The organism is Pseudoalteromonas sp. 78C3, assembly GCF_002836695.1.
In the GTDB taxonomy this organism is placed as follows: domain Bacteria; phylum Pseudomonadota; class Gammaproteobacteria; order Enterobacterales; family Alteromonadaceae; genus Pseudoalteromonas; species Pseudoalteromonas arctica.
On sequence record NZ_PJAV01000126.1, the window covers coordinates 1 to 49,639 of the forward strand.

The 49,639-nt window shown below is 39.5% G+C and carries 48 protein-coding genes; 30 read left to right on the forward strand and 18 right to left on the reverse strand.

Translation table 11 applies throughout. The annotated features are described in order from the left end of the window. The first annotated feature begins 94 nt into the window (after positions 1–94). The 6 genes from CXF76_RS06145 (at position 95) to yacG (ending at position 6,048) form a co-directional block, all read left to right on the forward strand. Complete coding sequence (locus tag CXF76_RS06145) at positions 95–925, forward strand: O-antigen ligase family protein (protein ID WP_232785104.1); 831 nt, start codon at positions 95–97, stop codon at positions 923–925. Positions 926–1,012: 87 nt separating this feature from the next. Beyond that, positions 1,013–2,242: a type II secretion system F family protein gene (locus CXF76_RS06150; RefSeq protein ID WP_101163281.1), complete on the forward strand. Its 1,230-nt coding sequence runs from the start codon at positions 1,013–1,015 to the stop codon at positions 2,240–2,242. 121 nt (positions 2,243–2,363) lie between these two features. Next, a complete protein-coding gene (locus tag CXF76_RS06155) occupies positions 2,364–3,257 on the forward strand; it encodes a prepilin peptidase (protein WP_101163282.1) in 894 nt (297 codons plus the stop codon). Between the two features lies 1 nt (position 3,258). Further along, on the forward strand, positions 3,259–3,900 hold the full coding sequence (coaE, locus tag CXF76_RS06160) for a dephospho-CoA kinase (protein ID WP_101163283.1): 642 nt from the start codon (positions 3,259–3,261) through the stop codon (positions 3,898–3,900). Positions 3,901–4,026: 126 nt separating this feature from the next. Beyond that, entirely contained in the window at positions 4,027–5,703 is a 1,677-nt protein-coding gene (pilB, locus tag CXF76_RS06165) for a type IV-A pilus assembly ATPase PilB (protein ID WP_101163284.1), read from the forward strand. A 114-nt stretch (positions 5,704–5,817) separates the two neighbouring features. Next, positions 5,818–6,048 (forward strand): DNA gyrase inhibitor YacG, encoded by a 231-nt coding sequence (yacG, locus tag CXF76_RS06170; RefSeq protein WP_007586146.1) that lies wholly within the window; start codon positions 5,818–5,820, stop codon positions 6,046–6,048. A 71-nt stretch (positions 6,049–6,119) separates the two neighbouring features. Here yacG and CXF76_RS06175 read toward each other — a convergent pair whose 3' ends face one another. Next, complete coding sequence (locus CXF76_RS06175; RefSeq protein WP_101163285.1) at positions 6,120–6,608, reverse strand: periplasmic heavy metal sensor; 489 nt, start codon at positions 6,606–6,608, stop codon at positions 6,120–6,122. Between the two features lie 170 nt (positions 6,609–6,778). On the opposite strand from CXF76_RS06175, the gene CXF76_RS06180 reads away from it, so the two are divergent. From CXF76_RS06180 to CXF76_RS06190, 3 genes are read left to right on the forward strand one after another with little or no spacing between them, the layout of a single operon-like run. Further along, the gene (locus CXF76_RS06180) at positions 6,779–7,468 is read left to right on the forward strand and encodes a response regulator (RefSeq protein WP_101163286.1); all 690 of its coding nucleotides are present in this window, start codon (positions 6,779–6,781) and stop codon (positions 7,466–7,468) included. Further along, positions 7,446–8,861, forward strand: coding sequence for an ATP-binding protein (locus CXF76_RS06185; RefSeq protein ID WP_101163287.1), 1,416 nt, complete (start codon positions 7,446–7,448; stop codon positions 8,859–8,861). The genes CXF76_RS06180 and CXF76_RS06185 overlap by 23 nt, the downstream gene beginning before the upstream one ends. Before the next feature lie 3 nt (positions 8,862–8,864). Further along, the gene (locus CXF76_RS06190) at positions 8,865–9,812 is read left to right on the forward strand and encodes an alpha/beta fold hydrolase (RefSeq protein WP_101163288.1); all 948 of its coding nucleotides are present in this window, start codon (positions 8,865–8,867) and stop codon (positions 9,810–9,812) included. Here the strand turns inward: CXF76_RS06190 and CXF76_RS06195 are convergent. Further along, positions 9,772–10,638 carry a cation diffusion facilitator family transporter gene (locus tag CXF76_RS06195; protein WP_101163300.1) on the reverse strand — a complete coding sequence of 289 codons (867 nt, stop codon included), beginning with the start codon at positions 10,636–10,638 and terminating at the stop codon, positions 9,772–9,774. The two genes, CXF76_RS06190 and CXF76_RS06195, sit on opposite strands and share 41 nt — an antisense overlap. Before the next feature lie 161 nt (positions 10,639–10,799). Between CXF76_RS06195 and trmL the strand changes: the two genes are divergently transcribed. Continuing rightward, complete coding sequence (gene trmL / locus CXF76_RS06200; protein ID WP_007582820.1) at positions 10,800–11,264, forward strand: tRNA (uridine(34)/cytosine(34)/5-carboxymethylaminomethyluridine(34)-2'-O)-methyltransferase TrmL; 465 nt, start codon at positions 10,800–10,802, stop codon at positions 11,262–11,264. Positions 11,265–11,333: 69 nt separating this feature from the next. Here trmL and gpsA read toward each other — a convergent pair whose 3' ends face one another. Genes gpsA through CXF76_RS06220 form a run of 4 tightly spaced genes read right to left on the reverse strand, consistent with a single transcriptional unit; the run spans position 11,334 to position 13,585 of the window. Next, positions 11,334–12,341, reverse strand: a complete 1,008-nt coding sequence (gpsA, locus tag CXF76_RS06205; RefSeq protein ID WP_007582822.1) for an NAD(P)H-dependent glycerol-3-phosphate dehydrogenase — start codon at positions 12,339–12,341, stop codon at positions 11,334–11,336. Positions 12,342–12,344: 3 nt separating this feature from the next. Beyond that, positions 12,345–12,830, reverse strand: a complete 486-nt coding sequence (gene secB, locus CXF76_RS06210) for a protein-export chaperone SecB (RefSeq protein ID WP_010553360.1) — start codon at positions 12,828–12,830, stop codon at positions 12,345–12,347. Positions 12,831–12,864: 34 nt separating this feature from the next. After that, positions 12,865–13,122, reverse strand: coding sequence for a glutaredoxin 3 (gene grxC, locus CXF76_RS06215; RefSeq protein WP_002957783.1), 258 nt, complete (start codon positions 13,120–13,122; stop codon positions 12,865–12,867). 31 nt (positions 13,123–13,153) lie between these two features. Further along, the gene (locus CXF76_RS06220) at positions 13,154–13,585 is read right to left on the reverse strand and encodes a rhodanese-like domain-containing protein (protein ID WP_002957784.1); all 432 of its coding nucleotides are present in this window, start codon (positions 13,583–13,585) and stop codon (positions 13,154–13,156) included. A gap of 603 nt (positions 13,586–14,188) precedes the next feature. Here CXF76_RS06220 and gpmM point away from each other — a divergent pair. From gpmM to CXF76_RS06240, 4 genes are read left to right on the forward strand one after another with little or no spacing between them, the layout of a single operon-like run. Beyond that, positions 14,189–15,733 carry a 2,3-bisphosphoglycerate-independent phosphoglycerate mutase gene (gene gpmM, locus CXF76_RS06225; protein ID WP_101163289.1) on the forward strand — a complete coding sequence of 515 codons (1,545 nt, stop codon included), beginning with the start codon at positions 14,189–14,191 and terminating at the stop codon, positions 15,731–15,733. Between the two features lie 3 nt (positions 15,734–15,736). Continuing rightward, entirely contained in the window at positions 15,737–16,876 is a 1,140-nt protein-coding gene (locus CXF76_RS06230; RefSeq protein ID WP_024606965.1) for a murein hydrolase activator EnvC family protein, read from the forward strand. A 34-nt stretch (positions 16,877–16,910) separates the two neighbouring features. Then, on the forward strand, positions 16,911–18,176 hold the full coding sequence (locus CXF76_RS06235) for a S41 family peptidase (RefSeq protein ID WP_101163290.1): 1,266 nt from the start codon (positions 16,911–16,913) through the stop codon (positions 18,174–18,176). A gap of 49 nt (positions 18,177–18,225) precedes the next feature. Then, a complete protein-coding gene (locus CXF76_RS06240; RefSeq protein ID WP_101163301.1) occupies positions 18,226–18,987 on the forward strand; it encodes a divergent polysaccharide deacetylase family protein in 762 nt (253 codons plus the stop codon). A gap of 182 nt (positions 18,988–19,169) precedes the next feature. Here the strand turns inward: CXF76_RS06240 and rpoH are convergent, their stop codons facing one another. The 4 genes from rpoH to ftsY all read right to left on the reverse strand — a co-directional run bounded on the left by rpoH (position 19,170) and on the right by ftsY (position 24,450). After that, positions 19,170–20,033, reverse strand: a complete 864-nt coding sequence (rpoH, locus tag CXF76_RS06245; protein WP_007582838.1) for an RNA polymerase sigma factor RpoH — start codon at positions 20,031–20,033, stop codon at positions 19,170–19,172. Positions 20,034–20,347: 314 nt separating this feature from the next. After that, positions 20,348–21,334, reverse strand: coding sequence for a permease-like cell division protein FtsX (gene ftsX / locus CXF76_RS06250; RefSeq protein WP_007582840.1), 987 nt, complete (start codon positions 21,332–21,334; stop codon positions 20,348–20,350). Continuing rightward, positions 21,331–22,008 carry a cell division ATP-binding protein FtsE gene (ftsE, locus tag CXF76_RS06255; protein WP_007582842.1) on the reverse strand — a complete coding sequence of 226 codons (678 nt, stop codon included), beginning with the start codon at positions 22,006–22,008 and terminating at the stop codon, positions 21,331–21,333. The genes ftsX and ftsE overlap by 4 nt, the downstream gene beginning before the upstream one ends. A gap of 87 nt (positions 22,009–22,095) precedes the next feature. Next, a complete protein-coding gene (ftsY, locus tag CXF76_RS06260) occupies positions 22,096–24,450 on the reverse strand; it encodes a signal recognition particle-docking protein FtsY (RefSeq protein WP_442960168.1) in 2,355 nt (784 codons plus the stop codon). 228 nt (positions 24,451–24,678) lie between these two features. On the opposite strand from ftsY, the gene rsmD reads away from it, so the two are divergent. The 14 genes from rsmD (at position 24,679) to CXF76_RS06330 (ending at position 40,381) form a co-directional block, all read left to right on the forward strand. After that, positions 24,679–25,284, forward strand: coding sequence for a 16S rRNA (guanine(966)-N(2))-methyltransferase RsmD (rsmD, locus tag CXF76_RS06265; RefSeq protein ID WP_007586536.1), 606 nt, complete (start codon positions 24,679–24,681; stop codon positions 25,282–25,284). 145 nt (positions 25,285–25,429) lie between these two features. Further along, positions 25,430–25,645, forward strand: a complete 216-nt coding sequence (gene rpsU, locus CXF76_RS06270) for a 30S ribosomal protein S21 (RefSeq protein WP_002957797.1) — start codon at positions 25,430–25,432, stop codon at positions 25,643–25,645. Positions 25,646–25,664: 19 nt separating this feature from the next. Next, positions 25,665–26,111, forward strand: a complete 447-nt coding sequence (locus CXF76_RS06275) for a GatB/YqeY domain-containing protein (RefSeq protein WP_024590610.1) — start codon at positions 25,665–25,667, stop codon at positions 26,109–26,111. A 244-nt stretch (positions 26,112–26,355) separates the two neighbouring features. After that, complete coding sequence (gene dnaG / locus CXF76_RS06280) at positions 26,356–28,107, forward strand: DNA primase (protein ID WP_007586534.1); 1,752 nt, start codon at positions 26,356–26,358, stop codon at positions 28,105–28,107. 124 nt (positions 28,108–28,231) lie between these two features. After that, positions 28,232–30,079: an RNA polymerase sigma factor RpoD gene (gene rpoD / locus CXF76_RS06285; protein WP_007586533.1), complete on the forward strand. Its 1,848-nt coding sequence runs from the start codon at positions 28,232–28,234 to the stop codon at positions 30,077–30,079. A gap of 67 nt (positions 30,080–30,146) precedes the next feature. Then, positions 30,147–31,028, forward strand: coding sequence for a 50S ribosomal protein L11 methyltransferase (gene prmA / locus CXF76_RS06290; RefSeq protein WP_024590609.1), 882 nt, complete (start codon positions 30,147–30,149; stop codon positions 31,026–31,028). Between the two features lie 281 nt (positions 31,029–31,309). Continuing rightward, positions 31,310–32,281: a tRNA dihydrouridine synthase DusB gene (gene dusB, locus CXF76_RS06295; protein ID WP_010553368.1), complete on the forward strand. Its 972-nt coding sequence runs from the start codon at positions 31,310–31,312 to the stop codon at positions 32,279–32,281. Positions 32,282–32,300: 19 nt separating this feature from the next. Continuing rightward, the gene (fis, locus tag CXF76_RS06300) at positions 32,301–32,591 is read left to right on the forward strand and encodes a DNA-binding transcriptional regulator Fis (RefSeq protein ID WP_002957804.1); all 291 of its coding nucleotides are present in this window, start codon (positions 32,301–32,303) and stop codon (positions 32,589–32,591) included. A 191-nt stretch (positions 32,592–32,782) separates the two neighbouring features. After that, positions 32,783–34,369: a bifunctional phosphoribosylaminoimidazolecarboxamide formyltransferase/IMP cyclohydrolase gene (purH, locus tag CXF76_RS06305; RefSeq protein ID WP_101163292.1), complete on the forward strand. Its 1,587-nt coding sequence runs from the start codon at positions 32,783–32,785 to the stop codon at positions 34,367–34,369. Positions 34,370–34,475: 106 nt separating this feature from the next. Further along, on the forward strand, positions 34,476–35,297 hold the full coding sequence (locus CXF76_RS06310; RefSeq protein ID WP_024590608.1) for a class I SAM-dependent methyltransferase: 822 nt from the start codon (positions 34,476–34,478) through the stop codon (positions 35,295–35,297). Positions 35,298–35,312: 15 nt separating this feature from the next. Continuing rightward, positions 35,313–36,596, forward strand: a complete 1,284-nt coding sequence (gene purD, locus CXF76_RS06315; protein WP_024590607.1) for a phosphoribosylamine--glycine ligase — start codon at positions 35,313–35,315, stop codon at positions 36,594–36,596. A gap of 112 nt (positions 36,597–36,708) precedes the next feature. Beyond that, positions 36,709–39,249: an EAL domain-containing protein gene (locus CXF76_RS06320; RefSeq protein WP_101163293.1), complete on the forward strand. Its 2,541-nt coding sequence runs from the start codon at positions 36,709–36,711 to the stop codon at positions 39,247–39,249. A gap of 22 nt (positions 39,250–39,271) precedes the next feature. Then, positions 39,272–40,081, forward strand: a complete 810-nt coding sequence (locus CXF76_RS06325) for a DUF2797 domain-containing protein (RefSeq protein ID WP_010553372.1) — start codon at positions 39,272–39,274, stop codon at positions 40,079–40,081. Between the two features lie 6 nt (positions 40,082–40,087). Next, positions 40,088–40,381, forward strand: coding sequence for a hypothetical protein (locus CXF76_RS06330; protein ID WP_024590605.1), 294 nt, complete (start codon positions 40,088–40,090; stop codon positions 40,379–40,381). A gap of 13 nt (positions 40,382–40,394) precedes the next feature. Here the strand turns inward: CXF76_RS06330 and CXF76_RS06335 are convergent, their stop codons facing one another. The 6 genes from CXF76_RS06335 to CXF76_RS06360 all read right to left on the reverse strand — a co-directional run bounded on the left by CXF76_RS06335 (position 40,395) and on the right by CXF76_RS06360 (position 45,451). After that, positions 40,395–41,312 (reverse strand): histone deacetylase family protein, encoded by a 918-nt coding sequence (locus CXF76_RS06335; RefSeq protein WP_024590604.1) that lies wholly within the window; start codon positions 41,310–41,312, stop codon positions 40,395–40,397. A gap of 122 nt (positions 41,313–41,434) precedes the next feature. Then, positions 41,435–42,976, reverse strand: a complete 1,542-nt coding sequence (locus CXF76_RS06340; RefSeq protein ID WP_101163294.1) for a serine hydrolase — start codon at positions 42,974–42,976, stop codon at positions 41,435–41,437. Between the two features lie 15 nt (positions 42,977–42,991). Then, positions 42,992–43,486 carry a gamma-glutamylcyclotransferase family protein gene (locus CXF76_RS06345; protein ID WP_101163295.1) on the reverse strand — a complete coding sequence of 165 codons (495 nt, stop codon included), beginning with the start codon at positions 43,484–43,486 and terminating at the stop codon, positions 42,992–42,994. Positions 43,487–43,512: 26 nt separating this feature from the next. Continuing rightward, positions 43,513–44,151 carry a LysE family translocator gene (locus tag CXF76_RS06350; protein WP_024590602.1) on the reverse strand — a complete coding sequence of 213 codons (639 nt, stop codon included), beginning with the start codon at positions 44,149–44,151 and terminating at the stop codon, positions 43,513–43,515. A gap of 11 nt (positions 44,152–44,162) precedes the next feature. Next, complete coding sequence (locus CXF76_RS06355) at positions 44,163–44,936, reverse strand: hypothetical protein (RefSeq protein ID WP_101163296.1); 774 nt, start codon at positions 44,934–44,936, stop codon at positions 44,163–44,165. Positions 44,937–44,965: 29 nt separating this feature from the next. Continuing rightward, on the reverse strand, positions 44,966–45,451 hold the full coding sequence (locus CXF76_RS06360; protein WP_024590600.1) for a CreA family protein: 486 nt from the start codon (positions 45,449–45,451) through the stop codon (positions 44,966–44,968). Positions 45,452–45,658: 207 nt separating this feature from the next. On the opposite strand from CXF76_RS06360, the gene CXF76_RS06365 reads away from it, so the two are divergent. Both CXF76_RS06365 and CXF76_RS06370 read left to right on the forward strand, forming a co-directional pair. Continuing rightward, the gene (locus tag CXF76_RS06365) at positions 45,659–45,988 is read left to right on the forward strand and encodes a 5-carboxymethyl-2-hydroxymuconate Delta-isomerase (RefSeq protein WP_024590599.1); all 330 of its coding nucleotides are present in this window, start codon (positions 45,659–45,661) and stop codon (positions 45,986–45,988) included. A 531-nt stretch (positions 45,989–46,519) separates the two neighbouring features. After that, the gene (locus CXF76_RS06370; protein WP_101163297.1) at positions 46,520–47,830 is read left to right on the forward strand and encodes a tyrosine-type recombinase/integrase; all 1,311 of its coding nucleotides are present in this window, start codon (positions 46,520–46,522) and stop codon (positions 47,828–47,830) included. Between the two features lie 279 nt (positions 47,831–48,109). Here the strand turns inward: CXF76_RS06370 and CXF76_RS06375 are convergent, their stop codons facing one another. Together CXF76_RS06375 and CXF76_RS06380 are read right to left on the reverse strand one after the other, a co-directional pair. After that, positions 48,110–48,586 carry a Panacea domain-containing protein gene (locus tag CXF76_RS06375; RefSeq protein WP_101163298.1) on the reverse strand — a complete coding sequence of 159 codons (477 nt, stop codon included), beginning with the start codon at positions 48,584–48,586 and terminating at the stop codon, positions 48,110–48,112. Then, positions 48,579–49,556, reverse strand: coding sequence for a hypothetical protein (locus tag CXF76_RS06380; RefSeq protein WP_101163299.1), 978 nt, complete (start codon positions 49,554–49,556; stop codon positions 48,579–48,581). Before CXF76_RS06380 ends, CXF76_RS06375 begins: the two co-directional genes overlap by 8 nt. Positions 49,557–49,639 lie beyond the last annotated feature (83 nt).

The following is a 49,639-nucleotide window of genomic DNA, read 5'->3' on the forward strand; positions in this document are numbered from 1 at the left end:
TAATATAATTTTTACGCTATCTGAACAACAACCCTTAAACCCCTACATAATCTACTCAGGTTTTATTAACATTCGCTTTTTTAACCAAGTACAGGTGTTTATTCTTCCCTTTTTGGTGCTACTCCTAAAGTTTAAAAGCATTCAGCGTGTTGTATTTATTATTTTGTTTTTAAACTTATTACTTATATTTATTGGGCAAGCTCGTGGGGCTTTACTCTCTTTTTTAGCTTTCTCTATTTTTGCTCTTGCTTTAAAAACTACATTAAAAAAACAAGTTTTTATCGGGTTAACCTGCTTTGTTTTAAGTTGCATTGCTTTTTACGCTCTGGATTCGTTAAATAAGGGAGGTGCTGAAATACTACGTACATCCTCCTCAGGCCGTATTGATTTATGGTTTAATACTCTTTCAAACCTATCTTTAAAGCATTTATTTATCGGCAATGGTCCTGGAGTGTTTGAAATGTCACTTGGAAGTTCAGCTCCTTACAGTCACCCTCATAATTCATTAATTGAAATTTTAAATGAGTGGGGCCTTATAGCTCTTATATGTATTTTAACTGCTGTTTGTACAACCTTTAAAAAAGCCATAACACATTTGAAATGTTATAAAAAAGATATCATTACTGAAAGCCTCTTTTACTCTTTTGCTATAGGTATTACATACTCACTATTTTCTGGCGTGCATGTAATGCCAGTATCGCAAACACTCTTATTTATAATGTGGGGGTTGCTACTTGGTAGAATCAATAAAAAAAGTATCCAAAGTATTTCCATAAATAAATACTTAAAAGCTTTAGTAACCATTTTATTTGTTTTTGCATGGTACCTTTACTTACAAAAAGCGATAAGTATTTATAATAATATTGACCCTGATAAGGGCTACATTTACGGGCCTAGATTTTGGTCCGTTGGGCAACGATTTTAAAGCGCTCAACTTTTCTACCAAGAATCATTAGTTTAAGTTATGCTTATAATAATGAAGTTTTAAACCAAATTCAGCTGGGTACTCTTAATGGCAAAAAAACAACAAGATAAAGGCCTCGATACCTTTCAGTGGGTCGGTGTAAGTGCACGAGGGAAGAAACTTGAAGGTGAGCTTACAGGCAATAGTATTGCATTAGTAAAGGCTCAGCTTCGCAAGCAAGGTATCACTCCCTCAAAAGTGAAGCGTAAAGCAAAACCGTTGTTCGGTATTCAAAGTGTTCAAAAAATAACGCCAAAGGATATCGCACTAGTTACTCGCCAAATTGCAACAATGTTATTAGCCGGCGTACCATTAATACAGTCTATAGAAATGATTGGCACTGGTTCGACTAATAAAAGCATCAGGAAACTAATGGAGACTATAGCCGATGAAGTAAAAGCGGGCCAGCCATTATCTACAGCGCTTAGAAAACACCCCCGCTACTTTGATGATTTATATTGCGATTTAGTTGCATCGGGCGAACAATCAGGTGCGCTTGATAGAATATTTGATCGTGTCGCTATTTATAAAGAAAAGTCCGAAGCATTAAAGTCAAAAATTAAAAAGGCAATGTTCTACCCTATTTCGGTATTAGTTATTGCAGGTATTGTTACCTCAATATTATTAATATTTGTAGTACCCCAGTTTCAAGATATTTTTGCAGGCTTTGGCGCTGAACTTCCCGCTTTTACATTATTCGTAATTGGTATATCTAACTTTATGCAAGCATATTGGTGGATGATTCTTATTGGGATGCTTGCTTTTGGATACGCGTTTAAAGAAGCTAAATTAAGAAGCTTAAAACTAAGAGATGCAACCGACCGAGCTATACTTAAACTTCCGGTCATAGGCATGATTTTAAATAAAGCAGCAGTTGCTCGCTATGCACGAACTCTTTCGACCACTTTTGCTGCAGGTGTGCCGCTGGTTGATGCACTTGATTCAGCCGCAGGCGCTTCAGGTAATGCCGTTTACCGTTATGCCATTTTAGATATTAAAGTAGAAGTAAGCTCTGGTAATCAGATGAACTGGGCAATGCGTAACTCAAAAATATTCCCTGATATGGTAATACAAATGGTCGCGATTGGTGAGGAGTCAGGCTCATTAGATGGCATGCTTGCGAAAGTTGCTACTATATATGAACAAGAAGTTGATGATGCAGTAGATGGCCTTTCAAGCCTACTTGAGCCACTTATTATGGCTGTACTAGGTGTACTTGTTGGTGGCTTGATTGTTGCGATGTACTTACCTATTTTCCAATTGGGCTCTGTGATTTAATCCCTTTGGAAAAATATAAGCAACCTTGCGATTTTAAAGAGCCGCACATGTAGCAGCGATTTTATATCGCGTCCTCTTAATTGGTATGATTAAAAAAGAATTTTTAGTTTTAGGTAAATAAATGCAAAGTATTATAGAAGTAATGCAAAACCAACTATGGTTTTATTTAACCACCGTTGGCTTAATTAGTTTATGTATTGGTAGCTTTTTAAATGTAGTTATTTATCGCTTACCGTTGATGATGCAATGTGAGTGGCAAAGCGAATGCAGACTACTGCTAGAAGATGAACTTACAGCTAATAAATCTAAACAAGCCAATATCAATGAGCCTTTTAACTTAGTAAAACCCAACTCTACCTGCCCTAAATGTAAAACTGCCATTAAGCCTTGGCAGAATATTCCTATTATTAGTTGGTTAGCACTCAAAGGTAAATGCGCAAGTTGCAGTAACCCTATTTCGGCCCGTTATCCTGCTGTAGAGCTAATTACTGCCCTATTAAGTTTAATTGTTGCCTATAGCTTTGGTGCGACCGAGCAAGCTTTATTATATATTTTTGTAACGTGGATTTTAGTAGCACTGACCTTTATTGATATTGACCATATGCTGCTGCCAGATCAACTTACACTTCCGCTGTTATGGCTTGCACTTATTGCCTCTGTAATGGGTTACACAATTACGCCTACTGATGCCATTATTGGTGCTGCTTGTGGTTATTTAAGTCTATGGAGCGTGTTTTGGCTATTTAAGTTATTAACCGGTAAAGAAGGCATGGGTTATGGTGATTTTAAGTTGCTTGCTGTATTTGGGGCGTTACTTGGCTGGCAGTCATTGCTTACTATTATTCTGCTTTCGAGCGTGGTAGGTGCCATTATAGGTATTGCGCTGTTGAGCATACAAGGTAAAGACAAAGCGACCCCTATCCCTTTTGGGCCTTATCTAGCGATAGCTGGCTGGATCACAATGCTTTGGGGCAATCAAATTCAAGGCACTTATTTTAATTTAATTGGTTATTAAAATGAGTGAGCAAATTACTAAAGTAAACAGCTGGGTATTAGGTTTAACAGGCGGTATTGGCTGTGGTAAAACGGCCGTCAGTAACATGTTTGAAAAGCTTGGTATTACAATAGTTGATGCCGATATAATTGCGCGTGAAGTAGTACTCCCAAATAGCAAAGGGCTAAAAGCGATTACAGCCCACTTTGGTGAACATATTTTATTGCCTGATGGCACATTAAATAGAGCAGAGCTTCGCGAAAAAATATTTACTAACAACAATGATAAAGAATGGCTTAATGCGTTACTGCACCCTCTTATACGGATAAAAATACTAAACGATTTAAATAATGCAACTAGCCCTTATGTTGTTTTAGTAGCGCCTTTATTATTTGAAAACAACCTTGATAAATATTGCGACCATACCCTACTTATTGACGTACCAACCTCAGTACAAATAGCGCGTACGGCAAAACGTGACAACACAAGTAGTGAGCAAGTTAAAAGTATTATTGCCTCGCAAATGTCACGCGCCGATAAACAGCAAAAAGCGGATGATATTTTAAATAATGACCGAAGTTTAAACCTAGTGCATATAGAACTTGTTGATCTTCATAAAAAGTACCTACAATATGCATTACACAACAAAACTAACTCACATTAACACTGTCCTAACTCACACAAACTCGTATTTTAGTTAGTAAAATCACAACAAAGAATGAAAGGTGATGTAATCACCTTCTTTTTTCTGATAAATTGCTTACTATTGAAGGAATAAAACAGGTGCGCAATGAATATTAACTCACCGTTATTGAGAAAATTTATAACCCTTGGCCGCATTGATGCCGACACGGTTAAAAACAAACAAAATGAATTTGCCTCAACAGCTGAGCTTATTTCTAAATGTGGAAAAATCGATAGTAAAGATTTAGCTGAACAATGTATTGATTTGTTTCGCGTACCTTATTTTGATTTAAAAGACTTTGATCCTACTAGAATCCCGGCCGATCTTGTAAAAGAAAAACTCATACGTAAACATCACATTTTGCCGCTTGTTCAAAAAGATCGAAAAGTTTATATAGCAGCATCAGACCCAACAGATTACGGCGCATTCGAAAACTTTGAGTTTAGTACCGGTCTCTCATGCGAAATTGTTGTTGTTGATTATATTCAACTCGATAACAAAATTGAGCAGTTGCTAGATGCCACTGGCAGCTTAAATCTAACTGATGACGAGTTTCAAGAATTTGCTGACTTAGATTCAGAAAGCCAAAGAGATACAGCTCCACAAGATGACGATAAAGATGATGCGCCTATCATCGTTTACATCAACAAAATTTTAATGGATGCCATTAAAAAAGGCGCCTCTGATTTACACTTTGAACCGTATGAGCACAAGTACCGTATTCGCTTTCGTATTGATGGCATTTTGCATGAAGTTGCAAGCCCACCCAATACATTAGCAACCAAGCTGTCTGCGCGTATTAAGGTTATGTCGAGACTCGATATTGCCGAAAAACGCAAACCACAAGATGGTCGTATAAAACTAAAAATTACTGAACGCAAAAGTATCGACTTTCGTGTAAGTACCATGCCTACCTTGTGGGGCGAAAAAATAGTAATGCGTATCCTTGATTCATCAAGCGCTATGTTAGGCATTGATGTATTAGGTTATGAGCCTGAGCAGAAAAAACTCTATATGGATGCACTTGCCCAGCCTCAAGGGATGATACTTGTAACCGGGCCAACGGGTTCTGGTAAAACAGTATCGCTATACACAGGTTTAAATATATTAAACCAGCCAGAGCGAAATATTAGTACTGCGGAGGATCCGGTTGAGATTAACCTTGAAGGTGTAAACCAAGTACAAATTAACATTAAAGCCGATATGACTTTTGCCAATGCACTGCGTGCATTTTTACGTCAAGATCCTGATGTAGTTATGGTAGGTGAAATACGTGACCTAGAAACCGCAGAAATATCAATAAAAGCGGCGCAAACAGGTCACTTGGTTTTATCAACATTGCATACAAACTCAGCACCAGAAACAATCACCCGTTTATTAAATATGGGTGTGCCGGCTTATAACGTAGCAAGTTCGATCAGCTTAATAATAGCCCAGCGTTTAGCTCGTCGTTTATGCCCTAAATGTAAAACGCCAGAACAACTTCCGACTGAAGAACTGGCTCGCCAAGGATTTAGCGCCAAGCAAATTGAAGAAATGACGTTATATACGCCTAAAGGGTGTGATAGCTGTACCGATGGTTATAAAGGCCGAGTGGGTATTTACGAAGTAATGCAAATTACCCCTGAAATTGCCCAAATTATTATGCGCGGTGGTAACTCGCTTGAAATAGCTGACGTTTCACTTAAAGCCGGATTTAATAATTTACGTTTATCAGGTTTACGCAAAGCAGCCGATGGCCTTACATCCCTTGGTGAAATTAATCGCGTAACTAATTTTTAAAGATCCATAGTAAAAGCTACAAGGTTCTGAATACTAAATTCAGAGCCTTACTTATACCTAGAGACTCATATCTAAGTAATGTAAAATGCAGAAAAAGATTGTAAAGAGTAAATTATGCCTACTATTGTAAACTGCCCAACCTGTAAAACTAAAGTTGAATGGTCAGAGCAAAGCCCATTTCGCCCTTTTTGCTCAAAGCGCTGTCAGCTAATTGACTTAGGTGAATGGTCGTTTGAAAATAACAGAATTTCTGCACCAATCACCTCGGCTGAAGAGTTTAGCCAAGACATGATTGAAGATATTGAAGCTATGCTGGCTAAAAATGAAGATGACTTTTTTAAGTAATTTATCTTCATTATGCCCTAAATACGAAAACCAGCATTAAGCTGGTTTTTTAGTATTTACAAAAAGTATAATTAACTTTTTTGTTTACTGTGCTTTTTATTCATACGCTTTTGCATTTTAGCAAATTTCTCTTTTTGCTCAGCGTTAAGTACTTGCATTACTTGGTGTTGCGTTTTTAGTTTAATTAAACCAAATTGCTCACCTTTTTCGCGGCGTTCATTTAATAGCTCTTTTGCTGCATTTTCGTCAAATGTTGCCGCCGAAAGTAATGCATCCATTTTAGCTTTATGCGCTTCACGCATCGCTTTACGGGCTTCTTTATCGTCGCCACGCAACGCTTTAATTTGTGTTTTTTGCGCTTCAAAAATAGCTTTTAGCTTAGTTTGCTGCTCATCTGTTAAGCTTAACTTTTCAACGCCGCGCTCAGAAAGTAAAAAGCGAGCTTGAGAATGGCCTTGTTTATGTCCGTCGCCTTTAGCTAATACGCTACCAGCACCAAGCGTTGCTGTTGCTAAGCCACAGATAAGTACTAATTTTGAAAGTGTGTTTAATTTAGTCATAATTATTACCTTAATATTGGGTTGGTTGTGTTGTGGCTGCTAAGCCAGTGAGTTAACTATACCTAACTCAATGCAAAGTAACGCAAAGCAGTGTAAAGGTTGTGTAAAGATTCACCTTTGCACTATTTAGCGGGTAAAATAACGCTATAAACAACTCTAAGGGTTTGTAAATGAAACTATTAATGATTGATGACGACACTGGCCTTTGCGAGCTATTAAGTGAGTATTTAACTGCCCAAGGGTTTGAAATACAAAGCGTACACGACGGTGAGCAAGGCCTTAAACTAGCACAAGCAAATGACTACGCCCTTATATTGCTAGATGTAATGTTACCAACGCTTGATGGTTTTGAAGTACTTAAACAACTTAGGCAAACAAAACTCACACCGGTAATAATGCTTACTGCAAAAGGTGAAGACTTTGACCGTATTTTTGGCCTAGAGCTAGGCGCTGATGATTACATACCAAAGCCTTTTAATCATCGTGAATTACTAGCCCGCGTAAAAGCGATAACACGCCGTATTGAGCACATTAATAGCTTAAATGCAGCTACAACGAGTAAGTTACTCGTTAATGGTATTACTGTTAACCTTGCTGCGCGAGAGGCCTCAATCGACGGCTCTACACTGACTCTTACTGGTACAGAGTACGAAATACTCACGCTATTGTGTAAAAATGCAGGCGAAGTGGTTAGTAAAGAGCAAATTAGCGAAGAAGTACTAGGCAGGCGTTTAGCTTCTTTTGATCGCTCTATCGATATGCATGTAAGTAATATCCGTAAAAAAATAGCTGAGCATATTTCAGGTGAGCGAATTAAAACAATGCGAGGTACGGGTTATGTCTTTATCCAAGGCGAATAAAAGTACTTACTTTGCTTGGTTAAAACACCCTGGGCACTACCTGTTTTTTAAAGTATTTATTTGGTTTTGGTTAACTATAATTGGCACCGTAGCAGCGCTTATATTTTTAAGTAATATAACCGCTATTAATGCGGTATCTAACGAGCCACTTTATGGCCCAATGAAAAAAAACCTAATATATACCGCCAAAAGTATTGAGCGTACTGCCATTAAACATAAGCGCAGCCTAAGTGAAGTATTAGTACACCCTCGCCTATCAAAGCGTAAACTTTTATACTTAAGCGCAGCTCAAAGCGAGGACTCTCTTAGTAGTAAAGAGGTGCCAGAGAGCATCGATTTAAGTTTATTAAATTTCACTCAAAATATGTCACCGCAAATTATTTTCACTGAAAAATATCAAGCCTTCGGCCCTGTTAATATAAACGTGCCTGAAGGAAGTTTTTATCTTTATGAAATAGATATTAACCATCAACCACCGCTAATAATGCGCTTTAAGCTTATGCCTAATTGGATGAAAATAGTCATCGCAATTGTTGCCTCTCTTATTTTAAGCTTTGTATTTAGCCGGAACTTAATAGCCCCTATAAATAGCCTTAAAAAAGCGGCAATTAAACTATCAGCGGGTAACCTAAGCGCAAGAGCCGACATTTCTGTAAACCGAAAAGATGAGCTAGGAATACTAGGGCGAGATTTTAACAGCATGGCTAATCAGTTAGAGCTTTTAATCAGCTCACAAAAACGCTTATTAGCCGACATATCACATGAATTACGATCGCCTCTTACACGTTTAAAAATGGCAACCGGGCTTGCACAAATGCAAGCTAACGACGCTAGCCAATCGTATTTATTACGCATAGAAAAAGAAGCTAACCAACTCGATAAGATGATTGCCGACGTGCTGCAAGTTTCTCGCTTAGAAGCAAAAAGCCAAGCGCTTTCACTGCAAAAACAATCATTACAAATAATTGTAGATCACGTTATTAACGATGCGCAGTTTGAAGCAAAACAAAATAATAAGCAGCTAAATATAGTGGGCGTTGTAGACATCAATATTAATTGCGACGAAGGCCTTATTGCCAGTGCGCTTGAAAACCTACTTCGCAACGCCATTAAATACGCAAATAATACGATTAGCATTACTCTAAAGCATGCTGATGCCATTTATATAGAAATATGTGATGATGGCTCTGGTGTGCCAGATGACCAACTGAGTAAGCTTTGCGAGCCCTTTTTTAGGCAATCAGATGCGCGGGATCGCGTAAGTGGTGGCACGGGGTTAGGTCTGGCGATTGCTAAAAATGCTATTACTGCGCATGGCGGCAGTTTAGTATTATCAAATAAAGAACTAGGTGGCTTGTGTGCTAATATAACCTTGCCATTAATAAAAGAGTAAAGCATGTTTTATAGTAGTGAGCGTGAGCTTAAAAGTAATCAAATAACAATTAATAACTTTTATAAAAACACGCTAATTAAAGCTTATTTAGATACGCCTAACGGGCAATTATTTTATGCTTATGCCATACCAAATAAAGCCAAAAATGCCATTGTAATAAGCTCTGGGCGCCTTGAAGGGTTAGATAAATATAAAGAGTTGTTATGGGAGCTGTATAACAATAATTTTGCCATATTCATAGCCGATCACCAAGGACAAGGCCGCTCTTATCGCCACCTACTAAATAAGCACAAAGGCCATGTTAATCAATTTAAAGATTACAGCGCAGACCTAAACTTATTTAATACACAAATAGTGGATACTCATTGGCAAGGTAAAAAGGTGTTAGTGAGTCATTCAATGGGCGGCGCCATAGCATTTGATTATCTTGCGCATTTTGAACATAATTTTAGTGGGGCGTTTTTATCAGCGCCTATGCTTGATATTTATACAAAAAATACACCAAAACCTTTAGCTAAATTAATAGCAAGTACTGCAACCCTTTTGGGTCAAAAAGACAATTACGCACTAGGGCAAACCGATTACATACCCGATGAGTTTGCTACAAATGTATTAACCAGCAGCCCAGTGCGTTACGAGCTATTTAGGCAAACATATCAAGAAGAGCCATTACTACAGCTCGGCGGTGTTACTTACGGCTGGCTAAATGCGACGTTTGAATTTATAACTTCTGTGGATAACTTAAGCGTGACTATTCCACTTTATATTGCCAGTGCGCAAAACGACGAAGTGGTTGATAACAATGCCCAATATAAATTAGCAAACAGGCACGTAAACACTGTACTTAAAAGCTTTGAAGGCGCTAAACACGAGCTGTTTTTTGAACGTGATGAAATACGCCAGCCATTGCTTAAAAGCTTGTATCAGTTTTGTGAGTCGGTGACGGCTTAACAAGTACCGACAAAGGGTCGAGGTGGATCAGTATATCTACCTCAGACTCAAAACGTTCGCTAAGCATTGCCTCTACTTCATCAGCCACATTATGTGCGCGAATCAAACTTAAATGATCATCAAGCTCTAAGTGCATTTGGATAAACTTAACTTTTCCGCCTTGGCGAGTACGAATATCATGCACACCATGTACATCAGCATGGGCTCTGGCTATATCAAATATGCTTTGCTTTTCATCATCTGGCAGTTCTTTATCCATTAAATGATCGGCACTATCGCGAGCAATATCCCAGCTGTTATAAAGTAAGTAACCCGCTACACCTATCGCAAAAACAGGATCGGCATACAACACACCATAATAAGCTAACAAAATAGCTAATAGCACAGCGGCATTTAATATTAAATCGCCTTTGTAATGTACTGAGTCGGCTTTTATAGCAATTGAATCGGTGTATTTAACTACTTTATTTTGCACAAATACAATGACGAGCGTACACGCAATAGCAAAAATACTTACCCACACACCTAATAAAGAATGGCTTAACTGTATAGGATTAAATAAACGCTCAATACCATGAAAAGCAAGTAGGCAACCTGAGCCTGCAATAAACGCGGCTTGCCCAAGTCCAGCAAGTGCTTCGGCTTTACCGTGCCCAAACCTATGGTCATCATCTGCTGGGCGCAGTGCGTAACCTAACACTAAAAAACTCATGGCGGTGGCAGTAATATCCATTAACGAATCAGTTAACGAGCCAAGCATTGAGGCAGAGCCAGAAGCCAGCCATGCCCATGTTTTTGCGCCAATCATTAAACTAACCATTACCATGGTAACAATGCTTGAAGTTTTAACCCAAAATTCGTAGCTACGGTTATGCACGTTTTAATCCGATAATTAGGAGTACTCAATAGTGTGAGTATATCATTTTTTTAAAAGGTTTCGTGTATACTGCCCTTCGTCAAACTACAGATTATTTTATAAGGCTCATTATGCTGGATATTGTTTTATACCAACCTGAAATACCGCCTAACACTGGTAATATTATTCGCCTATGTGCCAATACCGGCTATGCATTACATTTAATTGAGCCGTTAGGTTTTGAGTGGGACGATAAGCGCGTGAAACGTGCAGGACTTGATTATCATGAATTTAGTCATGTTCAACGCCATGCCTCATTTGAAGATTACCTTGAAAAATGTAAACCAAAAAAAATATATGCATGTACAACCAAAGGTAGTCAGTTTCACCATGAAGCAAGTTACGAAGCGGGTGACTGCTTGGTATTTGGCCCAGAGACTCGCGGCTTGCCTGACGATATGATCCAAGCACTGCCAAAAGAGCAGCGTGTACGTATTCCTATGCAAGCCAATAGCCGCAGCATGAACTTGTCAAACGCAGTAGCTGTGTTTGTTTACGAGTCGTGGCGCCAGTTGGGTTTTCCTAACGCGCAGTAAATAGCTTTGAGCTAAACAACAAAAAACCGACATAACGTCGGTTTTTTAGTTTTATAAACGCTTATAAAATTATTCAGAACGTTGCTCTCGGCCTAATAGCGCCATTGCAGCTTCTTTCATATCTTTATTTTCATAAAGCACTTTATAAATTTGCTCGGTAATCGGCATTTCTACACCGCTACGCTGCGCTAATAAATACACTTCTTTAGTATTTCTAAAGCCTTCCACTACTTGACCAATTGACTCAATAGCAGCATCGACGCTTTCGCCTTTACCTAACGCTAAACCAAATCGACGATTACGTGATTGGTTATCTGTACACGTTAGTATTAAATCGCCAAGGCCTGCCATTCCCATAAAGGTTTCTGGCTTAGCACCAAGAGCGCAACCTAAACGAGTAAGCTCTGCAAGGCCTCTGGTTATAAGCGCGGTACGCGCATTAGCGCCAAAACCAACACCGTCCGAAATACCGGCCCCAATGGCAATTACATTCTTAACCGCACCACCGAGCTGTATACCAATAAAATCATCATTGTTATACACACGGAATGAGCGACCACAATGAAGTAAATCAGCAAGCTGCTGAGCAAATTCAGGCGACGTAGAAGACACTGAAATAGCTGTAGGTGAGCCCATCGCCATTTCTTTTGCAAACGTAGGACCCGACAGTACCGCAAGTGGAATATCATCACCTAATTCTTGCAAAGCCACTTCTTGTAACAAACGTCCAGTATTAGGCTCAAGTCCTTTAGTTGCCCACGCTACTTTAGCACCGTCTTGCAATGCAGGTTTAATCTGCGCAAGTGTGTCGCCAAAAGCATGGCTTGGCACAACAACAAGTACAATAGCGCTGCTAGCAACGGCATGTTGTAAGTTAGCTTCAAGAGTAAGTGTATCTGGAAAAGGAGCATCAGGTAAGTAACGTTGATTTTTCCGCTCAGCTGCAAGCGTGGCAACGTCGTCGCTATTTCTTCCCCAAAGTGTCACGTGGTGACCATTTCGGGCTAAACAAATAGCAAGGGCGGTGCCGTAAGACCCCGCCCCTAATACAGTAACAGCTGTAGTTGCTGTACTCATAAGTTATGCGTCTGCTGAAGCCTGGTCAGCTTGCGCAGTACGTTGTTGCATGTATTGTGCAAATAACGCATCAAAATTAACTGGCGCAAGGTTAAGCTGTGGGAAAGTACCACGGTTAACAAGGTTTGAAACAGCTTCACGTGCATATGGGAACAACACGTTAGGACAAAATGCACCTAGCATGTGCGCAAGTTGCACTTCTTCAACTTCAGCAATGGTGAAAATACCTGCTTGTTGAATTTCACATAAGAACGCAGTTTCTTCACCAAGAGAAGCGGTTACAGTTAGCGCTAAAACAACTTCAAATACACCTTCGTCTAGTTTGTTAGAGCGTGTATCTAGGTCTAGCTTAACTTCTGGCGTCCATTCTTTTTGAAAAATGGCCGGAGAGTTTGGCGTTTCAAACGATACATCTTTAGTGTAAATACGTTGAATAGTAAATTGTGCGCCGGCTTCTGCAGCTGCTACGTTTTGATTTTCTTCGTTCATTGTTATTCCTAACTTGTTCGTTATTATAATTAAATTAAGCGTTTAGCTTAGCGTCAAGTTTACCTTGCGCTTCAATAGCCATCATGTCGTCGCAGCCACCGATATGTTCATCATTAATAAAAATTTGCGGTACTGTGCTTGCACCACCTGCTTTGGCAATCATTTCATCGCGTAGCTCAGGCTGTACACCAATATCATAATTTGTGTATTCAACGCCTTTGCTGTTTAAAAGCGAAAGAGCACGCTGACAAAATGGACAATACGCCTTGGTGTATAAAACAACATTACTCATAATAAATCCTCTATCGGCCTAGCTAAACTGATTAGCGACCTGTTGTAGTTGGTAAGCTGGCAGATTGCCACGCACCCATGCCACCTGCTAATAAGTAAACTCGTTCAAAACCAGCTTTACTCATAGCGGCTGCAGTACCTTGGGCAGTCATACCTGTAGTACATACAACTATAATGGGTTTAGTCTTGTACTTTTCAAGGCTTGAAAAGTCAGATTTTTTCGCATTCTCTGGGCTTAAGTGCTCAGCACCAGAAATACGCCCTGCATTAAACTCTTTTTGCGCACGTATATCGATTACTTGACCGTCATCACGGTTAATAAGTAACGTAAGCTGCTGAGGATTTATTTGACGAACAGCTGAAAGCTTACTCTTTATCCAGCCACTAACAATAAGGAAAACAATACCAACCCAAGCAAGGCTTAAAATGGGATGATTTGTAATAAATTCAATATATTGATCCATTCTACTTCCACTATGAAATTATGTTTTAAACCTAGGGCGTGTTGGCCTTTGTGGATTGAAATTTGTTCAATCTAGGGGCGATTAAATCGCGGCGCGAGATTTGTAACCTAGTGGGCTAAGTAAAAACCGAGCAACAAAGAGGTAATAGTCCCTAGAAAGAACCCAACGGGCAGCGTATGTTTGGTATTTATACTACGTTATCGCCTATTTATGGGGAGTAACCACACTTCATAGGCTCTGCCTTGCCTAAAAACCAAACATACTGCTGCAAATTCAACCACCAAAGTGCAACACGCCCTAATATTTTAAGGATTTTGTACTTTAGCCACGCAAGTATACCCAAACCAACCTAAAATGCGAGTTTAGGAGCACTTAGAGACGTTTAAAAAACGATAAAGCCCCCCATATATAGTTAACAAGAACTCTGGATAATAAATCTATCTCAAGCAGAGTTCAGGTTAGTCAATGAGGTATAAGTGAAAAAATTTAATATCTTGTTTTCAATGCTGATCCTAGCTTAAAAACACGGTATGCTAAAACCACGCTAATAAACCTTTTAGGTGCACAGTATCCATCAACAGATACTAATTTTCAGGAGCTATTATGACAGAGCATAAAAAACCACTGGTATTAATGATTTTAGACGGTTGGGGATACCGCGAAGATACGCAAAGTAATGCTATTCTTGCAGCTAACACACCGGTATTAGACAATTTATGGGCCACACGGCCACACACATTAATATCAGCTTCGGGTTTAGATGTTGGTCTTCCTGATGGTCAAATGGGTAACTCAGAAGTTGGCCATGTGAACTTAGGTGCTGGTCGCATTGTTTATCAAGATTTTACCCGTATCACTAAAGCAATTAACGATGGCGAATTTGATTCAACCCCAGCCTTAGTTGAAAACATAGATAAAGCGATAAGTGCAGGAAAAGCAGTCCACATAATGGGTCTTTTAAGCCCAGGTGGTGTGCATAGCCATGAAGACCACATAGTTGCTAGCATAAAACTTGCTGCAAAACGTGGCGCTAAAGAAGTTTACTTTCATGGCTTTTTAGATGGCCGCGATACACCTCCACGTAGTGCTAAAGCGTCAATCGAACGTATTGAAGCGTTATTTAGCGAACTTAAATGCGGTCGTTTGGCGTCACTTATTGGCCGCTACTACGCAATGGACAGAGACAACCGTTGGAACCGCGTAGAAAAAGCTTACAACGTAATTGCATTAGCTGAAGGTGACTTTAATTTTGATAACGGCGTAGAGGCACTTAATGCAGCGTACGAGCGCGACGAAAACGACGAATTTGTGGCCGCTACAACCATTACACCAACAGGCGCCGCTCCTGCTTCAATAAACGATGGCGACACGCTAATTTTTGCCAACTTTAGAGCAGATAGAGCCCGCGAAATTACTCGCGCTTTTGTTGAGCCTGATTTTGATGGATTCGCAAGAAAAAGAACGCCAGAGCTTAGTGCATTTGTAATGATGACAGAGTATGCAGCCGATATAGATGCACCTATTGCCTTTGGTTCAACACCGTTAGTAAACGTACTTGGTGAGTGGTTTGAAAAAAATAACAAAACACAGCTTCGCATTTCAGAAACCGAAAAATACGCACACGTTACGTTTTTCTTTAGTGGCGGACGCGAAAGTGAATTTGAAGGCGAAACACGCGAGCTAATTCCTTCGCCGCAAGTTGCAACCTACGACTTACAACCTGAAATGAACTCAGAAATGCTAACCGACAAGCTAGTAGCAGCAATTAAAAGCGGTAAATACGATGCTATTATTTGTAACTACCCTAACGGCGATATGGTTGGTCACTCAGGCGTATTTGAAGCCGCTGTTAAAGCTTGTGAAGCTGTAGATAGCTGTATCGGACGTGTTGTTGATGCACTTGAAGAGTTTGGTGGTGAAGCACTAATAACAGCCGATCATGGTAATGCTGAGCAAATGGCTGATCTTAAAACAGGCCAAGCGCATACTGCCCATACTAGTGAACCGGTACATTTTATTTATGTTGGTCGCGATGCAGAGCCTATGCAAGGTAAGGCATTAAGCGATGTAGCCCCTACAATGCTTCACTTAATGGGCATGGAGCAACCAAGCGAAATGACTGGTACGCCTATCATGATGTTGAAATGACACATGAATAGACGTATTAACCGGTTAATTAAGTGCGGTTTAATACTAACTTCATTAGTGACTGCATCTGCAGTTGCTAATGAGGATCGTACTAAAAAAGACTTATCAGAAGTTCAAAATGCACTTGAGCAAAGCCAAGCTGAGTATAACGCCCAAAGAAAAAAAATAGCGTCGCTACAAAAAAACCTAAAAAGCCATGAACTCGATATAGCTAAAAATGCTAAAGCACTTAACATGGCAGAACAATCAGTAAAAGAAACTAAAACACAGCAAAAAGAGCTACAAAATAAAGCCGATGAGCTCGATAAAAAGCACACTCAATTTCAGAAAATTTTAGCCGCGCAACTTAAAAGCGCCTATATGGCCGGTGGCGACGACTACTCTAAAATGCTGTTAAATCAAGAAGACACTGCAAAATTTGAGCGCACACTTAGTTATTACAACTACTTAAATAAAGCCCGTATTGAACAAATTGAAGATCTAAAAGACCTTCAACAGCAAATAGTACAAAACCAAGAAGAGCTTGTTAAAACACAAGAAAAACTAGCGCTTTTATTTGATGAGCAAAAAAGACGTCAAACTGCATTGCTTAATGCACAAAGTGAACGCCAAGCTAATCTTAAAAATTTACAAGCTCAGCTCAACAGCACCAAAAGTTCAATAAACTATTTAAAAGAAAACCAACAAACTTTAGTAGCAACAATTGAAGAACTCGAAAAAGAAAAAACACAGAAAATTGAATTACTGGGCCTAAATAAAAACAAAGGCAAATTAGACTGGCCGAGCAAAGGCAAGTTAGAGCACACATTCGGCCAACGTAAACATGGTGGTATTGATTGGAAAGGCGTATTAATTGGTGCAAAAGAAGGCACTAATATTAATAGCGTACATAACGGCCAAGTTGTATTTGCCGATTGGCTAAAGGGCTATGGTTGGGTAATTGTTGTAGACCATGGTGAAGGTTTTATGAGCCTATATGGTCATGCCCAAACACTGCTAAGAGATGTAGGCGACATGGTACGCGAAGGCGAAACCCTTGCTTTAGTTGGCCAAAGCGGCGGACAAGCTAGTTCTGGTCTATACTTTGAAATACGCCACAAAGGACGCGCAGTAAATCCTGTAAAATGGTGCAAACGCATTTAATTAAATAAATCGCTGCACCGCTCTGGAGCAGCTGATGACAACTAAAAAAACTGCAGTAATTACCATTGTTCAAAAAAATACAGGCTTTTATATAAGTCTGTATTTACTTGTATTACTAACCTTAATCGCTTTTTCTAGTAACGTACTAGCAAGCTCGATTAAAGATCTTAAAAGACAACAAATAGACGAAATACTCTTTAACATCCATGCCTACTACGTTGAAGATCTCACCTTACAAAATAGCCACCACATTAAATATAATAGCCAACAGTTTGAGCGTTTATATTCAAAGCTCGACTCTTACTCTAAGTACTTAAATGAGCACGAACTAACCTCATTATTTGATAACACAAATGGACGTTACACCGGTATTGGTATTGAGGTTAAAAATATCGACGAGAATATGACTATTGTTAATGTGGTTAATAACTCCCCCGCAAAAGCAGCGGGTATTTTGCAAGGTGATATTATTGTAAGTGTAAACAACCAAGCAGCCCAAAACCTTACAATCGATGAAGTAGCAACACTAATAAGAGACAGTAAATTTTCAAATATAGACCTAATTATAAATCGTGATAACAATAAAAACCCACTCACGTTTCATGTAGCACGCCGCCAAATAAACCTCGAAAGCGTAACAAGTGAACTTCTAGATTTTGGTACTGGTTATATAGCTATCAATAATTTTTCTAACCACACATTACATGAGGTTGCTCTGCAAGTTGCTGCCCTGCAAAGCCACTTTGGTTACCCACTTAAAGGCTTAGTAATTGATTTACGTGATAACCCAGGGGGTACATTACAAAGCGCAGTAGCGGTATCAGACCTATTTTTACAAAGTGGTACTATAGTGACGACTAAAGGACGTTTTTACGATGCCAACCAGGCATTTTATGCAAAGCGTGGAGACATTCTAAAAAATGCCCCCATTGTTGTGCTTATAAATGAAAATTCAGCCTCTGCAGCCGAAATACTTGCAGCAGCACTTAAAGATAATAAACGAGCAACCGTTGTTGGCAGTCAGTCTTTTGGGAAGGGTTCTGTACAATCGCTCATTCCGCTAGGTGACGGCAACACTGCATTAAAGCTCACCACAGCTAAATACTTTACGCCGCTAGGTAAGTCGATTGATGGAATAGGAATAACTCCAGATGTGGCGGTTAATCAAACAAACCTTTCACAAAGTAATAAAGCCGTTATAATAAAAAATGAACACACTAACAGTAACACGCAATTACTTACTGGTAACTTAGCCGACTTACAGTTAGTTAAAGCAAAACAATTACTCAGCATGCAATAGCTTGTATAAGCTGTTAAACAAAGCTAAAAAGATAATAAAAACTATAAACGTGAAAATAATAAAATGGCTAATATTAGCTATTTGTTTTAGCTCAGCAACAATTAGCGCTAAACAAATAGCAATAGTGATAGACGATATAGGCTATCATCAACGGGACTTAGAGTTCCTTTCCTTACCAGGGCAATTGTCGTATTCAATTTTGCCCCATACTCCTTATTCGCAAATTTTTGCAACGCTTGCTAGTCAATCAAACAAAGAGTTATTACTTCATGTACCTATGCAGGCACTTAACGGTAAAGAACTCGGACCTGGCGCGCTTACTTTAAATATGAATAAAGAGCAGCTTCAGCAAACTCTTGGAACAGCTCTCGCTAGTTTACCGCAAGTTAAAGGCGTTAATAACCACATGGGCTCAGCGCTTACGCAAAAAAGCCAAGCTATGAAGTGGACAATGGAAGTACTTAAAAAGCGCCATTTATATTTTTTAGATAGCCGCACAACCGATTTAAGCCAAGCACAAAGTGCTGCTAACTTTTTAGGTGTTGCCAATATTAGTCGCCAAGTGTTCTTAGACAATATAACTACACCAGAACAACTCCAGCTAAGGCTGGAAGAATTAAAACAACTAGCCATCACTCATAATTCCGCTATTGCAATTGCTCATCCCTACCCAGAAACCATCGAGTTTTTACGCCGTGCCTTACCCGAGCTAACTAAGCAAGGTTTTGAGCTTGTGCCGGTTTCACAGCTGGTTGAGCGTAAATACATTCAGTTAGCGCAAGCTGAGGGAAAAGAGATTAGTGCTAGGTGATATAAGCTTTAAATAAAGCTATATCCGAATGATAAACTAACTATTCAATAATGCAGAGTATCGGTATTACTTGATAGGATATTTTATCGTTGGGTTTCGCTTCTCTCAAACCAACTGACGCGAAAGCAAAAAGCCCCGCATTTTCATGCAGGGCTTTTTAAATTTTGCAGCTTGAACTGTGTTTAGCTCATAGCGCTTTGTAATTTTTTCATCGCTGTTTTTTCAAGCTGGCGAACACGTTCAGCAGATACACTGTACTTTTGTGCAAGCTCTTGAAGAGTCGCTTTATCATCCGACAACCAACGTGCGCTAACAATATCTTGTGAACGTTCGTCTAGTGTTTTAAGTGCGCTAAATAAACGAGTATGCGCTTGCTCTTTCCACTGCTCTTGTTCAACGTCGTCAGCTAAATCAGCTGCGCCATCTGTTAAATATTGTACTGGAGAGTACGTGCTTGTTGGTGCGTCGTCGTTATCGTCGCCCGTTAGGTCAAAGCCCATGTCTTGGCCGCTCATGCGCGATTCCATTTCACGTACTTCTTTTTCACTCACACCTAGCTCGCTAGCAACGGTGCTAACCTCAGCTTGATTAAACCAACCTAAACGCTTTTTGTTTTTACGGAGATTAAAAAACAATTTACGTTGCGCTTTAGTGGTTGCAACTTTAACTATGCGCCAATTTTTAAGCACAAACTCATGAATTTCGGCTTTAATCCAATGCACTGCAAACGATACTAAACGTACACCCACTGTAGGGTCAAAACGTTTAACCGCTTTCATCAGGCCTATATTACCTTCTTGAATAAGGTCAGCTTGTGGTAAGCCGTATCCCGAGTAGCCTTTAGCAATATGTGCTACAAAGCGTAAATGCGACATAATGAGTTGCTTGGCAGCACTAAGATCGCCTTCTTCCTGAAGCTTTTTAGCAAGTTCTTGCTCTTGTTCAACTTTAAGCATAGGAATAGTGCTTACCGCTTGAAGGTAACCGTCCATGCTTGCGCTTTGTTGTCCGACTGTAAGTGCCATTGCGTATAAATCTTTACTCATTTTTCACCTCGGTGATAAACATTTGAAACTATCTTAGCACTCTTTCTTTAAGAGTGCTAACCCCAATTTAAAACTTTTTTAAAGTATAAATCAAGCAGTTTTTAGTATGTGTTTAGTCTACTACAAGCGACTGAATAAGTGATGAATTGAGGGGCTGCAGCAGGTTAACCTCGCTGCATCACCTTATTTACAACTCATTACTTCATGGGAGGATAGTACATAAATATGACAGTTTTAATAACAGGAGGTACAACCCAGTTCGGTACGATACGCATATCAAGCTGGGTTGGTTCACTTATAGTTTGCAGGATTGTTTATACTTTATCGGGTTCTATTTCTTTAATATATCGATTTACAGAAAGGTACGAGCCTACAAATCCTAAGCTTGTTGCAAGTAACACTAAAAAGCCGAGCTCATTAAGCGATAATCCAATTAACGAGAAGCTTGTTTGATACACCCCCGCTACACTGCTCACAGCGCTTGAAAGCCACCACATCATTAGTCCTACGCATATAAAGGCAAATAAACCACCTATTACACCATACCAAATACCGGTCCACAAAAATGGGGCATGTATAAAGGTGTTAGTTGCGCCGACTAGCTTCATTACTTGTATTTCTTCTTTTTTATCCATGATCGACAAACGGATGGTGTTACCAATAATAAGCGTCACTGAGGTAAGCAGTAATAATGCGATGGTTATTACACTTTCTTTCAGTAAATCTAGTAATGCATTTAAACGCTCTAGCCACGCTATATCGAGCTTACCAAAATCAACTTCACGTTCACTTTCTAATTTAGTTAGCAGTACTTTAGCCGCATTTGGGTGTCTGTGACGTTTTGTAGGAGTAACAAGTACCACATCAGGTAATGGGTTTTTATCTAAGTACTCTAAAGCTTGCCCAAAGCCAGATACGTCTTTAAATTCTGTTAGTGCTTTTTGCTTTGATATAAATTCAACGCTTTCCACTTCTGGATAAAGTGCTAAACGCTTTACTAATGTTTGCGTTTCTTGCTCGTTCATACTTTCTTTTACAAACAACGATATTTCACTCGCTTCTTCAAAACCACTACTTACTTGCTGTACGTTTTTAACAACGAGATAAAGTGTTGCAGGTAACGTTAGGCTCAAACCAAGTACAGCAATAGTCATCATAGATGCAAGCGGCGTACGCCACATTTCACCTAAGCTATGAACACCTTGGCGAAAAATATTAATAATGAAAAAATAACCGCCAGCTAATACTGATTTTTTTTGCTTGTCGTTACTATTTTGACGACTTTTAAAAAGTAAACTCATAGTGCTCCCTCAGCGAGCGGATCTTGAAGCATGCGGCCATCTTTTAAGGTTAGACTGCGGTACTTCATACGTGCAACCAAACCTAAGTCATGCGTCGCTATAAGAACAGTGGTGCCGTGTTTATTAAAGTCCTCAAACAGCTTTAGGATTTCCATTGAAAGCTCAGGGTCTAGGTTACCTGTAGGCTCATCGGCTAACAGAATTGGCGGGGAATTTACGATTGCTCTGGCAATACCAACACGTTGCTGCTCGCCTCCAGAGAGCATAGACGGATGACATTTTATTTTGTCTATCAGGCCTACTTTATCAAGCGCACCATGAACACGTTTAGCTATTTGCTTATGGTGAGTACCCTCAATAATAAGAGGCAGTGCCACGTTATCAAAAATAGTATAGCGCTCTAGTAAACGGTGGTTTTGAAAAATAATACCTATATCACGGCGAGCATAAGGAATTTGACGCGAGTTTACTTTATTTAAATCAACACCGTTGATAAATACACTGCCTGCCGATGGACGTTCCATTAAGCTAATTAACTTAAGCAACGTACTTTTACCCGCACCACTGTGGCCGGTTAAAAAGGCAAGTTCACCCGGTTTAACATGAAAATTAACTTTTTCGAGGGCGCGGTGCCCTCCAGGATAAGTCTTACTTACTTGCTGAAAATTTATCATCTTTTTATTATGCCAATTCAATTAGCTTACTAATAAAATTGGTATTCCTCGCAATTAAAAAGGGAGCAAGCTCCCTCTTTTGGTAAATTAAACGTCGTCCTCATCTTGGCTAAATAACGCATCAATAAAGTCATCGCTTTTAAAAGCGCGTAAATCATCAATACCTTCGCCAACACCAATGTAACGAATTGGAATATTAAACTTATCTGCAACCGCAAAAATAACACCACCCTTTGCAGTTCCATCAAGTTTTGAAAGCGTAATACCAGTTAAGCCAACGCATTGATTAAATAAGTTCACTTGGCTAATTGCATTTTGACCTGTGCCAGCATCAATGGTTAGCATCACTTCGTGCGGCGCATCAGGATCAATTTTTTTCATAACACGAGCTATTTTTTCAAGCTCCTGCATTAAGTTATCTTTATTTTGCAAGCGACCCGCTGTATCTGCAATTAACACATCTATATTACGTGCTTTTGCAGCTTGGAATGCATCAAAAACAACCGATGCACTATCTGCACCCGTATGCTGTGCAATAACAGGAATGCTGTTACGTTCACCCCAAACCTGAAGTTGCTCAACAGCAGCCGCTCTAAACGTATCGCCAGCAGCCAGCATAACCGACTTACCTTCGCTTTGAAATTGCTTAGCCATCTTACCAATAGTCGTTGTTTTACCAACGCCATTTACGCCCACCATTAAAATAACAAATGGCTTCTTATCTTTGGTAATTACTAAAGGCTGTTCAGCCGTTTTTAGCATCGCCGCCATTTCTTGTTTCATTAACTCATAAAGCGCATCACCATCTTTTAACTGCTTACGGTTTGCAGCATCAGTTAAGCTATCAATCAACTTCATGGTGGTATCAACGCCTAAATCGGCGGTGAGTAGCTGTGTTTCAAGATCTTCAAATAATTCGTCATCTATTTTTTTACCACTAAAAATAGATGCAAAGCCAGAACCTATATTAACGCGAGTTTTTAACAAGCCCTTTTTAAGACGAGAGAAAAACCCTTCTTTTTTCGGCTTTTCTGCTTTTTTAGCTTCTTTAGCTTCTTCAATTGCAAGTTCTGCTGTGATACGTTCTTGTTCTAAACGCTCATTTTCTGCTTTTTCAGCAGCAATGCGTTCTTGCTCTAAACGCTCGTTTTCTGCTTTTTCCGCTGCAATGCGCTCTTGCTCTAAACGTTCATTTTCTGCTTTTTCAGCCGCAATGCGCTTTTGCTCTAAACGTTCATTTTCTGCTTTTTCAGCAGCAATGCGTTCTTGCTCTAAACGTTCATTTTCTGCTTTTTCAGCCGCAATGCGCTCTTGCTCTAAACGCTCGTTCTGAGCTTTCTCAGCCGCAATACGTTCTTGTTCTAAACGTTCATTTTCAACTTTGTCAGCAGTAATACGCTCTTGCTCTAAAAGCATTTGTGCTTCTTGTTCTGCTAAACGTTTTGCTTGATCTTGTCTTTGTGCTTCAGCATCTGCTTGTTCTTTTGCTAATAACTCAGCATTCGCTTGCTCTATTGCAAGCTTTTCAGCCTTTACAGCTTCATCCTTTTTTTCAAGGCGTATTTGCTCTAGTCGCTCAGCCTCTATTTTTTCTGCAGCCAATCGCTCTTGCTCTAACAGCATCTGCGTTTCTTGATCGGCTAAACGTTGTGCATGTTCTTGTCTTTGCGCTTCTGCATCAGCTTGTTGTTTTGCAAGTAATTCAGCATTGGCCTGCTCAATGGCAATCTTTTCCGCGTTTTCAGCACGCTCTTGCTCTAAACGTTTTGCTTCAATTTGTTCAGAAGCAATACGCTCCAGCTCTAAGCGCTCTGTTTCGGCCTCTGCTTTTAAGCGTTCAGCTTCAGCTTGCTCCTGTGCTAGCTTTTCTTGCTCTAAACGTTTTGCTTCAATTTGTTCAGAAGCAATACGCTCCTGCTCTAAGCGCTCTGTTTCGGCTTCTGCTTTTAAACGTTCAGCTTCAGCTTGCTCCTGTGCTAGCTTTTCTTGCTCTAAACGTTTAGCTTCAATTTGTTCAGCAGCAATACGCTCCTGCTCTAAGCGCTCTGTTTCGGCTTCTGCTTGTAAACGTTCAACTTCAGCTTGCTCCTGTGCTAGCTTTTCTTGCTCTAAACGTTTAGCTTCAATTTGTTCAGCAGCAATACGCTCCTGCTCTAAGCGCTCTGTTTCGGCCTCTGCTTTTAAACGTTCAGCTTCAGCTTGCTCCTGTGCTAGCGTTTCTTGCTCTAAACGTTTAGCTTCAATTTGTTCAGCAGCAATACGCTCCTGCTCTAAGCGCTCTGTTTCGGCTTCTGCTTGTAAACGTTCAGTTTCAGCCTGCTGTGCAAGTTTTTCTTGCTCTAGCTTCTGCGCTTCTTCTTGCGCTAATGCTTGTTGTTTATCAGCGGCTGCTTTTTGCTCTGCTTCTTTTTTATCTGACTTGCCAAAACCGAGCCACGACATGAATTTACTTTTTTTTGTCATACTTGCTAATAACCACTTATAAAAATCTGATAAACTAAAATTTGAAATAGCTTGGCAATGCCCAGCAATAGTTGCTAATAAATACAACCATTCAAAACGTAAGTGTTCAATAGTAACACTTTTAATACGGTTGAAAAATGAAGCTACACGTAATCACCCATAATATTATCTGAGCTAGATACCATATACCATTTTTTAGTGAGCTAAATGAGAAAAAAAACAACGCAAAATAAAGCTACTAACAAGCCCAGTGATGGCTTTATTAGAGTGATTAGTGGCCAATTTCGAGGCCGAAAACTCCCTGTTAAAAATGTAGAAGGCTTAAGACCTACTACCGATCGAATTAAAGAAACTGTATTTAATTGGCTAATGCAAGATACGCGTGACACAAATGTACTTGATTGTTTTGCAGGTTCTGGTGGGTTAGGATTTGAAGCGCTATCTCGATTTGCTAAAAACGCCACATTTATCGAGCTCGACTCGTCAGCTGCCAAGCAATTAGAACAAAACATTAGCACTTTAAAGCTCGACAACGCATACGTTAAACATACTAATTCACTCTCCTTTTTAGAGCAAAAAAACACAAACGAAGCGTTTAATCTTGTATTTGTTGACCCACCATTTCGTAAAGATTTAGCGCAAACAACCTGCGATTTATTAGAAAAAAACCAATGGTTAAGCGATGATGCATTAATTTATGTTGAAGTAGAAACAGAGTTAACCACCTTCAAGAACCCGAGCAACTGGTTGTTAATTAAAGAAAAAAAGGCAGGCCAAGTGTTTTGCAAACTCTACCAGCGCCAAGCAAATTAATACTGTTTTACATGATGCGTTTCTGTTAATATTGTCCTTTACATGTGGTGTTGCTTCGGATTACAATACCGCACCATTTTTGAACCACTTGATCAATGTTTGATCAACTTGAGCAACGCTCATAATTTAGGTAGGTGAATTTTTAATGCCAGTAATTAAAGTAAGAGAGAACGAACCGTTTGACGTAGCACTTCGTCGCTTCAAGCGTTCATGTGAAAAAGCAGGAATCCTTTCAGAAGTTCGTCGTCGCGAGCACTATGAAAAACCAACAGCTGAGCGTAAGCGTAAAAAAGCTGCTGCAGTAAAACGTCACATGAAAAAACTTTCTCGTGATAACGCACGTCGCGTTAAATTATACTAATATATTAGGTCTTGTATAAATGAGCCTTTTAATAACGCTAAAAGATGCGCAAAAAGATGCGATGAGAGCTAAAGACAAATTACGTCTTAACCCTATTCGTATGGTACTTGCTGCAATCAAGCAACGTGAAATTGACGAGCGCATAGAACTAGACGACGCAGGTATTACCTCCGTTATAGTGAAGCTTGTTAAACAACGTCGTGACTCTTACACTCAGTACAAAGATGCTGGGCGTGATGATTTAGCTGATATTGAAGCCAATGAAATAGTAGCACTTGAAACTTTCTTACCTCAAAAATTGAGTGAAGAAGAAATCATTGCTCTCATTGATGCGGCTATTGCTGATACTAACGCAGCAGGTATGCAAGACATGGGTAAAGTAATGGGTATAATCAAAAGCAAAGCCGAAGGTCGTGCCGATATGGGCAAAATCTCTGGTTTAATTAAGCAACGATTAACTGCCTAATACTCCCACATACATTAAAGTATGATTGAAGTGAACCGAGCCTTGCGCTCGGTTTCTTTGTTTTTAACTTTAATAAAAAGTACACCTACTAGGTTACTTTAAAATGAAATTTTTTATAGCTTCCCTATTTATTTTGCTATCATTTTGGTAAGTTAAAGCACGCTATACTTTGCATCAAGCAAGTATAAAAAAGTAAATTTCATATTCGTTATTCTTCTTATTATTTCAGGACTGTATTTTACTAATGGCTGGAAAGATCCCACGTAACTTTATAGACGATTTACTTGCCAGAACCGATATTGTCGACCTGATAGACTCAAAAGTAGGTCTAAAAAAAGCAGGTAAGGATTATCAAGCTTGCTGCCCATTTCATAACGAAAAATCGCCCTCATTTACCGTATCGCAAGACAAACAGTTTTATCATTGCTTTGGTTGTGGTGCTAATGGTAATGCTATTTCGTTTGTAATGGAGTATGAAAAGCTTGAGTTTGTAGATGCTATTGAAGAAATAGCAAGCATGCTTAACTTAGAAGTACCTCGAGAACAAGGCACAAACTCAGCACCAGAACGTACTGCTGCGCAAAAGCGCTCTGATTACGATTTAATGCTTCATACTGCGCGCTTTTATCAGCACCAATTAAAACACCACAGTAATTCTGCCGCCGTTATTGAATATGTAAAAGGTCGTGGTTTAAGTGGTGAAACAGTTAAAAAGTTTATGATTGGCTACGCCCCCAGCGAATGGGATGGATTATGTCTTCAGCTTGGCCGTAATAAAGAACAAAAAGAGCAATTAGTTGAATTAAAGCTAGCTTCAGAAAAAACACCAGGCAGACAATTTGATTTTTTCCGCGACCGATTAATGTTCCCTATTCGCGATAAACGCGGACGCGTTATTGCATTTGGTGGGCGTGTAATGCAAGCCGACCAAGGGCCAAAATATTTAAACTCGCCGGAGACCCGAATTTTTCATAAAGGCTTTGAGCTTTACGGACTTTATGAAGCAAAGCAAGCCCATAAAAAACTTGAGCATGTAATGGTTGTGGAAGGTTACATGGATGTTGTTGCCTTAGCCGAGCAAGGGATTGAATATGCCGTTGCATCACTAGGTACCGCAACAACAAGCGAGCACATGCATACGCTGTTTAGAACAACAGATAAAGTAATCTGTTGTTACGATGGCGACAGAGCTGGCCGTGATGCAGCTTGGAGGGCGCTTGAAAACGCACTTCCTTATTTAAATGACGGTAAAGCACTGCAATTTACTTTTTTACCCGATGGCGAAGACCCTGACTCTCTTGTACAAAAAGAAGGTAAGGAGCAATTCGAATTGCGCCTAAGCCAAGCAGATGACTTTACCAAAGTATTGTTTAATAAATTAAGCCAAGAAGTTGATTTAACACTCGACTCAGGAAAAGCTAAATTACTCAGTGCAGCACTTCCACTCATTGAAAAAATCCCAAGTGAATTTTATCAAGAAAACATTCTTGAACAGTTAGGGCGTTTAATCGGAAGAACGCGTGAGCAATTAAATAACCGTTTAAAAACGCCAAAGCAACAGCATTCGATTGAACGTAAGTTTAAAATAACACCAATGCGTCAAGCGATTGGTATTTTAATTCAACATCCTAATTTGGCTAAAAATGTGCCATATTTGCCTGAACTCGCACAAATGAATATTGCTGGTATAGGGCTATTATTACGCTTACAAGAGCAAGCTTTAGAAAAAGAAAGCATTACCACAGCGCAACTACTCGAATTTTTTAGAGGAACTGAAGATTACGAGCCCTTAATCAAGCTTGCAACGTGGCAACACGACATAAATGAAGAGCGTTTAGAGACGGTTTTTAAAAATACTTTCAAGTTTATTGAAGATCAGTGTTTAAATTATCGACTCGAGACCCTATTAATAAAGGACAAGACACAAGGCCTTAGTAGCGACGAAAGACTTGAGTGTCATTTGTTAATGACAGCGTTAAAAGCCACTAACAGCTAGTCAAAATTGATTTAAACTGTTATACTGTGCTATTCACTGCGTCACATTATTCTAGTTGGCTTTAATGCAAACTACATGATGGCGCCTGTTGTATCAACTTATCAGAGTGGAAGAAACAATCTCTATGGATCCAACTCCTCAGTCACAATTAAAACTTCTGATTCAAAAAGGTAAAGAGCAAGGCTACTTAACTTTTGCAGAAGTAAATGATCACCTTCCACAAGACATTATAGACTCAGATCAAGTAGAAGATATCATAAGCATGATTAATGATATGGGTATCAAGGTTAGCGAAAACGCGCCTGATGCTGATGAATTAATGATGCAAGAAACAACGACAGACGAAGACGCAGCTGAAGCTGCCGCTGCAGCCCTTGCGACTGTAGAAAAAGAAATCGGCCGTACAACGGATCCGGTTCGCATGTACATGCGTGAAATGGGTACTGTTGAACTTCTTACACGTGAAGGCGAAATTGTAATCGCTAAACGTATCGAAGAAGGCATTAACCAAGTACAGATTTCTGTTGCAGAGTACCCTGAAGCAATCACTTACCTGCTAGAGCAGTGGGATAAGTTTGAAGCTGAAGAAATGCGTTTAAGCGATATCATCGTTGGATTTATCGATCCTAATGAAGATACAGCGCCAATTTCAGCAACTAATATCGGTTCAGAATTAAGTGCTAAGCAACTTGATGACGATAAAGATGACAAAGATGATGCTGATAGCGATGACGAAGATGAAGAAGAAGTAGACACAGGGCCAGATCCTGAAGAAGCGCGCATTCATTTTGAAAATTTACGTGATTTATACAATAAAGCACGTGATACGTTTGAAGCTAAAGGTCGTTCGCATCCTGAATCACAAGCCGCCATTTTTGAAATTGGTGAGCTTTTCAGAACCTTTAAATTAATACCTAAACAGTTTGACCGCATGGTAAATAACATGCGTGAAATGATGGATCGTGTTCGCGTTCAAGAACGTCTAATCATGAAACAAGCTGTACAAATTGCTAAATTACCGAAGAAAACATTCGTTAAGCATTTTGCTAACAACGAAACTGACGCTTCATGGGTAGATTTAGAAATTTCAGGTAACGAAAAGTATTCAGCTAAACTTGAAGAAGTTAAGCCAGAAATCATTCGTAGCATTAATAAACTATCTGTTATTGAACAAACAACAGGTTTAAGCATTGAGCGTATTAAAGACATTAACCGTCGAATGAGCATTGGTGAAGCGAAAGCACGCCGTGCAAAAAAAGAAATGGTTGAAGCTAACTTACGTCTTGTAATCTCAATAGCTAAAAAATATACAAACCGTGGCTTACAATTCTTGGATTTAATTCAAGAAGGTAACATTGGTCTGATGAAAGCAGTTGATAAGTTTGAATATCGCCGTGGTTATAAGTTCTCTACTTATGCTACGTGGTGGATACGTCAAGCAATCACTCGCTCTATTGCTGACCAAGCAAGAACAATCCGTATTCCAGTACATATGATTGAAACGATTAATAAACTTAACCGTATTTCTCGTCAAATGTTACAAGAAATGGGTCGTGAGCCAAATCCAGAAGAATTAGCAGAACGCATGATGATGCCTGAGGATAAAATCCGTAAGGTACTTAAAATTGCTAAAGAGCCAATTTCAATGGAAACACCAATCGGTGATGATGAAGATTCTCACTTAGGTGACTTTATCGAAGATACAACTATTGATTCGCCAATTGATTCGGCAACAATGGAGTCTCTTCGTGGCGCAACTAACGATGTACTTGCAGGCCTAACAGCCCGTGAAGCTAAAGTACTACGTATGCGTTTTGGTATTGATATGAATACCGACCACACCTTAGAAGAAGTAGGTAAACAGTTTGACGTAACACGTGAACGTATTCGTCAAATAGAAGCGAAAGCGCTGCGTAAATTACGCCACCCTTCTCGCTCAGATTTACTGAAAAGCTTTTTAGACGCTAAATAATTTAGCGCTACTATATAAACTAAAAAGGCCGCTATAGCGGCCTTTTTTCTATTTGAAGGAAATAATCATGGCTTGGATCCAAATTCGTATTAACGCCAATGCTGCAACAGCAGATGCAGTAAGTGACCTATTAATGGAAGCGGGTAGTGCTTCAGTAACCTTTATTGACGCAAAAGACACCCCTATTTACGAACCCAAAATTGGCACCGTTGTATTTTGGGCTGATACAACAGTAATTGGCTTGTTTGAAGCTAATCACGATATGAATGCAGTCGTTGCGTTATTGAAACGCCATGATGAACTAAAAGACAATTTAGTATACAAAATAGAGCAGCTTGAGGATAAAGACTGGGAACGTGAATGGATGGATAACTTCCACCCTATTCAATTTGGTGAAAGACTATGGATTTGTCCAAGCTGGCGCGACATTCCAGATCCTGATGCAGTAAATGTACTGCTTGACCCTGGCCTTGCTTTTGGTACGGGCACACATGCAACAACGGCCTTGTGTCTTAAGTGGTTAGAAAGCCAAGATCTAACAGGTAAAACGGTTGTTGATTTTGGTTGTGGCTCAGGCATTTTAGGTATTGCAGCTATAAAACTAGGCGCAGAGCGCATGATTGGGATTGATATTGATCCTCAAGCGCTTGAGGCAAGCCTCGATAATGCTAACCGCAATGGCGTTGCAGACAAACTTGAAGTATACCTTCCAGAAAACCAACCTGAGTTTACCGCCGACATAGTAGTGGCAAATATATTAGCCCAGCCACTTCGTGAATTGCACAGTGTAATTTTAGGTTTATTAAAGCCTGGCGGCAAAATTGCCATGTCGGGTATTTTAGAAGAACAAGCACAATCAGTTGCTGATATTTATGCACCGTTTATTGAACTAGATGATATTGCCGTTGAAGGTGATTGGACTCGAGTAAGTGGCACTAAAAAAGCGTAATAAACTGCATAACCAAATTTAGAGCATTAACTCAAAACCTGCATGTAAAGCCTGTATTTAACAGGCTTTACTATTTTTTTACATATTAAAAGTTTTCTGATTATTGTGTAAAAAATAAAACTTGTATAAATTTCAAACAAATCAACCTACTTGTCATGTGGTTATCAAATGTCAATACGAAAAGGGCAAAAAAAAGTTACTTTTGTTCAATTTATAGCCTTTGATTTTTGTGAAAAAAACCGTAAACTTAGCGCCCCTTGAAAAGAGGCCTATTGAATATAGTGCGTATCGGTAAATACCAACTTGAGAATAATGTAATTGTCGCGCCAATGGCTGGCATTACAGACAGACCATTTAGACAACTTTGCCGTCGTTTAGGCGCGGGGCTTGCTGTGTCTGAAATGCTATCGTCTAATCCTAAGGTTTGGAAAACGGAAAAGTCGATGAACCGTATGGATCACAGCGGTGAGTCGGGTATACGCGCTGTGCAAATTGCAGGAGCAGATCCTGAGCTTATGGCGCAGGCCGCACAATTCAATGTTGCTAACGGTGCACAGATCATAGATATCAATATGGGGTGCCCAGCAAAAAAAGTGAACAAGAAACTCGCAGGCTCTGCCTTATTACAGTTTCCTGAACTTGTGGAAGAGATTATTGATGCAGTCGTTAATGCTGTTGATATACCTGTGACACTTAAAATCCGTACAGGATGGGATCCGGATAACCGTAATGGTGTAGAGATTGCGAGAATAGCTGAACGTTATGGCATTGCATCACTTGCTGTACATGGGCGTACGCGCGCATGTATGTACAAAGGTGATGCTGAGTACGCCACGATTAGGGATATAAAACGTTCAGTGTCGATTCCTGTTGTTGCCAATGGTGATATTACATCACCAGAAAAAGCAAAACAGGTTTTAGACTATACGGGTGCAGATGCCATTATGATTGGCCGAGCCGCCCAAGGTCGCCCTTGGATATTTAGGGAGATAGACCACTATTTGCGAACTGGGGAACACTTACAGCCGCCTGCTATTGCAGAGGTGCGCAGTATTTTAATGGAGCATTTAACAAACCTCCATCTGTTTTACGGTGAGCCAATGGGAGCGCGAATTGCTCGCAAACATGTATCTTGGTATTTGCAAACCCATGACAGTGATGGTCAGTTTAGGCGAGTATTTAATGCGCTCGACAACCCACAAGCACAGGTCGTCGCATTAGAGCAATACTTTAAAACACTAGCAGCTAACTAAGAAAGAAAGAGACTTAATAATGTTCGAACAAAACGTGACTTCTCCATTTATCACTAACCCTCATGTTCAGTCACACGAGAAACCGCAGCCATTGCGTGATGCAGTAAAAAAAGCTGTTCACCACTATTTAAAGCAGCTTAACGGTCAAGATGTGCAAGACGTTTACGACCTTGTTCTTTCAGAGCTAGAAGCGCCATTACTTGAAGAAGTGATGACATATACACGTGGTAACCAAACTCGTGCAGCAATTTTACTAGGTATCAACCGTGGTACTTTACGTAAAAAGCTTAAAAAATACGGCATGAACTAATATGCTGGCTGTGATTTATCACAGCTAATTATTAAAAAAGCACCCTAGGGTGCTTTTTTTATGCCCGTAGTTTAATAGCCGAGTTGCAAAATGCTCACCCTCATCGGCGCTTTATAAGTCGTTTTTTGAGTTGTAATCAGTTAAAATGCCCGCTTCTAAGCTAGCTCATTAACTGAGGAAATCAAACTACAATGGATACTCATCGTCCCATTCGTCGCGCACTATTAAGTGTGTCTGATAAAACCGGTATTGTTGAATTTGCCCGCGCACTAGAAGCGCAAGGCGTTGATATATTATCAACTGGCGGCACATGTAAACTACTTGCTGATAACGGCATAAAAGTGACTGAAGTATCAGATCACACAGGCCACCCTGAAATCATGGATGGTCGCGTAAAAACTCTTCACCCAAAAATTCACGGCGGCATATTAGCCCGTCGCGGACAAGATGAAAGCGTAATGGCAGATAACAACATTTCTGCTATCGACATAGTTGTAGTTAACTTATACCCCTTTGCGAATACAGTCGCTCAAGAAAACTGCAGCCTTGAAGATGCTATTGAAAATATTGATATTGGCGGCCCTACAATGGTTCGTGCAGCCGCTAAAAACCACAAAGACGTAACAATCGTGGTAAACGCGAGTGACTACGACCGTGTTATTAGTGAAATGCAAAACAATAATGGCTCTACTACAGATAAAACACGTTTTGACTTAGCGATTGCAGCTTACGAGCACACTGCCGCATACGATGGCATGATTGCTAACTACTTCGGTAAAATGGTTCCTGATTACACCGAGGAAGCTGCTGTAGAGACTAAATTCCCACGTACTATCAATATGCAGTTCACTAAAAAGCAAGATATGCGTTACGGTGAAAACTCACATCAAGATGCTGCTTTTTATGTTGAAAGTGACATTGCTGAAGCATCAGTTGCAACAGCAACTCAATTGCAAGGTAAGGCCCTTTCGTTTAACAACATTGCAGATACCGATGCAGCACTTGAATGTGTTAAAGAATTTGACGTACCTGCGTGCGTAATTGTAAAACATGCTAACCCGTGTGGTGTTTCAATTGGGGACAATATTCTACAAGCATACGAGCGCGCTTTTAAAACAGACCCTACATCAGCATTTGGTGGCATTATTGCCTTTAACCGAGAGCTAGATGCAGCAACGGCACAAGCAATTGTTGACCGTCAGTTTGTTGAAGTAATTATCGCACCTAGTATTTCGAGCGACGCTGCAAAAATTGTTGAAGCTAAAAAGAACGTTCGTTTATTAGAATGTGGACAGTGGACAGGTAAAGCCGCTGGCCAAGATATTAAACGCGTTAACGGCGGTATTTTAGTTCAAGACCGCGATTTAGGCATGGTAACGCAAGGCGATTTAAAAGTTGTTTCTAAACGTCAACCTACAGAGCAAGAGCTTAAAGATTTACTATTTTGCTGGAAAGTAGCTAAGTTTGTTAAATCAAACGCAATTGTTTATGCCCGTGACGGTATGACCATTGGTGTAGGCGCAGGCCAAATGAGCCGCGTATACTCAGCTAAAATTGCAGGCATAAAAGCTGCAGACGAAAACCTTGAAGTTAAAGGTTCAGTTATGGCGTCTGATGCATTCTTCCCATTCCGTGATGGAATTGACGCAGCAGCAGCCGCTGGTATTACTGCGGTAATTCAGCCAGGTGGCTCAATGCGTGATGAAGAAGTGATTGCAGCTGCTGATGAAGCTGGCATGGCAATGGTACTTACTGGTATGCGCCATTTCCGCCACTAATCACACGAAGGGTTAAACGTTGGTTTAACCCTTTTTGTTTGCTATAAATTCACGTATTCTGATTATTCAATAACCTATTTAAAATTATAATGTGAAGGAACAAACAATGAAATTTGCGCTAAAATCGCTACTTGTAGCCACACTAACGATGACATCGACTATGGCGCTTAGCCATAACCACGAATCGAGCCTCGAGCATGCACTTCAATCAAGCGAACGTAGCGCTAAAAACAGCGTTCGTGACGAATATCGTCACCCGGCTCAAACACTAGCATTTTTTGGCTTTAAACCAACTATGACAGTTGTTGAAATTGCGCCAGGCGGTGGTTGGTATAGTGAAATTTTAGCGCCAGCACTAAAAGAGCAAGGCACTTATTATGCCGCGCACTTTCCTGCTGATTCATCAGTTGGCTACTACCAACGCTCTCTTGCGGGCTTTAAACAAAAAGTAGCTGAAGATGAGCGCTTTAGTAGCGTTAAAATTACTGAGTTTGCACCTGTAACACATTTAGATATTGCGCCAGCTGGCAGTGCCGATATGGTTTTAACTTTCCGTAATGTACATAACTGGTATATGGGCAAAGATAAAAGCGGTGCATTAAGTGCATTCCAAGCTTTTTATAAAGCCCTTAAACCAGGTGGTACATTAGGTTTAGTTGAACACCGTTTAGCTGAAGAGCGTGCTGACGAAGATCAAAAAACATCAGGTTATATGAAGCAGAGCTACGTAGTAGACCTTGCTAAACAAGCTGGGTTTGAATTAGTAGCAAGCAGTGAAATAAATACAAATCCAAAAGATACAGCCGATCACCCTAAAGGTGTATGGACGCTACCACCAAGCTTAAGACTCGGCGAACAAGATGCTGACAAATATAAAGCCATTGGTGAAAGCGACCGCATGACGCTGAAATTTAAGAAACCGCTTTAAATAGGAATTTTCGCCATGAATGTTTTAGTCATTGGCAGCGGCGGCCGCGAACACGCACTTGCGTTTAAAGCCGCTCAAAACACCAAAGTAAATACTGTATTTGTAGCCCCTGGTAATGCAGGTACTGCACTTGAACCAAAACTTGAAAACGTAGCAATAAACGTTGACGACTTAGAGGGTTTACTTAGTTTTGCACAGCAAAACAATGTAGAGCTTACTATTGTAGGTCCAGAAATACCGTTAGTACTGGGTGTTGTTGATAAGTTTCGTGAACATAACATGGCTATTTTTGGCCCAACGGCAGGCGCAGCCCAGCTTGAAGGCTCTAAATCGTTTACTAAAGATTTTTTAGCACGCCACAATATTCCATCAGGCGATTATCAAACGTTTGAACAAATTGACCCAGCCCTTGCTTATTTAAAAGAAAAAGGCGCCCCAATTGTTGTAAAAGCTGATGGTTTAGCTGCGGGTAAAGGCGTAATTGTAGCAATGACGGAAGCCGATGCCGAAGATGCTATTCGCGATATGCTTGCAGGTAATGCTTTTGGCGATGCGGGAAGCCGTGTTGTTATTGAAGAATTTTTAGACGGTGAAGAAGCGTCTTTCATTGTAATGGTTGATGGCAAAAACGTATTACCTTTTGCAACAAGCCAAGATCATAAACGTGCATATAATGGTGATGCAGGTCCTAATACGGGTGGCATGGGTGCATATTCACCAGCGCCAGTTGTTACGGATGAAATCCACCAGCGTATTATGAACGAAGTGATCTACCCTACGGTAGAAGGGATGGCAAGCGAAGGCCATCCGTACACCGGTTTTTTATACGCAGGTTTGATGATTGACGAAACAGGTACCCCTAAAGTAATTGAGTACAACTGTCGCTTTGGCGACCCTGAAACTCAACCAATGATGCTACGTCTACAATCAGACCTAGTTGAATTGATTGAAGCTGCTAACCGTGTAGAACTTGATAAAACAACGATTAAGTTTGACCCACGCGCAGCCGTTGGTGTTGTACTTGCAGCTAAAGGTTACCCTGGTGATTACCCTAAAGGTGATGCAATTTCGGGGCTAAAAGTTGATTACCCTGCGGGTGAAAAAGTGTTTCATGCAGGCACTAAACAAAGTGGCAATGACGTTGTAACCGCAGGCGGTCGCGTATTATGCGCAACAGCACTTGGTAACACCGTTACGCAAGCGCAGCAGCGCGCCTATGAGCTTGTTAAACAAATTAGCTGGGATGGTATGGAATATCGTACTGATATAGCTTACCGTGCTATTGCACGCGAGCAATAGCCTGTAATACCTATTCATTGGTATAACCAGTTAATTTAACTACAAAAGCGCAGTTTATCTGCGCTTTTTTAGTGCTACACTAATTAAAAGGTTTTTTAAAAGTAAATTAACGTTGGAACTAAGAACTTTACGTTACCATGCAATTGCTGTTGCCATACTGATATTTATATTTTTTATAATCAGTACATTGGCATCAAACCTTGTCGTGCCTACACGATATACAATTGATAAAACGGCTCCAATGTACCTCGATTACGCCTACTATATTGACGAAACCAAAACTAAAACATTCGATACCATTATTAACCAACCTGAGTTACTTACTCATCAACCATTTTCAGATGTTCCATGGAGTTTTAGCCAGCAAAACTATTGGTTGTTTCTTGATTTAGAAAATAAAAGCCTTAACAAGCAAAATGTTGTGGCACATTTTGACAACCCTATGGTCGATCACCTTACGATTTATCGCCTCGATAAAAACAACAAACTAATTGAAACATACAAACTCGGCGATAAAGAAGAAGCCCTCTCTTTGTTTGAATACAGCGTACCGCATATTCGTTTTTTAGTAGAAAGAAAATCATCACAACGCCTAGTAATGAAAATAGACACAGTCGGCATAAGTAAAACACCTGTAAACTTATATCGTGATAAAGAGTTTATTGACTTAGTGCGCTCTCAAACTGGGATCTGGGGTATTTTTGTAGGCGTGCTATTGATGGCTGCGCTTTATAACTTGGTGCTTTATTTTGGCATAAAAGACCGTGTTTATTTAATTTATATTGGCTATATCATTAGTGCGTTAACCTTATTGGGTGCAGTGCTTGGTTTTGGATTTTATTTATGGCCAGTGCAATGGCAGTTATATATTCACGAAAAAGTCATATTTTTTAACTACGCAATATCATTTTTCACTCTCGCCTTTTGTACTATGTTTTTACGCTATCACAAGGACAATTGCTGGCGATACAAAATGAGCGTAAAACTGCTTTTGTTTATGTCAGTAATGGCTATAGCTAGTCTATTTATTCCTGAGTACATTGCAGCCCCGTTGTTTTTTTGTGTAATGGCACTTTTATACGTTGTTTGTATTATTTTAATTTATAACAAGCTACGTAGCGGCTTTAGGTGGGCTAAGTTTTATGTACTTTCGTGGATACCGCTGATATTTGGTGCGGTAATACAGCCTATGGAGCTCACTGGCTTTTTGGCTTATAGCTTTACCTCCCGCCATGCCTTTTTAATGGCTATTTTGTGCGAAGTTATTTTAATGGCAATGGCGTTAGCTGACCGAGTAAGGTATCAGCGCGAACGTGCGCTTTACCATGCCACGCACACACAACAAACAAAGTTACTTAATAGCTCCAAGCTAAAACAAGCATTTATGGCGCTACAAAGCCAAAACCGCTCAACAACTTTATGTTTAATAAAAATACGTCACTTTAATTCGCTCAATACTATTATTACCTCTTCTCAGGGCTACACACTTATAAAGCATGTAGCCAAAGAGCTTGAATTAGAACTCAGCCATGAACGCGAATTTACAAACCTCGAAACAGATTTAAACACCAGCCCACGCTTAGCCGATTTAAGCAGTGGCGTATTTGCCTGTATTTCTACTAAAACACAAAACCAAGAAATGCTAGAAGCACTACTGACTAAAATAATTAGCAGCCTACCAAAACAATATGAAATTAAAGGGCTAAACCTGCAGCTTAGTTACAGTATAGGTATTAGTAGTGCAGGTAAGAGTAACGACTTTGAATATTGGTTAAAGCGTGGTTATTTAGCGCTTAAAAAAGCAAAAGGTAGCGTTAATCAAGTTGGGTCATCGTCAAACGGTAATAATCTAATGATGGACGTTGCTCTAGCCGCTAAGCTGCAACAAGCCATCAAAACAAATCAACTGGCACTTTATTACCAACCTCAAATAAACTTATTAAGTAACCACGTAAGTGGTGCTGAAGCTTTATTACGTTGGCCCGACCCAGCTTACAGCAACTTATCAATTGAAGAACTAATAATACTTGCTGAGCACACAGGCATTATTAACGAGCTAACACTGTGGGTAATAGAGCAAGCCTGTAAAGACATAGTCAAGCTTACAAAAAATGGCTATAACGAGCACACAATTAGCGTAAATTTAAGCGCTAAAAACTTAACTATAAATAACTTAGCCGAAAAAGTAGAAAATATTTTAATTAAATACCAAGTGCTGGCACAGTTACTTAAATTTGAACTAACCGAATCGGCCTTCGTAGATAGCCAGGATGCACTTATAAAGTTAGTTGATGAGCTAACCGCATTAGGTATTAAAGTAGTACTGGATGACTTTGGGACAGGCTATGCGTCACTTAGCTACTTAGTCAATTATCACTTTAGTGAACTTAAAATAGATAAGTCATTTGTTTTTGATTTACCTAATAACCCTACTCACCAGGTTATTGTACAAACAGCCATTGATATGGCGCATAACCTCAATTTATCAATAACAATTGAGGGGGTAGAAACCCAAGAAATCCATCACTTGCTCAAAGATATGAATGCTGATTGCGCCCAAGGTTATTTATACGCAAAAGCACTGCCTTACACCGACTATTTACACTTCTTAAAAAGCCAATATAGCTTAAAAATGTTAGACTCCTCTTTTTAACATCTTTAGGGGCCAAGTAAAGATGCAAGGCACACTGCGTAAATTAAAATCGAGCTTAACCGAACCAGTACAATATCACTTACCTGTAGGTGAACACCTAGTAGACTTAAATGCATTTATAGGTAAGGAGCTTACGCTTACCTTTAGTGGCACTATTTTATGTTCTAACTGCGGTAAAAAAACCAAAAAAAGCTATTCTCAAGGTCACTGTTTTGTATGCATGCGCAAGCTCGCTAGTTGCGATATGTGTATTATGAAACCAGAAACCTGCCACTACGATCAAGGTACTTGCCGAGAGCCACAGTGGGGCGAAGAAAACTGCATGATTCCGCACTATGTATATCTCGCTAACACCTCTGGCTTAAAAGTAGGTATTACCCGCCACACACAAATACCGACTCGTTGGGTTGATCAAGGCGCTACTCAGGCATTACCTATTTTTAAAGTGCAAACCCGCCTGCAATCAGGTTTAGTGGAAGTTGCATTGGCTGAATTTATTGCCGATAAAACGAATTGGCGCAATATGCTAAAAGGTCAAAACGAAGCAATTGACTTAAAAGCAGCTGCAGCCGAGCTGATCCCACAAATTAGTGAAAAGCTAAACGAGCTCAGTGAATTATTTGGCGCAACAGCAATAGAACAACTTGATGAAGATGTGGTTGATTTAAACTTTCCAGTAACCGAATACCCAACAAAAATCAGCTCATTTAACTTTGATAAAGACCCTGTTGTAAGTGGTGTTTTACAAGGTATTAAAGGCCAGTACTTAATTTTTGAAAAAGGCGTTATTAATATTCGTAAATTTACGTCTTATGAAGTAACCGTAGGCTAACGGGCTATGTTAAACAGCTACCCACAGTTATTGGTTATTTATAATGAGCTTGAGATAGCCCATAACCAACAAGAGCAACAAGAGTGCTTACACAGCGTTATGCAAAGTGAACTAAGCGATGTGCGAGTACTTAATAAGCAAGGTGACTACCTTAATTTACAAGGCACTGCTTGCCCTGAATTGAATGGCGAGCAACTAGCACAGCTTGTTACAGCTTACTTATTAAATGAAGGACAATGCTGCCTTGGTAAAATCAAAACCCTAAGCACAGCGCAGGCGTTTAATTTATTAGGGCTATAAACACTCTCTTTATTTAAACCTCAGTAAGCACTTTTATATGCGCTACAGCACTGCGACCTAAAGCTGATAGCGCATAGCCACCTTCTAAATACGAAATAACACCTTTGCAGCCGCCCTCTTTAGCAACACCACATAGTTGCTCGGTAAGCCAAATGTAGTCATCCTCTACAAACTTTAAGCTCGCCATATCATCTTCTAGGTGTGCATCAAACCCTGCGCTTATAAAAAGTAATTCAGGCTTAAACGCTTTTAATTTTGGTAACCATTGCCCAGTAAACACCTCTTTTAGGTCGTCGCCATTACTAGCAATTGGCAGAGGTGAATTAACTATATGACTATTATTTTTAACCGCTGTATTAGGATAAAACGGATACTGAAATAACGAACAAAGCAGTACGTTTTCGTCATCAATAAAAATGTCTTGTGTGCCATTCCCATGGTGTACATCAAAGTCAGCAATCGCAATCCGCTTAATCCCTTTGCTTTGTGCGTACTTAACGGCAATAGCTAAGTTATTAAACACACAAAACCCAGATGATGAATCTTTATTAGCATGATGCCCTGGCGGGCGCACAGAACAAAAAGCAGCATCGAGTTTATCAGCAAGTATTTCGTCAACAGCTAACAATCCGGCACCTACTGCCCGCTCAATCGCTTTAAACGAATCGGGGCACAGCCACGTATCGCCATCTAAATTAGCGAGCCCTTCTGTTGGTAGTGTAGTTTCTACGTGCTTAACTAAAGCTTCATCGTGAGCAAGTAAATAATGCTCACGCTCGGCCTTAGGTGCTTGCAGGTGTGTTAAGCCAACATCTACACCGCTGGCTAATAATCTGTCGGTAATTGCATCTAAGCGCTCTGGGCACTCAGGATGGTCGTCTATCATTTTATGTTTACGGCAATGAGGGTGTGAAATAACTGCAGTACGCATAAAATGCTCCTAGCCAAAGTAAATTGAATGCTTAATATAACAAAGCCACCGACGGGTGGCTTTGCGACTTTGGTTTATATTGATACTTTAAATATCGATACCTTGAATATCAATATTATTAGCTATTTTGCTTTTAAATGCAGGTTTCTAAAATCAAAGCTAAAGTCGGTAACTTGTGTTGATACTGCACGCATTTTAGCGCTGTTTACACGATTTTGTGAGCTCATTTCAAAACGAATAAACGCATCCGCTTCAAGCAGCTTTTCATCCCACTTAACTATAAATGTATTACCAGTGTAATGCTCAAGTGTGCCTTTTAAGCGCTTAGTATGCGTAAAATCAATATGCAATTTACTATCAAGCTGCTCAATAATTACATCGCCATACCAATCATCATGTAATGTACCGGTGTAATTAATGTTTGGTAATTGTGGTTGGTAGTCAGCGGGGGCTTCTGGTTTTGCATTAACGTACGCATGTTGTTTACCTTCAAAATGACTTTTAGCTAAATCCTCTACCCAGTCTTTATCTTCGAGCTCAAGTGCTTCTTCAAGTACTTCGTGAGTTACTGCCGAAAGTGCACCAAAAGCTTGTTGATTAGATAAAATAACAATACCAAGTTTTTTCTCAGGCAATAAAGTAACTTGCGATACCATTCCTAAAATACCACCGCCATGACCTAGCTTTTTAAAGCCGTGGTAGTCTTCAATACTCCAACCTAACCCATAACCTCTAAACTGTTGATGATACGATTCAAACGCACTTTTAGACGCCATAGACGTAATATGTGGATGCCACATTTGCGCTTGTTGCTTTTCGCTAAATAGTTGCTCGCCACTTGGCATTTTACCGCCCGCTAATTGCGTACGAAGCCATTGGCTCATGTCGCTTACACTCGAAGCAATGGCACCTGCGCCTCTAAAATCTTCTAGGTAATTCACAAAAAATGGATGAAGCGTGCCATCCATAGGAATATGACCTGTCGCCCAGTTTTTATTACTTTTTGGAATACGTGAAAATCCCGCGCGTGAGTTATCCATGTGCAGCGGTTGTAATATATTTTTTTCGATGTAATCGTTCCAGCTGATACCCGACACACGTGCAACCACCTCACCAGCGGTAACAAACATCAAGTTGTTATAAGCATACTTACTACGAAAACTGCTCGCTGGTTTTAAATACTGTAATCCCGCTAAAATTTCATCAACTGACTTATCGGTACTTGGCCAAATCATTAAATCGCCCTGCCCAAGCCCTAGCCCACTGCGGTGACTTAATAAATCACGAATACGCATTTCGCGTGTTACGTATGAGTCGTATAATCTAAACTCTGGTAAATGATCAATTACGCGGTCATCCCAGCTTAACTTCCCCTCATCAACCAACTTGGCAAGCGCTGCTGTTGTAAACGCTTTCGTGTTTGAAGCAATACCAAACAAGGTGTCTTTGTTTACTTTTTTGTTGGTATCGAGATTAGTTACACCAAAGCCTTTAGCAAATATCACTTTATCGTTTTCAACAATGGCGACTGCCATACCAGGTACATCAAAACGTGCCATTGACGCTTTAATAACGTCGTCAATTTTGTTGGTATCGACTTGTGCCCAGCTACTAAACGTAGTGCCAGCTAGTAGTGCAATTGCGGCAAGTTTGGTTAATTTCATATCAATCCTATTTTATTATTTTTGATGAACTGCAAATTCAATTGCTGCGCGCTCTTGATTGGTATCGCTTTTTTGTGCGCGATTTAATATCGCATCACTGTATTCTTTTGGTACGCCCGCTTCAAGTGATCCGCGATGAACGTGTTTTATGTACCAATCGTATGGGAGTACGTCGCTGTTGTGGGTATTAGCTACATAACAGTGTGCAGTTACAGTCTCACCCGTTAAAAGCGTTGGGGCTATGTCTACGCAATCGTACCCTGGCCCTTCAATACCATCTAAAATAACTTTTTCATCTTCATTAAGCTCATAAATAACGCCGTAAACCAGCGCATCTTCTTTATCGCTTGGGCAAATACTGCACTTGCCTGAGCCATCTTTAAATAGCATATCAAAAGTAAGCTCGTAGCCTTTAAGTACCGCTGTTCCTACACGCTTTACATTTGGTAAGCGCGCTAACAAGCGATTAGATGACATATTAGAGCCAAACGAAAAATTATATAACGGCATTTTATCTCCTGTACTTTTTAAATAAGTTAAATAACAACACGTACTGCAAGGGCAATTAAAATAACGCCAATTCCACGGTCAAACCAATAACCGCGTTGTTGGAAAAAACCCCTTACATTATTTCTAGAAAGTATTATTGAAAGCATTGAAAACCACGCCCAAGTAGCCAGTGCCATGTACACACCGTAACCGATCTGTACGCTAGTCGGTGTTGTTGGGCTAATCACGAGTGTAAATAACGACATAAAAAATAACGTGGCTTTTGGGTTTAATGCATTTGTGAAAAAGCCGCGCCTAAAAGCAAGCCAAACAGGTTCCTCTTGAACGGTTTTGTTTTCAACATCTTTTGCAGCCTCGCCTTCATTACTTGCTGTAGGTTTTGCAGCTCTGAGTGCTTGTACGCCTAAATAAGCTAAATATGCACCGGCAAGATACTTAAGCGCCATAAATAAACTAGGCGATTGCGTTAAAATAAGCGCAACACCTAAAACGCAATAGGCAACGTGCAGTAAAATAGCAGCGCCAACACCGGCGCTTGTCCACAATGCATTGCGCCTTCCTTGTTGCACACTTTGCTTAAGTACTACGGCAAAGTCAGGCCCTGGGCTTGCTACTGCAAAAAAATGAGCAATAACAATCAGTAAAAATTCATCTAAGTATTCCACGCAGATCCTTGCTAGTTTGGCGAATAAGCTAATAACAGCGGGTTAGCCGAGTTATTTACCAATGCTTTAATTTCTTTTTGTGCTTTTTTGAACTGACCACGTAAATGCGGCTTTAAATGTTTTTTAGACACTTTATCGTTTTTAAAGTAACTAATCAGGGCATGCATAAATACCGTATGTGTTTCACTTAACTTAGCTTCACGGTTAGCGTATGGATTATAACAAGAGCCACAACCGCCTTTAAACTGATACACCGTGTTGGTCATCATCACACCAAATCCTAAAAAACAAGCAAGTGCATCGGCAGCTTGTGGTAAATACTCCCTACCGCCTGGCGGTAGCACCCCAACGTGATGGATAAGTATGGTGGCCAGAGTACCCGCATAACTTGCCACTAAATCTTGTGGCTGATTAATCTGATTAGGGTTAAAAGAGATACTGACCTTATGGCTTGGCGGCACAATTAGGTGGCTGCCTTCGCCACGTATTTCATCACTAAATTCAAAGTGCGGAAAAACTTGTGGTTGTAACTGCTGAGGTGCGACTAATTGAATAGGCCATGCATTCATACCCGCGTAATTAGTAACGCGGGTAAAAACATTACTCGCCATTTCCTCAATGCTCGATACCGAATCAGGGAAAAAAGTGGCCGTTGGCAGTATTATTTGTGTTTGCTTTGTAAAAAACTCAGCATCAAAATTTTCTACAGCCCAAATAAATGTATCAATAAGCCATTGCTGCTCTTGATCTTCCAATAAAGGTGCCGATTTAAATAAAGCTAACATAAGGTGCTCTTATAAGTTTTAGTGCTAGTTTAGTCTTTCTGTGTAAGCGCCCAATCCCACGCTTGAGTATTGTATAGCGGCACTGTTGATAGCGCATGGTGGTGGCTACCACTGGATTCTTTAGTTGAGTACGATAAGTACAATAAAGTACGATTCTCAGCATCGTAAATACGGCGCACTTTTAGTGATTTAAATAATATACTTTTAGATGATTTGAATATCACTTCACCTGATTTACTGCGGTCTATTTTTTGTAGCTGCTGCGCTGTAATAGGCCCCGTTTGACGACACGCTATAGACATATCAGAGGGATCAGAAAAATCCAAATTAGCCTCTATATGACTAATATGACAAGTAACGCCTTCAAGGATTGGATCTTGCTGCGAATTAACTACAACATCTTTAGTTGTAAATAACCCAAGACTTACCGACGCAACATCATCAGAGCAAGCACTTAATGTAACAACAGCACCTGCAAGTAAAACTAAACGTTTAAATTTTTGTGGTAATTTCATACTTATCCTTAATTAATATATAAGTAACTTAGCACCTACGTTACTAAGCGAAGGTTCACCTGTATGTTTTTATACTAACATCAAAAATAAATACGACTAAATTAGTTTAAAGTAAAGATTTTAGATAGCTCAGGGTTTAGCGAACCCTGTTGTATTTGATACAATTAACTCTCGCTCATGCAGTAACTCATAATAGGAAACGCCTAAATGCCGCACATTATTATTGAACACTCAGAAGACCTCCCTGTATTACCACAAGTTCTCGTAGAAAAAATTCACAATACCGCCTTTGAAAGCGATTTATTTGAGTTAGAAACCATAAAAACGCGCGCTATTGCTTATCAGCAATATCAACTTGGCGCAGGAAAATCAGGGTTTATACATATCGCGGTACATATATTGGCTGGGCGCTCAATTGAGCAAAAACAAATGTTAAGCGAACTGCTACTTTCATGCTTAAAAACATACTGCAGAGCATCAGACAGCCTAAGCGTAAATATTTACGATATTGAGCATGAGATATACCGTAAAAATTAGTTAACTCTTGTAGTTTTGAGCAATAGAAGTAAACACTAGCAAGTAAAAAGCCCCAATAGGGGCTTTTTTTGTATTCTGAAATCAGATGCAGCTCATTATTATTTACAAGACAGAGCATGAATAGCGTCCGATCTAACGCTGGAATTTAATAGTGCATTCGCACTCTTTCAAATTTAAGAAAGCTTAGCTTAATCTATGGATTAACTTTATTTAAATTATATTTATTATTAGGGGTAAATAAAGAATAATAAATTACACGATATTAAATTCATGTAGCATTAAATAATTTGAGTAGGTATTTTTTTGGAAAGTTTGTAAAAGTGGTGGCCCCTCCCAGACTCGAACTGGGGACCTAACGATTATGAGTTGCAAAACAAGGACTTACTACGAGTTACTTTTTGACATAACTATTTACTAATTTTCATAGCTATATCATAGGGTTATTGAAAAAAACCCACCTCTGATGCATAAATCATTATGTATTTCAAAACGTTAAATTTTACGTTCAAAGTAGCACAGAGGTAGCACCATATGTTAGACACAAAATTTCGCTTCACAGAATTATCGCTTGAAAAGATAAAATCAAACAGTAAACGCACTCGCTATTACGACAACCTATTGGCAGGACTAATTTTAGATGTAACCGTAGCTGGTAAGAAATCATTTAGAGTTTATAAAAAGATCCCAGGGAGAGATATCCCTATTAATGTCACTCTTGGGTACTTCCCATCAATTACACTTGATGATGCAAGGCGAATGGCCAAAAAAGTAATGGCAGATATTGCTGAGGGTATAAACCCGAATGACCTTAAGCGCCAATTTAGAGCCGCTTCTATTACCCTAAAAGAAGCCTTTGATTCATACATCGAAACTAGAGATCTTAAACCTATAACTGAAAGTGGTTATCAGCAAAAAATAAATTGCTACCTATCAGACTGGCATAACAAGCGCCTAGCCGATATAAATCAAACAATGATTTTAAAGCGCCAGCGAGAAATAACCTCAAGAAGCCCTGCTCAAGCAAATTATACCATGCGCCTAATGCGTGCTTTATTTAACTTTGCTAAAGCTGAATATAAGTCTTCAGAAGGCCGAACATTATTTCCAGAAAACCCTGTAAGTGTACTTTCTGAAAAACGAAACTGGAATAATATAAAGCGTAAAACAACACGTTTGCGCCGATCACAACTAAAACCATTTATAGATGCATTATATGAAGTCAGAAATGAAGCTGCTAAATATCGTCAAAATAGCCGTGTCGGTTTTTGTGACTACCTAGAATTTTTGACCTTTTCAGGTTTGAGAAGATCTGAGTTACTGCAACTCAAGTGGTCACAGGTACACCTTGAAGATAGGATATTCATCCTCAAGGATACAAAAAATGGCTTAGACGTCGAGTTTCCTATTACAGATCGATTAGCTGAGATATTTAATCGACGAAAAGAATATAAGGTATCTGACTATGTGTTTGGGACGAAAAGCAAAAAGGGCTATCTAACTGATCCGAAGAAAACATTAAAACATGTATGTAAAATTGCTAGAGTAAAAATTACTTCGCATGATTTACGCCGAACATTTACATCAATGGCTGAGAGTAGTGGAGTGTCAGGATACCTCCTAAAACGCCTTCTAAACCATATTACAGATAAAAGCGACGTAACTGCTGGCTATTTAATTTTAACTGCTGAGGAACTTAAAGAGCCAGCGGAAAAGGTAACCGAAACAATTGCCAAATATGCAGGCTTGATTGAGCAAGAAAATAAAATGACTGAAATGAAAAGTTTATTAGCAAACTTAACTAAGGAACAAAAGATTGAGTTGATGAGTGCTTTACTGAATTAAGACTTTTTGATAAATCGATTAATCTTTATTTGCATCTAAAAAGTTTCTTAACAAGACTTGATATTAATTATCTTTGAGTACCAGATAATTTATTCTCAGCTTGTACGTGAAATGAAATAGCTCATTTAATAACTTAGCTATAAAACCGTTTCTTTACGTTTACTCTAGAACACAGCACAAACTCTGAAGGTTTCGAGTTTTGTGCTGGGTTAAGCTTTTAAAAAACATGTTAAAATCGGAACATTTAGTAAATCTTATCTGGCAGTTTTACCTTTACCCCTATTTGGTTGGAGCTTCTTGCCTTGAATAATCTTCTGCTAATTTGACTAAATTGAAAGTTGAATATCTTTCTTTAGTTTTAACTGGATATGTTGAATACACATAGTCGACAAATTGATTAAAATACATAGTTTTTGTCTTTTCCATCACTGCATTCAAAATTTCTTTATCCCTCTCTTCTAGCTTAATGCTATTTTCTCTGCCGTTATAAGACAAAACATATTTTGATGTCCCATACATAGTATTTTGGTGCTCGACCTTAAAACCAAACCCGCTATGTGCAGCATCTACAACATCATCGACATAAGGACCATAATGATTAAATACCCACTTAATATCTGTCATTTGTTTTTTGTCTAAAAGCGCTGAAAACCAATCAGCCAAATATACAAGCTTGGTCACTCTTGCCTTCGTAAGCTCTGATTTATGTGGGTAATTTGCACAAATAAAAGCGATAATATTTTGTAACTTATTCATGATTACCCCCTAACACTTTTAATAAATCATATTCAACTGATAGCTGTATACCAGATCGTTTGATTGTTACCTCTTTATCAAAGTTCAAACTATCTCTAACAAACTTAGAAATTTGTCCTTGGTGATTATCGCAATACTGATTAACCAGCTCCTTGAGATTACCTTCAAGAAAGTTTGTTTGTGTACTTTCAAATACTATAACACCTATATGAACATCCGCATCAGCAATTGCTTTAGCGTAATACCTACAACTATTCATTGCTAGTGCATTTATCTTATCAACTTCATATTGATAAGTATCTTTAAGGTACTGTTTGTATGCTTCAAAGTCTTCAATGGCATAAGGGCAATTAATTTCCTCATGGTAATTATGCTGCCATGCTTTGCTTATTACACCTTGATTTAACGGAAACTTTTGCCGATGAATTTTTGAGTACATAGGATTTGCTGAGTATCGGGCTAAAATATAGAACTCCTCATCATGCTCATAGTAAAGTGATACTCTCGCATACGTATCTAATTCTAGCTGTCTAAACACTCCTTTTAAGAAAGTCGTAACGAGCTCATTATGCTTTTCAATTAATTTAGACTTTGTTTCTTGTACTTCTTCTTGGGCTGTATTAAGTCCGCTTTTAGTCTCCGAGTGTTTTGAATTTTCCTCTTCGAGCTCATTCATTCTTTTATTTTGCTTACTTTGATCTTGATATGTACCAACTGCACCAATTAGGAAAAACAATGTACCAAACAACAACCCCGTATAAGGGTTAAAAAGAATAAAACTTGCTGAATCCAAAAAACCATTTGCAGAACACCAGCCTTGTGATAATTCAAAGCTCCCAGCAAAAGCACTCCCTACTGATAGTAATACAGTGCCAATTGCAGCTAAAAGAATAAATAACCCTTTACCAAACCCATCCCCTAGCCGTAAGAAAAGGTCTGATTTACCACTGAAACCGAATTTACTAAACACCTCGTTCTTCCTTGAAAATTCACGTTTTAAAATCCTATATAGATATTAGCATGACAGCTTATTTTTAAAAATAGAATTGAATA

Coding starts and splice junctions, on each gene's coding strand:
- CXF76_RS06310 (WP_024590608.1), top strand. CDS start 34,476: ATGAAATTTGCGCTAAAATCGCTACTTGTAGCCACACTAACGATGACA.
- CXF76_RS06345 (WP_101163295.1), bottom strand. CDS start 43,486: ATGCCGTTATATAATTTTTCGTTTGGCTCTAATATGTCATCTAATCGC.
- CXF76_RS06195 (WP_101163300.1), bottom strand. CDS start 10,638: ATGGTAATGGTTAGTTTAATGATTGGCGCAAAAACATGGGCATGGCTG.
- gpmM (WP_101163289.1), top strand. CDS start 14,189: ATGACAGAGCATAAAAAACCACTGGTATTAATGATTTTAGACGGTTGG.
- prmA (WP_024590609.1), top strand. CDS start 30,147: ATGGCTTGGATCCAAATTCGTATTAACGCCAATGCTGCAACAGCAGAT.
- ftsX (WP_007582840.1), bottom strand. CDS start 21,334: ATGAGTTTACTTTTTAAAAGTCGTCAAAATAGTAACGACAAGCAAAAA.
- rsmD (WP_007586536.1), top strand. CDS start 24,679: ATGAGAAAAAAAACAACGCAAAATAAAGCTACTAACAAGCCCAGTGAT.
- fis (WP_002957804.1), top strand. CDS start 32,301: ATGTTCGAACAAAACGTGACTTCTCCATTTATCACTAACCCTCATGTT.
- CXF76_RS06355 (WP_101163296.1), bottom strand. CDS start 44,936: ATGTTAGCTTTATTTAAATCGGCACCTTTATTGGAAGATCAAGAGCAG.
- CXF76_RS06150 (WP_101163281.1), top strand. CDS start 1,013: ATGGCAAAAAAACAACAAGATAAAGGCCTCGATACCTTTCAGTGGGTC.
- gpsA (WP_007582822.1), bottom strand. CDS start 12,341: ATGAGTACAGCAACTACAGCTGTTACTGTATTAGGGGCGGGGTCTTAC.
- CXF76_RS06230 (WP_024606965.1), top strand. CDS start 15,737: ATGAATAGACGTATTAACCGGTTAATTAAGTGCGGTTTAATACTAACT.
- rpoD (WP_007586533.1), top strand. CDS start 28,232: ATGGATCCAACTCCTCAGTCACAATTAAAACTTCTGATTCAAAAAGGT.
- CXF76_RS06235 (WP_101163290.1), top strand. CDS start 16,911: ATGACAACTAAAAAAACTGCAGTAATTACCATTGTTCAAAAAAATACA.
- CXF76_RS06190 (WP_101163288.1), top strand. CDS start 8,865: ATGTTTTATAGTAGTGAGCGTGAGCTTAAAAGTAATCAAATAACAATT.
- CXF76_RS06180 (WP_101163286.1), top strand. CDS start 6,779: ATGAAACTATTAATGATTGATGACGACACTGGCCTTTGCGAGCTATTA.
- pilB (WP_101163284.1), top strand. CDS start 4,027: ATGAATATTAACTCACCGTTATTGAGAAAATTTATAACCCTTGGCCGC.
- CXF76_RS06155 (WP_101163282.1), top strand. CDS start 2,364: ATGCAAAGTATTATAGAAGTAATGCAAAACCAACTATGGTTTTATTTA.
- CXF76_RS06375 (WP_101163298.1), bottom strand. CDS start 48,586: ATGAATAAGTTACAAAATATTATCGCTTTTATTTGTGCAAATTACCCA.
- yacG (WP_007586146.1), top strand. CDS start 5,818: ATGCCTACTATTGTAAACTGCCCAACCTGTAAAACTAAAGTTGAATGG.
- coaE (WP_101163283.1), top strand. CDS start 3,259: ATGAGTGAGCAAATTACTAAAGTAAACAGCTGGGTATTAGGTTTAACA.
- dnaG (WP_007586534.1), top strand. CDS start 26,356: ATGGCTGGAAAGATCCCACGTAACTTTATAGACGATTTACTTGCCAGA.
- rpsU (WP_002957797.1), top strand. CDS start 25,430: ATGCCAGTAATTAAAGTAAGAGAGAACGAACCGTTTGACGTAGCACTT.
- CXF76_RS06330 (WP_024590605.1), top strand. CDS start 40,088: ATGTTAAACAGCTACCCACAGTTATTGGTTATTTATAATGAGCTTGAG.
- CXF76_RS06275 (WP_024590610.1), top strand. CDS start 25,665: ATGAGCCTTTTAATAACGCTAAAAGATGCGCAAAAAGATGCGATGAGA.
- CXF76_RS06185 (WP_101163287.1), top strand. CDS start 7,446: ATGTCTTTATCCAAGGCGAATAAAAGTACTTACTTTGCTTGGTTAAAA.
- CXF76_RS06340 (WP_101163294.1), bottom strand. CDS start 42,976: ATGAAATTAACCAAACTTGCCGCAATTGCACTACTAGCTGGCACTACG.
- CXF76_RS06175 (WP_101163285.1), bottom strand. CDS start 6,608: ATGACTAAATTAAACACACTTTCAAAATTAGTACTTATCTGTGGCTTA.
- purH (WP_101163292.1), top strand. CDS start 32,783: ATGGATACTCATCGTCCCATTCGTCGCGCACTATTAAGTGTGTCTGAT.
- rpoH (WP_007582838.1), bottom strand. CDS start 20,033: ATGAGTAAAGATTTATACGCAATGGCACTTACAGTCGGACAACAAAGC.
- CXF76_RS06325 (WP_010553372.1), top strand. CDS start 39,272: ATGCAAGGCACACTGCGTAAATTAAAATCGAGCTTAACCGAACCAGTA.
- CXF76_RS06220 (WP_002957784.1), bottom strand. CDS start 13,585: ATGGATCAATATATTGAATTTATTACAAATCATCCCATTTTAAGCCTT.
- ftsY (WP_442960168.1), bottom strand. CDS start 24,450: ATGTCGTGGCTCGGTTTTGGCAAGTCAGATAAAAAAGAAGCAGAGCAA.
- trmL (WP_007582820.1), top strand. CDS start 10,800: ATGCTGGATATTGTTTTATACCAACCTGAAATACCGCCTAACACTGGT.
- secB (WP_010553360.1), bottom strand. CDS start 12,830: ATGAACGAAGAAAATCAAAACGTAGCAGCTGCAGAAGCCGGCGCACAA.
- ftsE (WP_007582842.1), bottom strand. CDS start 22,008: ATGATAAATTTTCAGCAAGTAAGTAAGACTTATCCTGGAGGGCACCGC.
- CXF76_RS06365 (WP_024590599.1), top strand. CDS start 45,659: ATGCCGCACATTATTATTGAACACTCAGAAGACCTCCCTGTATTACCA.
- purD (WP_024590607.1), top strand. CDS start 35,313: ATGAATGTTTTAGTCATTGGCAGCGGCGGCCGCGAACACGCACTTGCG.
- CXF76_RS06360 (WP_024590600.1), bottom strand. CDS start 45,451: ATGAAATTACCACAAAAATTTAAACGTTTAGTTTTACTTGCAGGTGCT.
- grxC (WP_002957783.1), bottom strand. CDS start 13,122: ATGAGTAATGTTGTTTTATACACCAAGGCGTATTGTCCATTTTGTCAG.
- CXF76_RS06335 (WP_024590604.1), bottom strand. CDS start 41,312: ATGCGTACTGCAGTTATTTCACACCCTCATTGCCGTAAACATAAAATG.
- CXF76_RS06370 (WP_101163297.1), top strand. CDS start 46,520: ATGTTAGACACAAAATTTCGCTTCACAGAATTATCGCTTGAAAAGATA.